Origin of the sequence: Sphingomonas sp. (assembly GCF_036402235.1) — a bacterium.
Taxonomy (GTDB): Bacteria; Pseudomonadota; Alphaproteobacteria; order Sphingomonadales; family Sphingomonadaceae; genus Sphingomonas.
Genome location: NZ_DASWTG010000019.1, coordinates 56335 through 109932, shown reverse-complemented (window position 1 = coordinate 109932; position 53598 = coordinate 56335). Strand labels below are relative to the sequence as shown.

The window sequence follows — 53598 nt, the reverse complement described above, 5'->3', positions numbered from 1 at the left end:
AAGCCGCGGCCCCTGCGGCGCGGCATCCCGCTGCGCACCATCGCCCCCAACGCGATCACCGCGCTGGCGCTGTGCTCGGGCCTTACCGGCGTGCGCTTCGCGATCGCGCAGGATTGGGAGCGCGCGGTGCTGATGATCATGCTCGCCGCCGCGCTCGACGGGATCGACGGCCAGATCGCGCGGATGGTGCGCGGCGAGAGCAAGTTCGGCGCGGAGCTGGACAGCCTGTCCGACGCGATCTCGTTCGGCGTGGCGCCCGCGCTGATCCTGTATCTGTGGGCGCTGATGCACGTGCCCAAGGTGGGGTGGATCGTGGCGCTGCTGTACGCGGTGTTCTGCGCGCTGCGCCTGGCGCGGTTCAACGCGCAGATCGATACCGAGCAGCCGCGCAAGCTGGCAGGCTATCTGACCGGCATCCCGGCGCCCGCGGGCGCGGCGCTGGCGATGCTGCCGCTCTATGTGTGGTTGTGGAGCGGGGAGGAGCTGGCACGATCGCCCTGGATCGTGACGCCGTGGGTGGCGTTCGTCGGCCTGCTGATGGTCTCCAGCCTTGCCACCTATTCGTGGAAATCGCTGCGGCTGCGGCGGAACGTGCGGTTCGAGGCGCTGGTGGTGGTCGCGATCCTGCTTGCCGCGCTGGTCACCGCGCCGTGGCAGACGCTGACCGTGGTTTGTGTGGGGTATCTGGCGACATTGCCGTTCAGTGTGCGGGCGTATCGGCGGAGCGAGCGGGCGACTGCGTAAGCGGTTCATTCCCCCTCCGGAGTGAGAGGGGATCCGTAAGCAGTGACGGAGACAGGTCGCCCCAACTGACCGGCTGGCATGGGGAGATTACCCCTCCACCATGCTTCGCATGGTCCCACTCCCCCTCCGGGGGAGGATTTCCGATTCAGGCCGCCGCGCGTAGCGGAGCGGTGCCCATGGTCGAGACCGCGGCGAGACGTAGCGTGCGGATGCGCGGGGCCGCTGCCGGAGCGAGGGCCGGGACCGTGTCGCCCGCCAGCAACGCGCGCATATAATCGAGCCGCGGGGCGATCGTCACCCACATCGACCAGACCGAAACCGCGATCGCGGTGGTGAAGAGCAGGGCGACGAGCAGTGCGGCCATGTGAACCTCCGGGTAGCTTCAAGCGGTTGCCTGAGCGCGGCGCATGTTCCATGTCCGCCGTGTGGGCACGTTATGTTCCACTCACGTTCCGGCTGTCAATCTCTTTTTGTTCTCATGCTCCGGCCGCTCGCGGACCGGCCGGAACATGCGCGTACCGTTCTATGCGCCCCGCTTCAGCAGCCGCGCGCCCAGCCAGCGGCGGACCGGCAGATCGTAGAGCTTGAGGCTGGCATAGGCGATGGCGATCGCGCCGATGGCGACGGCGATCCCGCCGAGGATGGCTTCGCCGGTGGTCGGCGTATCGGTGACGACCCAGGCCATGTAGATGTACACCAGCGGATAGTGAGTGATGTAGAGCGGATAGGAGAGGTCGCCGAAGAAGCGCGCGATGCGCAGCGGCGCGCCCGCCATCTGCTGCTGCCCCGCGCCGATCGCGACGACCAGCGGGAAGATCACGAGCACGCAGAACGCTTCGTAGAGACCGTTCATCCAGAGGTTCGCGGTTCCGCCGAAACGCGGCAGCGAGAGCGCGACGATCAGCAGCAGGCCGCTGACCCAGAACGCGCCCTTCATGCGGACCGTGATGCCGAGGCGCATCATCAGCACGCCGGCGAAGAAGGGGAAGAGCAGGCGGACGAAGCCGATGTACAGCCCTTCGCCGGTGAGCGTCCAGCCGCCCACGAGGTCGCCGCGCTCGCCGAACACCGCAAGGTGGAACAGCGCCGCGCCAAAGATGGCGACAAGCAGCCCGAGCCAGCGGTTCGACAGCCGGTAAAGACCGATCGCATAGAGGATGTTGGCGCAATATTCGAAGAACAGCGACCAGGCCGGGCCATTGAGAGGGAAGGTCTCGCCCCAGCCGCGCACGTCGAGCGAGGGCGGGACGGGGATCAGCGCGAAGCCGATCACCATCAGCAGCAGCACCTGCCAGAGCGAGGCGCCAGCGGCGAGGGGGTAGAAGGGATCGATCTGGAACACGAACAACGCGGCGCCGATGATCGAGCCGAGGATCACCATCGGCTGGAGCCGGACGAGGCGGCGCTTGCAGAATTCCCACCGGCTCATCCCGCCCCAGCGATCGTCATAGGCGTAAGCGACGACGAAGCCCGACAGCAGGAAGAAGAAGTCCACCGCGAGATAGCCGTGATTGATGATCATCTTGTGCAGGTCGCCGCCGGTATGGCCCTCGAACAGGTGCATCAGCAGGACCATCAGCGCGGCGACCCCGCGCAGCCCGTCCAGAATGACATAGTGGTTCCTGGCCGGCGCAGTTACGTTCGCCGGCGCCGCATCTGCACGCGCCAAGATTCCCCTCCCAATGCTGACTCGCCAGCGTGATCATGGCGCCAGATATGGGACATATACAATACCATTACATCGGTAATGCAATACCAATTGTGGCGCGGGCGTTTACGATCGATGCACTACATTGCAATCCGTCCCGGCCTCGGCTAAGGGCGCCGCCTCAACCCCACATGGGAAGCATCATATCCCGGTGTCCCGGATCAAGTCCGGGATCACTCGCTTCCCAGAGGATCAACCGGAAGGAGTTATCCCTATGGCGGCACCCGTCGTCTCCATGCAGCAGCTGCTCGAATCGGGCGCGCACTTCGGTCACCAGACCCACCGCTGGAACCCGAAGATGAAGCCCTACATCTTTGGCGAGCGCAACGGCGTCCACATCATCGACCTGTCGCAGACCGTGCCGCTGTTCGCGCGCGCGCTCGAGTTCGTCTCGTCGACCGTCGCCGCCGGCGGCAAGGTGCTGTTCGTCGGCACCAAGCGCCAGGCGCAGGAAGCGATCGCCGAGGCGGCGCGCAAGTCGAACCAGCACTTCGTCAACCACCGCTGGCTGGGCGGCATGCTCACCAACTGGAAGACGATCAGCCAGTCGATCAAGCGCCTCAAGACGCTCGAGGAGCAGCTTTCGGGCGACACGCACGGCCTGACCAAGAAGGAAGTGCTGAACCTGACCCGCGAGCGCGACAAGCTCGAGCTGTCGCTGGGCGGCATCCGCGACCTGGGCGGCATTCCGGACATCATGTTCGTGATCGATGCCAACAAGGAGGAGCTGGCGATCAAGGAAGCCAACACGCTGGGCATCCCGGTCGTCGCGATCCTCGATTCGAACGTGTCGCCCGACGGCATCGCGTTCCCGGTCCCGGCGAATGACGACGCCAGCCGCGCGATCCGCCTGTACTGCGAAGCCGTCGCTATCGCGGCGACCCGCGGCAACCAGCACGCCCAGGTCGTGAGCGGCGCGGACTTCGGCGCGGCGGAAGAGCCGCCGGTCGAGGCCGCCATTGCCGAGCCGGAAGCCCCGGCCGCCTCGACCGAGCCGGAGACGGCGGCCGAGGGCGAGCGTCAGATCGACGCCTGAGCCGTCATCCAGACGTAATGGGGGCGGGGCAGGGCGTTTCAGCTTTGCCCCGCCCGCACCATATTCAAGCACATAGCTTCAAACCTTGAGGAACTAGACATGGCCGAGATCACTGCAGCAGCCGTCAAGGAACTGCGCGAGAAGAGCGGCGCCGGCATGATGGACTGCAAGAAGGCGCTTGCGGAAACCAATGGCGACATCGAGGCCGCGGCCGACTGGCTGCGCGCCAAGGGCCTGGCGGCCGCCGCCAAGAAGTCGAGCCGCACCGCGGCTGAGGGCCTGGTCGGCGTGGCCGTCGCGGGCACCAAGGGCGTGGCCGTCGAGGTCAACTCGCAGACCGACTTCGTCGCCAAGAACGAGATCTTCCAGGGCTTCGTCCGTGACGTGACCGCGGTCGCGCTCGAGCAGGGCATCGACGACGTCGACGCGCTCAAGGCCGCGAAGATCGCGGGCGGCAGCGTCGAGGAAGTGCTGACCAACAACATCTCGACCATCGGCGAGAACCAGGTGCTGCGCCGCGCGAAGAAGGTCGAAGTGACCAACGGCGCGGTGATCCCCTACGTCCACAACGCCGCGGCCCCGGGCCTGGGTAAGATCGGCGTGCTCGTCGCGCTCGAGAGCGAGGCCGGCGTCGACGTGCTCGAGCCGCTGGGCAAGCAGATCGCGATGCACATCGCCGCGGCCTTCCCGCTGGCGCTGGACGAGAGCGGCCTCGACCCCGAGATCCTCGAGCGCGAGCGCGCCATCGCCAAGGAGAAGGCGGCCGAGAGCGGCAAGCCGGCCGACATCATCGAGAAGATGGTCGAAGGCGGCGTCAAGAAGTTCGCCAAGGAGAACGCGCTGCTGAGCCAGCTGTTCGTGATGGACGGCAAGACCCCGGTCGCCGACGTCATCGCCAAGGCAGGCAAGGACGCGGGCACGGCGATCGTGCTCAAGGACTATGTCCGCTTCCAGCTGGGCGAGGGCATCGAGAAGGAAGAGAGCGATTTCGCCGCGGAAGTCGCGGCGACGGCGGGCCTCAACCGCTAAGTCGCTCGCAAGTGAACGAGTGGGGCGTGGCCGCTGTGGCGGCCGCGCCCTTTTTGGTGGATCAATCGAGCTCGTCGATCGGCAGCTCGCCCAGCGGATCGGCCTCGATGAGGTCGGCGACCTGCTCATAGACTGCCGAGTTTTCGTTCATGTCGTCGGCGATCGCCGGGTTCTGCGCGCCGACGTTGCGAAAGAAGGTCGCGGCGTCGCGCAGGAGCTTGGCGGCGAGTTGGGCGTGGCTGGGCATGCGATTCGAGCCTCCGGTCAACGGCATCGTAACCGAAAACCCGCGCAGCCGCTTGTCCCTGTCGCGAGGCTCATCTAGGGTCCGCGCCGCTTCCCGATAACCCCCAAGAATCAAGGGTCCAATGACCGCGCCACGCTTCAAACGAATCCTGCTCAAGCTTTCCGGCGAAGTGCTGATGGGGCAGGGCCAGTTCGGCATCGATCCCGCGACCTGCGAGCGCGTCGCGCGCGAGGTGAAGGCGGCGACCGAGGCGGGGTTCGAGATCTGCATGGTCGTGGGCGGGGGCAACATCTTCCGCGGGCTCGCCGGTGCGGCGCAGGGCTTCGAGCGGGCGAGCGCCGACTATATGGGCATGCTCGCGACGGTGATGAACGCGCTGGCGATGCAGAACACGCTGGAGAGGCTGGGCGTCGACACGCGCGTCCAGTCGGCGATCCCGATGGCGAGCGTGTCCGAGCCCTATATCCGGCGCAAGGCGATGCGGCACATGGAGAAGGGCCGCGTGGTGATCTTCGCGGCGGGCACGGGGCTTCCTTTCTTCACCACCGACACCACCGCGGCGCTGCGCGCGGCCGAGATGAACTGCGACGCGCTGTTCAAGGGCACCAGCGTCGACGGCGTGTACAATGCCGATCCCAAGAAGGTGCCGACGGCGACGCGCTACGACGAACTGAGCTTCGACCGGGTGCTGGTCGATAATTTGAAGGTCATGGACGCGACCGCGGTGGCGCTGTGCCGCGACAACGACATTCCGATCGTGGTGTTCAACATCCGCGACGAGGGCAATCTGGAAGCCGTGCTGCGCGGCGAGGGCACCTCCACGATCGTCCGCAACAACCCCGAATCCGCATAAGAGGAAGCTGAACATGGCCGCTTACGACAAGGCCGACCTGGAGCGCCGCATGAACGGCGCGGTCGAGGCGCTGAAACATGATCTTGCCGGTCTGCGCACCGGCCGCGCGAGCACCACGCTGCTCGATCCGGTGACGGTCGAGGTCTATGGCGCGATGATGCCGCTGGTGCAGGTCGCCACCGTCTCCGCACCCGAGCCGCGCCTGCTCAGCGTGCAGGTGTGGGACAAGAGCAATGTCGGCCCGGTGGACAAGGCGATCCGCTCGGCCGGCCTCGGCCTCAACCCGATCGTCGACGGGCAGACGCTGCGGCTGCCGATCCCCGACCTGACCGAGGAGCGCCGCAAGGAGCTCGCCAAGCTCGCCAGCAAATATGCCGAGAACGCCCGCATCGCCGCGCGCAACGTGCGCCGCGACGGCATGGACAACCTCAAGGCCGACGAGAAGAAGGGCGAGTTCGGCGAGGACGAGCGCAAGCGCCACGAGGCCGAGGTCCAGAAGCTGACCGACGCGACCATCGCCGACATCGATGCGGCGGCGGCGGCGAAGGAAAAGGAAATCCTGGGCAAGTGAGGTTGATTTGGATCAACATTTCAACCGTTCGTGCTGAGCCTGTCGAAGCACTGTCCTTCTTCGGCCCGAAGAGAAAGACAGCCCTTCGACAAGCTCAGGGCGAACGGTAGGGCATAGCGATGGCCTCCAATCCGGCCCCAGAATCCGGCGGCACCCCCGTTCCCCGCCACGTCGCGATCATCATGGACGGCAACGGGCGCTGGGCGAAGGCCCGGCGGCTGCCGCGGCTTGCCGGGCACAAGCAGGGCGTGGACGCGGTCAAGCGCGTGTCCAGGGCGGCGCGCGAGCTGGGCATCGAGGTGCTGACGCTCTACGCCTTCTCGTCCGAGAACTGGCGGCGGCCGGAGGAAGAGGTGCGCGACCTGATGGGTCTGCTGCGCCATTTCCTCAAGAACGAGCTGCGCGACCTCGTCGCAGAGAATGTGCGGCTGCGCGTGATCGGCGACTATCATGCGCTGTCGGGCGACCTGGCGGCGATGATCGACGACGCGATCGCGCGCACCGCAGTCAACACCGGCGCGACGCTGGTGATCGCGCTCAACTATGGCGCGCAGGCCGAGATCGTCGCGGCGGCGCGGCGGCTGGCGGCAGCGGCCAGGGCAGGGAAGCTCGAGCCGGACCGGATCGACGAGGCGATGTTCGGCGATGCGCTGACCACCCACGGCCTGCCCCCGCTCGACCTGCTGATCCGCACATCGGGCGAGCAGCGCCTGTCCAACTTCCTGCTGTGGCAGGCGGCCTATGCCGAGCTGCTGTTCGTCGATACGCTGTGGCCCGATTTCGACGGCGCCGCGCTGGCCGACGCGATCGCGCAGTTCGGCAAGCGGCAGCGGCGGTTCGGAGGGTTGTGACGCACATTCCGCCACGGAAGAATGCCGACCTGCCGGTGCGCACGCTGGTGGGCGTGCTGCTGATCGCCGTGGCCGCGGCGGCGCTGTGGCTGGGCGGCTTCGCCTTCTGGCTGCTGACGGCGGTCGCCGCGATCATCATGATCCACGAATGGGGCGGGCTGCACGATGCGGCACCCGGGCAGAGGAAGATCGCGCAATACGCGCTGACGGTGCCGCTGGCGATCATGGCGCCGGTCGCGGCGGGACCCGGGTTCCTGGCGTTCGGCCTGGTATTGGGTGCGATGTTCTTCATCGCCGCGGTGACGCGCAACGGGATGCTGGGGGCGGGGGCGGTCTATGTCGGGCTGCCGGTGCTGGCGCTGCTGGTGCTGCGTGAGGCGGACGACGGCCTGCTGCTCGCCTTCTGGGCGATGGCGCTGGTCTGGGCGTGCGACATCGGGGCGTATTTTGCGGGGCGGACGTTCGGCGGGCCAAAGCTGATGCCCGCGATCAGCCCCAACAAGACCTGGGCAGGGCTGATCGGCGGCGTGGCCGGAGCGGGGCTGTTCGCGGCGATCATGATCATCCTGGGGCTTGACTGGCGGCTGGCGGCGGCGACGCCGGTGCTGGCGGTGCTGGCGCAGGCGGGCGATCTCTATGAGAGCTGGCTCAAGCGGCGCGCCGGGGTCAAGGATTCGGGCGATTTGCTGCCCGGCCATGGCGGCGTGCTCGACCGGCTCGACGGATTGGTGCCGGTGGCGCCGGTCGCCGCGCTGCTGGTGCTGGCGGTTCGATGAGACGCGTCACCATCCTGGGCGCGACCGGATCGGTCGGCACCTCGACGCTCGATCTGATCGGGCGGGCGCCGGACGAGTTCGAGGTTCTGGCGCTCACGGCCAATTGCGACGCCGAGGGGCTGGCGGCGGCAGCGCGGCGCGTGAAGGCGAAACTTGCGGTGGTGGCGGACGAGAGCTGCCTGCCCGCACTTGGCGAAGCGCTCGAGGGAAGCGGCATCGAAGCGGCGGGCGGCGCGGACGCGATATGCGACGCGGCGCGGATGGGCGCCGACTGGACGATGGCGGCGATCGTCGGCACCGCAGGCCTCAAGCCGGTGATGGCGGCGATCGAGGGCGGCAAGACCGTGGCGCTGGCCAACAAGGAATCGCTGGTTTCAGCCGGCGAAGTCGTGATGCGCGCCGTAGCCGAGCGGGGTGCGACCCTGCTGCCGGTCGATTCGGAGCATAATGCGATATTCCAGTGCCTTGAGGCGGATAACGCAGACAAGGTCTCAAAGATCATCCTGACCGCGAGCGGCGGACCCTTCCGCGAGCGCTCGCTGGACGAGATGCGCGGGATCACGCCGGAGCAGGCGGTGGCGCATCCCAACTGGTCGATGGGCGCCAAGATCAGCGTCGATTCGGCTACGCTGATGAACAAGGGGCTGGAGCTGATCGAGGCGTTCCACCTGTTCCCGGTGGCGCCCGACCAGCTCGACGTGATCGTGCACCGCCAGTCGGTGATCCATTCGCTGGTGGAATATGCCGACGGATCGATGCTGGCCCAGCTCGGCTCGCCCGATATGCGGGTGCCGATCGCCCATGCGCTGGCCTGGCCGCGGCGGATGGAGACGCCGTGCCAGCGGCTCGATCTCACGACGATCGGGCGGCTCGATTTCGAGGCGCCGGACTATGACCGATTCCCGTGTCTCCGCCTTGCGCGCGCGGCGCTGGCGGCGGGCGGGGCGCGGCCCGCGGTGCTGAATGCGGCCAATGAGGTGGCGGTGGCCGCATTCCTGGCACGGCGCATCGGCTTTCTTGAAATTGCCGCAATCGTCTCGGATACGCTGGAGCGCTATGATCCGGCCGCGCCGGAAACGCTCGATCAGCTGCTTGCGATCGATGCGGAGGCGCGGGCAATCGCGGGCGAGCGTGTGAAGGACTGCGTCATTTGACCGAAAATCCCGGTTTCTTCTTCTACATCATTGCCTTCCTGCTGGTGATCGGGCCGCTCGTCTTCGTGCATGAGCTGGGCCACTATGCCGCCGGACGGCTGTTCGGGATCAAGGCGGACGCCTTCTCGATCGGGTTCGGGCGCGAGATCGCAGGGTTTACCGACAAGCGCGGCACGCGGTGGAAGTTCGGCTGGCTGCCCTTGGGCGGCTATGTGAAGTTCGCCGGCGACATGAACCCGGCGGGGCAACCCAGCCCCGAATGGCTGGCGCTGCCTGCCGCCGAGCGCGCGCGCACCTTCCAGGCCAAGCCGGTGTGGCAGCGCGCGATCGTGGTCGCGGCGGGGCCGGTGACCAACTTCGTCGTGGCGATCCTGATCCTCGCGGCGTTCGCGGCGAGCTATGGCGAGAACCGCACGCCGGCGGTGGTGGCCGGCATCGCGCCGCAAAGTGCTGCGGCTGCGGCCGGGCTGCGCGAGGGCGACCGGATCGTCGCGATCGACGGCCGGGGGATGGAGTCGTTCAACGACTTGCGCCGCTACATCGTGATGCGCCCGGACGAGACGGTGGAACTTGCGGTGGAGCGTGACGGATCGCGCATCGCGCTTCCGGCGCGGATCGGCGTGCGGACCGAGCAGGACAGGTTCGGCAACGCATATCGCATGGGGCAGCTCGGCGTCGCACCGGGAGCGCCGGTTCACGTTCGCGTGGGCATCCTGGAGGCGATTCCCTCAGGGATCCGCATGACCGGCGAGGTGATCGAGAGCACGCTCGACGGCCTGGGGCAGATCATCACCGGCCGCCGCTCTGTGGAGGAGCTTGGCGGGCCGCTGCGAATCGCCCAGGTCTCGGGCGAGCGTTTCGCACTGGGACCGACCGAGTTCGTGTTCCTGATCGCGCTCATCTCGATTAATCTGGGATTCATTAACCTGTTGCCAGTCCCGGTGCTGGATGGCGGCCATCTTCTGTTCTATGCGATCGAGGCGGTGCGGCGGAAACCCGTCGGGCCGGAGGTGATGGAGTGGGCGTTCCGCGGCGGGATGGTGGCGATCCTGGCGCTGATGCTGCTGGTGACGTTCAACGATCTGGGCGCCTTTGGCGTGTGGAGAAATCTGGCCGGGTTGATCGGCTGACGCGGTTCGGGCAGGGCGGTTCGCCGTCGGCCCGCGTTTCGGCCAGAACAACTCTTCAAGTCCGACTGGGGTAGGATAGTGACTGCAATCAAGGTTACGAAAATCGGCGTGCGCGCCACCGCGCTGCTCCTGACGGGCACGGTCCTGTCAGGCGTGGCGTTCGCGCAGCAGGCGCCTCAGCAGCAGCCCGCCCCCGCCCAGCCCGCGTCGGCGCAACAGGCGCCGACGACGCCGGTGACGCCAGTCGCTATTCCCGAGCCGACACGGACGATCCGCTCGCTGCGCGTCGAGGGCACCCAGCGCCTCGAGCCGGAGACGGTGCTGTCGTACACGCGCATCCGCGTCGGCCAGCCCTATACCACCGAGATCCTCGACCAGGCGATCCGCGACCTGCTGGCGAGCGAGCTGCTGGCCGACGTTTCGATCGAGGGCGTCGAGAGCGGCGACATTGTCGTGCGAGTGCGCGAGAACCCGATCATCAACCGCGTGGTGCTGGAGGGCAACAAGCGGCTGAAGAACGACAAGATCGTCAAGGAGATCAAGCTGGCGCCGCGCCAGATGTTCACCCGCACCGCGGTGCGCGCGGACGTCGCCCGCATCGTCGAGCTCTATCGCCGCCAGGGCCGCTTTGCCGCGCGCGTGGAGCCCAAGATGGTCAGCCTCGACCAGAATCGCGTCGACGTGATCTTCGAGATCGAGGAGGGCGCCAAGTCCAAGGTCCGCCAGATCAACATCATCGGCAACGAGGTGTTTTCCGACGGCAAGCTGCGCGGCGAGATGGCGACCAAGCAGGCACGCCTGACCAGCATCTTCAGCTCGAACACCAGCTATGACCAGGACCGGCTGGCGTACGACCAGCAGAAGCTGCGCCAGTTCTACCTGACCAATGGCTATGCCGATTTCCGCGTCGTCTCCGCGGTGGCCGAGCTGACGCCGGACAAAAAAGACTTCATCATCACCTATGTCGTCGAGGAAGGCCCGCGCTACAAGTTCGGCCCGGTCACGGTCGACAGCAACATCCGCGACTTCGATGACAAGGTGCTGGCCGGCAACCTCGCGATCAAGGAAGGCGCCTGGTACAACGCCAAGATGGTCGAGGACACGGTCGACCAGCTTTCCGAGACCGCGGGCATGTTCGGCTATGCCTTCGCCAACGTCACGCCCGAGTTCCAGCGCGACCGCGAGAAGTTGACGATGACGCTCAACTTCAACATCGCCGAGGCGCGCCGCACTTATGTCGAGCGGATCGACATCACCGGCAACACCCAGACGCAGGACAAGGTGATCCGCCGCGAGCTGCGCCTGGCAGAAGGCGATGCGTTCAACACGTTCCTGGTCAAGCGCTCGCAGGACCGCATCAACTCGCTCGGCTATTTCGGCGAGAAGTTCGAGATCGAGCAGAAGGAGGGCTCCGCGCCCGACCGCGTCGTGCTGACCGCCAATGTCGAGGAGCGATCGACCGGTGAGCTGACGCTGTCGGCGGGCTTCTCCAGCCTCGAGCGCTTCATCTTCCAGGGCTCGATCCGCCAACGCAACTTCCGCGGCAAGGGCCAGGACCTGCGCCTGTCGGCCGACTATTCGAGCTATTCCAAATCGGTCGAGGTCGGGTTCACCGAGCCCTATCTGTTCGACCAGAACATCGCGCTGGGCGGCACGATCTTCCGCCGCGACTACAACTCGTTCAACTATCTGGGCAGCGACCGCCGGACCACCTACGAGCAGGTGTCGACCGGCGGGCAGCTGGTGCTGGGCGTGCCGCTGACCGAATATTGGACCGCATCGGCCCGCTATTCGCTCACTCATGATTCGGTCGGCCTGGACGAGAATACCTTCTTCACCGACGGCAAGTGCGACCCACTCAAGGCCGGACGCTATCTGTGCGAAGCGCTGGGCAAGCGCTGGACGTCGGCGGTCGGCCTCTCGCTGATCTACGACAGCCTCAACAGCCGCCTGCGCCCGACCGCGGGCCAGCGACTGGTGGTCGGCGGCGACTTTGCGGGCCTGGGCGGCGACGTGAAGTATCTGCGCGGCCGCTTCGACGCCGACAAATACTGGAATATCGGCGGCGGCTGGATCTTCTCGGCCGGGCTTGAGGGCGGCTACATCCACAGCCTGGAGACGGCGGCGGCGGGCGTCGATCCGGTGCGTATCACCGACCGCTTCTTCCTGGGCGAGCCGCAGTTCCGCGGGTTCGACATTCGCGGCGTCGGCCCGCGCATTCAGCGCATCAGCTATACCGGCACCGTCGCTGGTGGGAACCAGACGCTGATCACCGACAGGGATCAGATCTTCGACGACGCGATCGGCGGCCGCGCCTATTATCTGGGCAAGCTCGAGCTGGAGATCCCGCTCGGCGCCGGCGCGCGCGAGATGGGTATCCGTCCGTCGATCTTCGTGATGGCGGGCGCCAACTGGGGCGTGCGCCGGCCGAATCCGACCGCGACCTTCACCCAGGCGCGGTTCGTGACCAACGCGGATGGTTCGAAAACGACGTTATTCGACCCGAACGATCCGCGTTGGGCGACCGCCGAGTTGGCGACAAACGCCGATGGATCGCCGTCGTTGTTGCCGATTCAGACGCCGCAGACGACCATCGTCAACGGCCAGACCGTGCCGCTGTATCAGGTACCCTCCACCGATGCCGTCGCGCCGGGGCAACTCACCACTTGTAGCGTGGGTTATTCTGCGTCTGCAGGGGGTCCGTGCAGCGGCACGTCGATCAATAGCGTCTTCAACCAGATCACCGATCCGTTCGTCGAGCGCTTCCTGGGCAACACGCCCCGGCCGCGCGTGGCGGTGGGCATCGGTGCCAACTGGAACTCGCCGTTCGGGCCGCTGCGGCTCGACCTCGCCTATGCCCTCACCAAGGTCGAGGGTGATGACGACAAACTCTTCAGCTTCAACGTAGGGACGTCCTTCTAATGTCGAACACCAAGACCATTATCGCCGCGCTGGCGATCACGGGTGCCTCGCTGGGCGCTGGCACCGCCGCCGCGCAGGCCCTCGCCGACGCCAAGGTGGCCGTCGTCGATGTCGATCGCATCATGAGCCAGTGCACCGCCTGCGTCGCGGCCAACACGCAGCTCCAGACCCAGCGCACGCAGCTGCAGCAGTTCGCCGAGCAGCAGACCGCGCCGCTCCGCACCGAAGGACAGGCGATCGACGCGGCGGTCAAGGCCGCGGCCGGCAAGCCGCTCGATGCCGCCATGCAGCAGCGCTATCAGGCGTTCCAGACGCGTGCCCAGGCCGCGCAGCGCGCCGTCGCCGAGCGCGAGCAGACCTTCCAGCGCAACGTCCAGTTCGTGCAGCAGCAGATCGCGCAGCGCATGGTGCCGGTGATCCAGCAGATCTCGCAGCAGCGCGGTGCGACGATCACCGTCTCCAAGGAAAGCACGATCTTCTCGGCTCCGACCGCCGAGATCACCGACGCGGTCCTGACCGCGCTGAACCAGCAGCTGCCGAGCGTGAGCACCACCGCTCCGCCCCCGCAGCAGCAGCAGCCGGCGCAGCAGCCCGCCCAGCAGCCGACCCAGCCGCAGCCGCAGGGCCGATGAGCGATCCGGCAGTGACGGGAGGCTCCATCGGCCCGCTCGATATCGGGCGGGTCATGGCGGCGCTCCCGCACCGCTACCCGATGCTGCTGGTCGACCGGGTCGAGGAACTGATCCCCGACCAGCGCATCGTCGCGATCAAGGCGGTGACGATCAACGAGGAGTTCTTCCAGGGGCATTTCCCGGGAAGGCCGATCATGCCGGGCGTTCTCCAGGTGGAGGCGCTAGCGCAGGCGGCGGGCGTGCTCGCGGTCGAGAGCCTCGGCCTCGCCGGGACGGGCAAGCTCGTCTATTTCATGTCGATCGACGGCGTGAAGTTCCGCAAGCCGGTCGAGCCCGGCATATTGCTGCGGCTCGAGGTCGAGTTCGTGCAGAAGCGCTCGCGCGTCTGCAAATTCGCCGGCAAGGCCTATCTGGGCGACGAGCTGGCGACCGAATGCGAGTTCACCGCGATGATCGCGGATCCGCCTTCGGCCTGATTTCAGGCAGCCAAGCCTTCGCATTGCAACACGGGCGCGGTTCTGTTACGGGCCGCGCCTCTTGCTGCCGGTCGGAAACCGGTGGCCTATTCCAAGGAAAAGACCCGTGAAGAAAGACACGCACCCCGACTATCACATGATCAAGGTGCAGATGACCGACGGCACCGTGTTCGAGACCCGCTCCACCTGGGGCAAGGAAGGCGACACGATGCAGCTCGACATCGATCCGCTGGCGCACCCGGCCTGGACCGGCGGCCGCGGCCAGATGCTCGATTCGGGCGGTCAGGTGGCGCGCTTCAACAAGCGCTTCGGCGGGCTCTCGCTCTCCAAGAAGTGAGTTGCGGGCTGACGTCGTTAACGCGGCGTTAGCCATCGCAGCCTAGGCTTGGCCGATGATGTCATCGGACAAGCCCAGTTTCGCAGCAGAATTCGAACCTGCGGTGCTCGGCCGGCGGCGCGTCCCGCGTGCGCCGGTCTCGCTCGATGCGAAGGTCGGCCGCGGCGGGCTCGACCGCGCGCTGTGCCGCGTGGTCGACCTCTCGCTCCACGGCGCCAAGATCGAGACCTTCTCCGCGCTGCGCCGCGATTCGATGATCTGGCTGACCTTGCCGCATGTCGGCCACTGGGCCGCCCGGGTCGTCTGGGCGACCGATTTCGAGGCCGGCCTCGAGTTCCAGATCGCGCTGACCGAAGGCGAGTTCGAGAAGCTCGCGGCTTGAGGCGGCGTTCCAGTAACGATCGCATGAATCCGGATTTGGACTTGGGCGACGAATCCGCCTAAAGGCGGCAAAACGCCGTGATCCACGCACTCGCCAATCCCACGCGCTTCCTGAAGATCGCGCGACCGCTGACGCCCATCCTGTTCTGGAGCGGGCTGCTGCTGGTGCTTGTGGGCTGCTGGGGCGGGCTGACGCAGACGCCGCCCGACTATCTCCAGAAGGAGAGCGTGCGCATCCTCTATATCCATGTGCCGAGCGCATGGCTGGGGATGGGCGGCTGGACCTCGCTTGCCGTCGCCTGTTTCGCATTCCTCGTGTGGCGGCATCCGCTGGCGAGCCTCGCGGCGCGGGCCATCGCGCCGGTGGGCGCGGTGTTCGCCGCGCTGTGCCTGCTCACCGGATCGATCTGGGGACGGCCGACCTGGGGCACCTGGTGGGAATGGGACGGGCGGCTTACGTCGATGCTGCTGCTGTTCTTCATCTATATCGCCTGGATCGCGCTGGAGCGCGCCGATCGCGAGCGCGGCGGCGACGGGCGCATCCCCGCGCTGTTCGGGATCGCGGGCACGGTGCTGTTGCCGGTGATCCGCTATTCGGTGGTGTGGTGGCAGACGCTGCATCAGGGACAGAGCCTGACGCTGACTCAATCGAGCATCGATTCGACCATGCTGTGGCCGCTGCTGATGACCCTGCCGGGGTTCAGCCTGATGTTCGGCGGGATCGTGCTGATGCGGATGCGCGCGGCGCTGGCGAACCAGCGCGTCGAGGCGCGGCTGCGACGAATGGCGGCATGAACCACTGGCCGTTCATCCTCGCCGCCTATGCGGTGGTCGTCGCGGGCGTAGGCGGGCTTTCGCTGGCGAGCTGGCTGGCCATGCGCAATGCCGAGCGCTCGGTCGATGCACTGAAGGACCGCAGATGAAGCGCAAGCATCAGCGGTTGATGCTGGGCCTCGCCGCGCTTGCCGCGATCGGCGGGGCGAGCGGTCTCGCGCTGTCCGCGCTCAAGGATCAGGCGGCGTTCTTCTACACGCCGAGCGACGTTGCGGCGAAGAACCCGCCCGTGGACAAGGCCGTCCGCCTCGGCGGGATGGTCGAGGCCGGATCGCTCAAGCACCTGCCCGATGGGGTAACGATCAGCTTCATCGTCACAGACAAGGAGGCGAAGGTGCCGGTGCGCTTCACCGGCGTCGCGCCCGATCTGTTCAAGGAAGGCTCCGGCGTGGTCGCCGAGGGCAAGTTCACGGCCGATGGCGGCTTCGTCGCGGACAATCTGCTCGCCAAGCATGACGAGCGCTACATGCCGCCCGAGATCGCCAAGAAGATGCCTTCGCCCGAGACGCTCAGCCAATGATCGCCGAGGCGGGGCTGGCGGCGCTGTGGCTCGCCGCGGCGATGGCGCTGATGCAGCTGGCGATGGCCGCGCTGGGATTGCGATTGAGTTCTTCCGCCGTTCGCCCTGAGCTTGTCGAAGGGCTGCCTTCCTCCAATGAAGAGGAGAAGAGCAGGGCTTCGACAAGCTCAGCCCGTACCGAAGTGGGGACACAATTATTGGCGGCAGTGCGTCCAGCGGCGATCGTCCAGGGTGTGCTGGCGGCGCTGTCGTTCGGCCTGCTGATCGCGCTGTTCCTGCGCTCCGATATGTCGGTGCTGCTGGTGGTGCAGAACAGCCATTCGGCCAAGCCTTTGCTCTACAAGTTCGCGGGGGCATGGGGGAACCATGAAGGCTCGATGCTGCTGTGGGTCACGGTGCTGGCGCTGGCCGGCGCGGCGATCGCGCTGCTCGAGAAGAAGCTCGACCGCGCGACGCTGACCGCGACGCTGGGCGCGCAAGCGTTCATCGCGCTGGGCTTCTACGCCTTCCTCCTGATCGCATCGAGCCCGTTCACCCGGCTCGACCCGCCTGCGCTCGACGGGCTGGGGCTCAATCCGCTGCTGCAGGATCCCGGCTTGGCGTTCCACCCGCCGACGCTCTATTTCGGCTATGTCGGGCTTTCGATCGCTTTCTCCTTCGCGGTCGGCGCGATGGTAACGCGCGAGGTGGGGCCGGTGTTCGCACGGGCGATGCGGCCCTGGGTGCTGGCGGCATGGGTGTTCCTGACGATCGGGATCACCGCGGGCAGCTATTGGGCCTATTACGAGCTCGGCTGGGGCGGCTGGTGGTTCTGGGATCCGGTCGAGAATGCATCGCTGATGCCGTGGCTGGCGGCGACGGCGCTGCTGCATTCGGTCAATGTGCTGGCAGCGCGCGACGGGCTGCGCGCCTGGACGCTGATGCTGGCGGTGGTCGCCTTCTCGATGTCGATGGTCGGCACCTTCCTCGTCCGCTCGGGCATCCTGACCAGCGTCCACGCCTTTGCCGTGGATCCGACGCGGGGCAGCTTCATTCTCGTGCTGCTCGCCATCTATATCGGCGGGGCGCTGACGCTCTATGGCGCGCGCGTGGGACGAGTGAAGGCGGGGCAGGGGTTCGACCTGCTCAGCCGCGAGGGCGGGCTGGTGCTCAACAACCTGCTGCTGAGCGTGATCCTCGGCATCGTGCTGATCGGGACGCTCTATCCGATCGTGGCGCAGGCGATGGGCGAGCAGCTCTCGGTCGGGCCGCCCTTCTTCAACAAGGCGGCAGGGCCGATCGCGCTGCTGCTGGGTGCGGCGATGGCCGCAGGGCCGCTGCTCAACTGGCGGCGCGACCATATCAACGCGCTGCTGGGCAAACTCACCGTGCCGGTGACGCTGGCGGTACTGGTGATGGCGGGAACATTCGCGGCGGCGCCGTCCACCGGCTGGATGGAGATCGTAGGGCTGGGTCTGGCCGCCGGCCTTGCCGTGGCGAGCTTCGCGCCGCTGTGGAAGCGCAAGCTGCTGCGCACGCCGCTATTCACCTGGGGCATGGTGATCGCGCATTTCGGGGTTGCGGTGAGCCTGGCCGGGATGGCGGCGGACAGCGCCTTCACCAGCGAGCGGCTGGTCGCGGCGCGCTATGGTCAGCCTTACTATGTCGGGCCGTGGCGCGTGGTGCTGAACGGCGTCGCGCCGGTGGTGGGCGACAACTGGTCGGCGGTCGAGGGGCGCGTGACCGCGTCGCGCGGGCCGGTGGACGGGCCGATGCTCCTGCTGCGGCCGCAGCGGCGCTTCTATGCATCGCCGCCGACCGACACCGCCGAGGCTTCGATCGCGACGCGGCTCGACGGGCAGCTCTATGCCGTGCTCGGCGCGCAGGATGCGCAGGGGCGCTGGCAGCTGCGGCTGTGGTGGAAGCCGTTCGTGACGCTGATCTGGCTCGGCGGAGGGCTGATCGCGCTGGGCGGCGCGCTGTCGCTGGTCGGCCGGGTGAAGCGCGAACGGCGCAATGTGAAACGGCGGGAGGAGGCGGAGCTGTGAGGCGCTGGACGCTCTGGGTGCCGCTGGCGGTGTTTCTGGCGGTAGTCGCGCTGGCGGCGTGGCGGCTGACCGATACCGGCGAGACGGTGGTCAAGTCGGCGCTGGTCGGCAAGCCGATGCCCGAATTTAGCCTTCCCGCGATGGTCGAAGGGAAGCCGGGCCTCAGCCGCGCCGATCTCGCCACGGGGAAGCCGCGGCTGCTCAACGTGTTCGCCAGCTGGTGCGTGCCGTGCATCGCCGAGGCGCCGCAGCTGATGCAGCTCAAAGCAGCGGGGGTGCAGATCGATGCGGTGGCGATCAAGGATACGCCCGATGCGGTGAAGGCATTCCTGTCTCGCCATGGCGATCCCTATGCGCGGATCGGCGACGACCGCAACCGGATCGTGCAGATCGGCATCGGATCGTCAGGGGTTCCCGAGACCTTCGTGATCGATGGGCAGGGGCGGATCGCGGCGCAGCATATCGGCGACATCCGCGCGGACGACGTGCCCAAGCTGCTCAAGGCGCTGGAGGCGGCGGAATGAGCCTGCTCATCGGCCTTGCGCTGGCTGCGGGCGTGCCCGCGGACCTTGGCTATTCGCAGCTTCCCGACGCCCGCAAGGAAGCCCAGGCGGCCGCACTGATGGGGACGCTGCGCTGCCTGATCTGCCAGGGCCAGTCGATCGCCGACAGCGACGTCGACATGGCCGCCGACATGCGGCGCATCGTGCGCCAGAAGATCGCGGCGGGCGAGACGCCCGAGGCGGTGCGCGGCTGGCTGATCGAACGTTATGGCAGCTATGTCACCTATGATCCGCCGCTGAGCTGGACGACCGCGCCCTTGTGGCTGGCGCCGCTGTTGCTGCTGGGCGCCGGATTGTGGCTGGCGCGCGGCACGCTGCGGAGGCGGCGCAAATGATGGGATGGCTTGCACTCGCCGTGACTGGTGCAGGGGCATTCGCGCTGCTGTGGCTGCTCGGAGTGCCGCGGACCCTGTGGTCGTTTGCCGGCGCGGCGCTGATGCTGGGCGCGGCGGGCTATGCCCTGCAGGCGCGGCCCGGCCTGCCCGGCGCACCGGTTGCGGCGAAGAAGAAAGTGCGGGCCGACGAGCCGGAGCTGCACAAGCTGCGCGGCGAGATGTTCGGGCGCTTCACGGTCAACGACAGCTATTTCATCGCGGCCGATGCGCTGGTGCGCGGCGGCGACGCCGACAAGGCCGCGAAGATGATGCTGGGCGGCGTGCGGTCCGCGCCGCAGGATCCATCGATGTGGACCTGGCTGGGGATGACCCTGGTGGAAGCGGACGACGGCACCATGTCGCCCGCCGCGGCCCTTGCGTTCCGGCGCGGGATCGTGCTGGCGCCCGAGCACCCGGGGCCAGCGCTCTTCTACGGGCTCGCTCAAGCGCGGACGGGGAATCTCGGTGCGGCGCTGCCATGGCTGCGCAAGGCGCTGGAGCTGACGCCCGACAAGGCGCCGTATCGCGGCGATGTCGAGCGCACGCTTCGGTCGGTGACGCTGTTCGCCGCGATGAAGGCGCAGGCGCAGCGGGAGCGGCCTTCCCCGCGCTGAACGTTCAGCCGGCGGCCGCCTTCTTCGTGCGCTGGGCCTCGACCAGCTGGATCGCCTTCTGCACCGCCGCCTCGATCGAGAGGAAGCTGGTATCGAGCACCGCGGCGTCGGGCGCGGCGACCAGGGGAGCGTTAGCGCGCTTCGAATCGCGTTCGTCGCGTGCGCGGATATCCGCGAGCACCTTGTCGAGGCTGGCCATGATGCCGTTTCGGCGGAGCTCGGCATGGCGGCGCTGGGCGCGGATCGTGGGCGTCGCCTTGACGAACAGCTTGGCATCGGCGTCGGGCGCGATGACCGTGCCGATATCGCGCCCGTCAAGGACCGCGCCGCCGGGCTGCTGGGCGAAGCGTTTCTGGCGCTGGAGCAGCGCCGCGCGCACCAGCGGATGCGCGGAGACGACCGAGGCGGCCTTGCCGACCTCGTCGGTGCGGAGCCATTCGTCGGCGAGCAGCAGGTCGTCGAAGCCGGTGGCGGCTACGGCGTCGGCCTCCTTCTCGGGGTTCATCTCCTCGCGCAGCACGGTTGCGGCGACGGCGCGATAGAGCAGGCCGGTGTCAAGATGCGGGAGCTCATAGTGCCGCGCGAGAGCGCGGGCGATGGTGCCCTTTCCCGAGGCTGCGGGGCCATCGACGGCGATGATCATGACTCGTTCCTGCCGGTCAGCGAATCGAGCGTCGCGAAGAAGCCGGGATAGCTGGTGGCGACCGGCGACACATCGTCGATGCTCAATTCGGACTTCGCGCCGAGTCCAGCCACCGCCATGCTCATCGCGATGCGATGGTCGAGTTTCGAGGCGACCGGAGCGCCGCCTGCGATCAGCTCGCCACCGGTGCCGGTGATGGCGAGGCCGTCCTCATACTCCTCGAGCACGACGCCATTAGGTTGCAGCGCGGCGACCATCGCGGCGATGCGGTCCGATTCCTTGACGCGGAGCTCCTCCGCGCCGCGCGCGACGGTGCGGCCTTCCGCAAAGGCAGCGGCGACGAACAGGGCGGGGTATTCGTCGATCATGCTGGGCGCGAGATCGTGCGGCACCTCGATCGCCTTGAGCGGCGCGTGGCGGACGTGCAGGTCGGCGACCGGCTCGCCGCCCACGGTGCGCGGGCTCACCTCCGCGATATCGGCACCCATCATGCGCAACGCGGCGATCAGCCCGGTGCGCGTGGGGTTGAGGCCGACATTAGCGATGGTGACGTCCGAGCCCGGCACGATCGACGCGGCGACCATCCAGAAGGCGGCGGAGGAAGGATCGCCGGGCACGGTGATCTGCTGCGGCTTGAGCTCAGCCTCGCCGCGGATCGAGATGATGCGGCCCTGCGGGGCCTGCTCGACCGTCAGCTCGGCGCCGAAACCGGCGAGCATGCGCTCGCTATGGTCGCGCGTCAGCACCGGCTCGATCACGCGCGTGATGCCCGGCGTGTTGAGGCCGGCGAGCAGCACCGCCGACTTGACCTGCGCCGATGCGACGGGAAGCGTGTATTCGATCGGCACCGCCGGGCACAGACCGCGCATGGTGAGCGGCAGACGGCCGCCGGGGCTCGAGGTGAAATCGGCACCCATTCTGGATAGCGGATCGATGACGCGCCCCATCGGGCGCTTCGAGAGCGAAGCATCGCCGGTAAAGGTCGCGGTGATCGGATGGCTGGCGACGAGGCCCATCAGCAGGCGCGTCGAGGTGCCCGAATTGCCCATCTCGAGCGCGGTCTCGGGCTGGAGCAGCCCGCCGACGCCGACGCCCCAGACATGCCACACGCCATCGCCGTCGCGCTCGACCCGCGCGCCCATCGCCCGCATCGCGGCCGCTGTGGCGAGGACGTCCTCACCCTCAAGCAGCCCCTCGATCCGGCTTTCGCCCACGGCGAGCCCGGCAAACATCAGCGACCGGTGGCTGATCGACTTGTCGCCGGGAACGGTGAGCGTGCCGCGCAGCGGGCCACGAGCGGAAATCGCGAGGGGGAGGGGTGTTGCAGCGTTCATGGGCGGCGGCTTTGACAGCGGGCTTGCGCTATGGCAAGGCGCCCGCCACTTCAAACGGGGACCAAACTCCCCGTCACCCTGTAAAATCGAAGAAAAGGCAAGAGCGGCACATGGTGAAGCCGGAATGGGGCACGAAACGGACCTGCCCGAAATGCGCAACGCGCTTCTATGACCTGACCAAGGACGAGCCGGTCACCTGCATCAGCTGCGGCTTTGCCTGGGAACCGGAGCCCATCCTGAAGTCGAAGCAGCCGCTGCCCTTCGAATCGGTGAAGGGTGAAGCCGACAAGAAGAAGGACGACGCGGATCTCGGCGACGAGGATCTGGACGTCGATGAGGACGCCGAAGGTTCGCCCGACGACGACGTGGATCTGGGCGGCGACGACGATCTGGGCGTCGACACCGGCGACGACGACGAGGAAAGCTGATCGGAAAGCGGAAAATCGGGAAAGCGAAAAAACCCGGTTGCAAACCGCGCGATGGCTGCTAGAGGCCATCGCCTTCCCGGAACGGATGGGGCCGTAGCTCAGCTGGGAGAGCGTCGCAATGGCATTGCGAAGGTCAGGGGTTCGATCCCCCTCGGCTCCACCAACTCCTTGAGTTGGTTACACCTCGGGTTTCTGAATTAGGATCTTGGGGCTCCACCATCCCGTTCATAACCGGGCAGAAAACAGGGCGCGTGCATCACCCGATGCGGCGCCCTTTTTCGTTGCGGGCGCGGTTGGATGCATGGGGATGCACCAGCCCTAGCGCATGGGCGATACCCCTGAACCGAGTCCCGAATCCGGACGGCGATTAACTACGGTTGGCGCGGGACAAAATCGTAAACGGGACGTTAACTGTTGGCCATGGAACGCCAGCAGACCCTCGCCGATTCCTATCGCGGACATCATCCGTTCCGCACCGCGCTGCCGCTTGTCCGCAAGAGCGTGCGCAAACGCGAGGACGAAAGCGACCTCAAGCTGTTCCTGCTGAGCTACGCCGCGTTTTTCGTCTGCTTCTACACCTTCTTCATCTGAAGGCGGAACGCGCCTAATCGCAGGCGCGGTGCAGCTTCTGGGCGATCCAGGCCGAGATCAGGCACATGCCGGCCACGACGAGCAGCATGTTCTCCGATGTCACGCCTGCCGCCGAAAGGGCGAGCACGAACAGTGACCCGAACACCATCGCACCTGCGTTGACGATGTTGTTGGCCGCGACCGTGCGCGCGGTCTGGTCCTTGGTCACGGTGGTGGTCAGGAAAGCGTAGAGCGGGACGACGAACATGCCGCCGGTGATCGCGACCGCGGTGAGGGTGACGATGACGATCCATGCCTGGCGCTGCAGGATGAAGCTGGAGAAGTCATAGAGCGTGCCGGCGGCGGCGGGCTCCCAGAGGCGGACCTCGACCGAGAAGATCACGACGATCACCGCCATGGCGATGACCGAGATCGGCGAATACTTCGCCGAGACCTTGCCCTTGAGCATCGCGTTGATGACCACCGAGCCGATCGCGACCCCGACCGAGAATACCGCGACGAGCAGCGAGGAGACGCGCGCATCGGCGGTGAGCACATTCTTCACCAGGGGCGGGAAGATGATGATCAGCACGGACCCGATCGTCCAGAAGAAGCTGATCGCGCAGATCGACAGAAACAGGCGCGGGATGTGCATCGTCGCGCCGACCAGCCGCCAGGAGGAGGTGAAGGGGTTGAAGTTGATCTTGAGCCTGGGACCGACGCGCGGGGCGGCGGGCACCATGCGGCCGGTGATCCAGCCGATCAGAGCGACCACCAGCACCAGCGCCGCCGCGATGCGCATGTCGTGCGCGACCCAGCCCGCAGTGACGGTGCCGAGCAGGATCGAGAGATAGGTCGCGGCCTCGACCATGCCGGTGCCGCCCAGCACCTCCTCGTCCTTCAGATGCTGGGGCAGGATCGCGTATTTGATCGGGCCGAAGAAGGTCGAGTGCGCACCAAGGCCCAGCACGGCGCCCAGCATCATGCCGAGGCCGGTCATCGAATAGCCCGCCTGCGCCACCAGCATTCCGGCGCCGCCGAACAGCATCAGCGCGATCTCCGCCGTCTTCACCCAACGGATGATCGAAGCCTTGTCGTGCGTATCCGCGAGCTGGCCGGCGAGCGCGGAGAGCATGAAGAAGGGGATCAGGCTGATCCCGGTCGCGAGCGCGTTGAACTGGAACTCGACCGCCGGATCGCTGAAGATCTGGTAGGTCGCGAACAGCACCATCGCGGTCTTGAACAGATTGTCGTTATAAGCCCCCAGGAACTGCGTGATGAAAAGGGGGAGAAACCGGCGCTCCTTGAGCAATCCGAGCGCGTTATGCATGCGTTGGCGGGCCTTCGTCCGTCTAAACTGAACCCCGGCATAGCCGCGGGGGCGGCGTGGCGGCAACCGCTATCGGTGTCATATGGCAAACAGGTGGCATGCAGCGGGGAATGGCCGCGGGGGATGATTGCGCCGGCATGCGGTGCTAGAGCGGAACCATGCTGACGCTGCCCAATATCCTGACCTTGTCGCGAATCGTCACCGTGCCGCTGCTGGTGTTCTTTCTGTGGTGGCGCGATTGGCAGACCGGTTATGCGCTCGCCTTCGCAACCTACTGCCTCATGGGGATTACCGATTACTTCGACGGCTATCTCGCGCGCTCGCGCGGGACGGTCTCGAAGCTCGGCATCTTCCTCGATCCGATCGCCGACAAGATCATGGTCGCGGCGGTGATCCTGATCCTGTGCGCGAAGGGGATCATCGCCGATCTGCACATGATCGCTGCGCTGATCATCCTGCTGCGCGAGATCGCGGTATCCGGGCTGCGCGAGTTCCTGGGCGGGATCCAGGTATCGGTGCCGGTCTCCGCGCTGGCCAAGTGGAAGACCGCGCTTCAGCTCGCCTCGCTGGGCGGGCTGGTGCTGGCAGGCGCGGTGCCGGGATCGCCCTGGGTGCATGACGTGAGCCTGGCGATGCTGTGGGGCGCCGCCGTGCTGACGCTGATCACGGGGTGGGATTACCTCCGCGTCGGCCTCAAGCACATGGACAGCTGATGCGGCTGCTCTATTTCGCCTGGGTCCGCGAGCGCATCGGCACCGGTGAGGAGGTGGTCGAGCCGCCCGAGGCCGTGCGCACGCTCGCCGATCTCGCCGAATGGCTGCAGGGCCGCAGCGCCGGCCATGCCGAGGCCCTGGCCGATCTCACCCGGCTGCGCGCGGCGGTGGACCAGCGCTTCGTTCCGCTCGACAGCGAGCTGGGCGATGCGCTGGAAGTCGCCTTCTTCCCCCCGGTGACGGGCGGATGATCCGGGTTTCGGTCGATCCCGCGCCGATCGACATCGGCAGCGAGCTGGCCGGGATCGAGGAAACCCGGGCCGGCGCCGTGGCAAGCTTCACTGGCGTGGTCCGTGCCGACGATGGCGTGACCGGCATGGAGCTGGAGCATTATCCCGGCATGACCGAGGCGGTGCTGTGCGACCTTGCGGAGCAGGCGATGACGCGCTGGCAGCTGCTCTCGGCGGTGATCGTGCATCGCGTGGGGCCGATGGTGCCCGGCGACCGCGTGGTGCTGGTCGCGACCGCGGCGGCGCACCGGCGCGAGGCGTTGGATGCCTGTGCCTTCCTGATCGACCGGTTGAAGACCGAGGCGCCATTCTGGAAACGCGAGACGCGGGACGGGCAGGCGAGCTGGGTCGCGGCGCGGGCGAGCGACGATCAGGCCGCGGCGCGCTGGGCCGGCCCCGAGGGCAAGCCCGACTGAGCCAGCACCTCGGCAAGCAGGCGGAAGTCCCGCTCGCGCGGGCTTGCCTTGCGCCACACCAGCGCGATGCGGCGTGCCGGATTGTCGGCCTGGAGCGGGCGCGCGGCGACATGGGTATGGTCAAGGATGCCGGCATCGAGCGCCATTTCGGGCAGCATCGTCACGCCCAGGCCGTTGTCGACCATCTGCACCATCGTGTGGAGCGAGGTGCCGAGCATCGTCGCCTCGGCGCGCAGCTCGGGCCGGTTGCACGCGGCGAGGGCGTGATCCTTGAGGCAATGGCCGTCCTCGAGCAGGAGCAAGCGGGTCTCGTCGATCTCGTTCGGGGTGACCGCGGCGTGATCCGGCTCATACTCGCCCTCGGGGAAGGCGACGAACAGGCGGTCCTCGAACAGCGGCGCGGTCTCGACATCGCCACAGGCATAGGGGAGGGCGAGCAGCACACAATCGGTGCGGCCGGTGTGGAGGCTCTCGCATGCCGCGCCGCTCGGCTCCTCGCGCAGGAACAGCTTGAGGTCGGGATAATCGGCGCGCAGGCGCGGCAGGATGCGCGGAAGCAGGAAGGGGGCGATGGTGGGGATGACGCTCATCCGCATCTCGCCCGACAGCGGGCGGCCTGCTGCGCGCGCCAGATCGGCGAGCTCCTCGGCCTCACGCAGCACGCGGCGGGCCTTGTCGACGATGCGCTCGCCGAGCGGGGTGAAGCGGACGACACGGCGGGTGCGCTCGACCAGGACGACGCCGATCAGCGTCTCCAGCTCGCGCAGGCCCGCGGAAAGGGTGGATTGGGTGACGAAGCTCGCCTCGGCGGCGCGGCCGAAATGGCCGTGGTCCTTGAGCGCGACAAGATATTGGAGCTGCTTGAGCGTGGGGAGGTAGGTTTGCGCCATTGATCGATCCGAGCGATTGGTGGCGCGGATATAAGTGACCAGGGCGATGATTACCATCCTCCCCTGAGCTCGCTCAGGGAAGGGGGACCGCGCCCGTAGGACGTGGTGGAGGGGCCGCTGCACAGAGGGCGATATTCGGCTGAAGCATTTCCGCCGTCTGCGCGGCGCGCCCCTCCGTCATCGCTTCGCGATGCCACCTCCCCTGAAGGGCAGGAATAGGTTACGCCGCAGCGGCCTGCGTTTCCTCCGCGGGCAGGCGGATGAGATAATCGAAGGCGGAGAGGGCGGCGGTCGAGCCGGCGCCCATCGCGATCACGATCTGCTTGTAGGGCACGGTGGTCGCGTCGCCCGCGGCAAAGATACCGGGCTGGCTGGTCTCGCCGCGCGCGTCGATCTCGATCTCGCCGCGCGGGGTGAGGGCGATCGCGTCCTTGAGCCATTCGGTGTTGGGCACCAGGCCGATCTGGACGAAGATGCCCTCCAGCTCGATGTCATGCTCCTCGCCCGAGTTGCGGTCCTTGTAGGTGAGGCCCGTCACCTTCTCGGCGCCGTTGACGCGGGTGGTGAGCGCCGAGGTGATGACCTTGACGTTGGGCAGGCTGCCGAGCTTGCGCTGGAGCACGGCATCGGCGCGCAGCTGGCTGTCATATTCGATCAGCGTGACGTGCGCGACGATGCCGGCCAAGTCGATGGCGGCCTCCACGCCCGAGTTGCCGCCACCGATCACCGCGACTCGCTTGCCCTTGAACAACGGGCCGTCGCAGTGCGGGCAATAGGCCACGCCCTTGTTGCGATACTCGTCCTCGCCCGGGATGCCCATCTGCCGCCAGCGCGCGCCGGTGGAGAGAATGACCGTCTTGGCCTTGAGCTTCGCGCCATTGGCCAGCACCACTTCATGCAGCCCACCTTGGACGCGCGACGGGATCAGCTTTTCGGCGCGCTGGAGGTTCATGATGTCGACGTCGTTTTCCTTGACGTGGCTCTCGAGCTGCGCGGCGAGCTTGGGGCCTTCGGTGTAGGGGACCGAGATGAAGTTCTCGATGCCCATCGTGTCGAGCACCTGGCCGCCGAAACGCTCGGCAGCTACGCCGACGCGCAGCCCCTTGCGCGCGGTGTAGATCGCCGCGGCCGCACCGGCAGGCCCGCCCCCGACGACGAGCACGTCATAAGGCTCCTTGGCTTCCAGCTTGGCCGCGGCCTTGGCGTCGGCGCCGCTATCAAGCTTGGCGACGATCTGCTCAAGCTCCATCCGGCCCGAACCGAACGGCTCGCCGTTGAGGAACACGGTCGGAACAGCAAGCACCTGCCGCGCATCGACCTCGTCCTTGAACAGCGCGCCGTCGATCGCGACGTGGCTGATCCTGGGGTTGAGCACGGCCATCAGGTTGAGCGCCTGCACCACGTCGGGGCAATTCTGGCAGGAGAGCGAGAAATAGGTCTCGAAATGCAGCTCTCCCTCGAGGCCTTTCACTTGCTCGATCACGTCCTGCGCCGCCTTGGACGGGTGGCCGCCGACTTGGAGCAAGGCGAGCACTAGCGACGTGAATTCATGCCCCATCGGGATGCCGGCGAAGCGGACGCCGATATCGGTGCCGGCACGGCGGATCATGAAGCTGGGCTTGCGCTTGTCTTCATGGCGGACGAGCGTGATCTTGCCGGAAAGCTCGGCGATCTCGGTGAGCAGGGTTTCGAGCTCGCGCGACTTGGCGTCGTCGCCCAGGCTGGCGACCAGCTCAACGGACTCGCGGATATGCACAAGATAGCCTTCGAGCTGCTGCTTCAAATGTGCGTCGAGCATCGGAAACTCCTGAAACTGGAAACAATACGGCCCGGGGCTACGGGAAGTCAGCCCCGGGCCGCTTTGGCGCCCGCTACAGGGGGAGAGGGGAGCGGGCGCTTAGATCTTCGGCTTAGATCTTGCCGACAAGGTCGAGCGACGGGGCGAGGGTCTCTTCACCCTCTTCCCACTTCGCCGGGCAGACTTCGCCCGGGTGCGCTGCAACATACTGTGCCGCCTTGATCTTGCGCAGCAGTTCCTGCGCGTTGCGGCCGACGCCCTCGCTGGTGATCTCGACGATCTGGATCACGCCCTCGGGATCGATCACGAAAGTACCGCGGTCGGCGAGGCCCTGGCCCTCACGCAGCACGTCGAAATTGGTCGACAGCGTGTGGTTCTGGTCGCCCAGCATGTAATAGTTGATCTTGCCGATCGCGGGCGAGGTGTCGTGCCAGGCCTTGTGGCTGAAATGGGTGTCGGTCGAGACCGAATACACCTCGACGCCCATCTTCTGCAGCGTGGGATAGACGTCGGCGAGGTCCTCGAGCTCGGTCGGGCAGACGAAGGTGAAGTCGGCCGGATAGAAGAAGAAGACTGCCCACTTGCCGCGCACGTCGGCGTCGGTGACATCGACGAACTTGCCTTCCTTGAAGGCAGTCGCGGTGAACGGCTTGAGCGAGCTTCCGATGAGGGCCATGTTCTGATTTCTCCGTTTGATGCAATGCAGCTTGTGCGACGCCGCATATAGGTTGCACTGCACCGGAGATGAAACAGGAAGTCTCGCTTGGATTGATCGAGACAATCACTCAAACGGGAAAAACTTATCGAACGATCAAGTCAGCGCGTTATAGACGCTGTAGCTGCTGGTGATGGTCAGCACGATGCCGACGAGGATCAGCAGGGTCTTGGTCGGCACGCGCTTGGCGAGCAGGGCGCCGAAGGGTGCCGCAAGTACGCCGCCGACGAGCAGGCCGACCACCGCCTCGGTAAAGGCCGACAGGCCGAGATGAAGGATGAAGGTGATCGACACCGACAGGGTCAGGAAGAATTCGACGCTGTTGACCGTACCGATCGTGTAGCGCGGCTGCGTGCCCTGGATCAGCAGGTTGCTGGTGACGACAGGCCCCCAGCCGCCGCCGCCCGCCGCATCGAGGAAGCCGCCGGCAAGGCCGAGCGGCTCGACGATCTTGGGCTCCTTGTGGTGGCGGGTCGGGAAGCTGATGCCGCGCCACAGCAGATAGATGCCGATCGCGGCGAGATAGGTCATCACGAACGGCCGCGTGACGGAGGCATCGAGCGAGGTGAGCAGATAGGCGCCGGTGACGCCGCCGATCACGCCGGGGACCAGCAGGCGGAAGAACAGCCTCCAGTTCACATTCTTGTGGATCGCGTGACTGATGCCCGACACGCCGGTGGTGAAGCATTCGGCCAGATGCACGCCCGCCGACGCTGTTGCCGGGGGGACGCCGAGCACGCTCACCAGCAGCGTGCTGGAAATGACGCCGAACGCCATGCCCAGCGCGCCATCGACGATCTGCGCGGCGAAACCGACTGCGATAAAGGGAAGAAGTGCCTGGAAGTCGATCGCTTCGAACATCAAATCCCTTTCGGTGCAGTCACAACGCAGTCACAGGCGCCCCGGTTTGGCGGCCTCTCCCAATCCCTACAAGATACATCGTGTTTAGTAAGGCCAAGCCGGAAACGCGCCAAACTGGAAAACGCGCCGGTTGATGCCTAAATCGGGTTACTGATAAAAGGGGCCTGTTCATGTTCCGTGGTCTGGGAGCCTATCTGGATTCGATTCGCGCGCGGGACCCCGCGCCGCGGAGCCGCGCCGAAATTCTGCTCTATCCGGGGGTGTGGGCGGTGTTCTGGCACCGCGTCGCGCACCGGCTGTACGGGGCGGAACTGTTTTTCCTGGCGCGGTTCGTCAATCACACGTCGCGCTGGCTGACGGGGATCGACATCCACCCGGGCGCGAAGATCGGCCGCAACTTCTTCATTGATCACGGCTTCGTCGTGATCGGCGAGACCGCGGAGATCGGCGACGACGTGACCATCTATCAATGCGTGACGCTGGGGGGAACCAGCCCCGACAACGGCGTCGCGGGCAAGCGGCACCCGACATTGATGGACGGCGTGATCATCGGCTCGGGCGCGCAGGTGCTGGGTCCGATCACGGTGAGCCCGCGCGCGCGCATCGGCGCCAACGCCGTCGTCACCAAGGACGTGCCCGAAGGCGCGGTGATGGTCGGCATCCCGGCCAAGGCGACGCTGGTCGAGGCGGACAAGTGGCAGAAGGACTTCATCCCCTACGGCACGCCGTGCAGCGAGATGTTCGATCCGGCGACGCAGAAGCTGGAGATCATGCGCTGCGAGCTGGAAGGGATGCGCAAGCGGCTCGATGAACTGCTGGCGGAGCGCGACACTGCCAGCCGCACCCGGAAGCAGCGCGACCGGGCGTGACGGGGATCGTCACTCCGTTTCCGCTCAGAGCGCCGCTGCAGATCGGGTTCGAGCGCGCCGAGTTGACCCGTATTCTCGATCTTTATGGCCGGATGGTCGCTGCGGGCCATTGGCGCGACTATGCGATCCAGCTCGGCCGCGACGCCGCGATCTTCGCCGCCTTCCGTCGCTCGGCCGAACGTCCCGAGATCCGCGTCGAGAAGCGGCCCGCGCTGCGCAACCGGCAGGGCATGTGGGCGCTGGTCAACGAAGCGGGCGCAGTCCTGAAGCGCGGGCATGAGCTCGGCCCGGTGCTCGCGCCGGTCGAGCGCCGGCTGCTGAAGCTGGTGGAGGATTAGCCGTCAGGCGGTGAACCGCTTGGTGAACCCCTTTACGTTGCCCGCCTCTGCCGGCATGGCATCGACCCGCAGGACATTGGCCATCACCGGCCCTTCCCGGCAGCGGTCGACAAAGGTGTCGAGCGCCATGTCCTCGCCATCCGCCAGAATCTCGACCCGGCCGTCCTGCAGGTTGCGGACCCATCCGATCACGCCCAGCTGGCGCGCGGTGCGCACTGCCCAATCGCGATAGCCCACGCGCTGCACGCGCCCCTCGATCACCAAACGCTGCGCCGCCATATTCACTTGATCCCGCATACCCGTGCGCGAACGCCGCGCACCCGGCTGTCATAATTCAGGGACGGGGCGGCTGCGAAGGCCGCTCAGGCGCAAATGCAGGGCATTTCGGCGCGCTTTCGAGGGTGTTAGGCTGCATCCCATGAAAATCGACCTCAGCGACTATGAGCGCGGCGACAAGTTCGCCGGGGATTATGATGCGGCGCTGGCCGCGGTGCAGCGGCGGCTGGAGCATATCCAGGTCGCGCATATCGTGCACAAGAGGCCCGCGATCCTGGTGCTCGAAGGATGGGACGCAGCCGGAAAGGGCGGGATCATCAAGCGGCTGAAGGCGCAATGGGATCCGCGCTTCTTCGCCGTGATGCCGATCGGCGCACCGAGCGAGGACGAGCTGGCACATCATTTCCTGTGGCGCTTCTGGAAGCAGCTGCCCGCCAAGGGGCACATCGCGATCTTCGACCGCAGCTGGTACGGCCGCGTGCTCGTCGAGCGCGTGGAAGGCTATGCCAGCAAGGCCGAATGGAAGCGCGGCTATGACGAGATCAACGATTTCGAGGCGCAGCAGATCGAGGCCGGCGCGACCATCGTGAAGCTGTTCGTCCACATCACCAAGGAAAAGCAGGACAAGGAGCTGCTCGAGCGGCTCGACGATCCGTGGAAGCGCTGGAAGACCGGGCCGGACGATTATCGCAACCGGGCGAAACGCGCTGAGTATCTCGAAGCGATCGAGGGGATGTTCGACCGGACGAGCACCAAGGCGGCGCCGTGGACGGTGATCGATGGCAACAGCCGCAAGGCAGCGCGCATCGCTGCGCTGACGGCGATCGCCGATCAGCTTGAAGCGAAGGTGCCGATGGAGCCGCCGGCGCTCGATCCGGAATTCGAGAAGATGGCGCGCGCCGCGCTCGCAGAGAATGCCTAGCCGGAATTGTGCTCGGCGGCGCGCGCCGGCTTCACCGCGGTGTTGTTGTCGATATCCTTCTGCTTGCTCGCATCGCCTCGCGCTTCGGGGTCGCGCACGCGCTTCCGCTCGGTCTCGGTAGCAACATCGCGGGCGAGATTGCCGCCGGCGCTGCCCTGCGCTTCGGGGAAGGTGTCCTCTTCCTCGATCAGATCGGCATCGCTGGTGGCGCTATCGGTGCGGTTGATGTCCATGTTCTGTCTCCTCGGTCCTTCAATGGACCTGGAGCAGCCATGTTCCCTCAGGCCGGGGTGAACTGCCCGCTTTCGTCCATGACGTGCAGTACCCCGTCCGCGATCGCGAAATAGGCGCCGTGGATGGTGAGAAGCCCCTTCGCCTCGCGCTCGGGGATGCAGGGGAAGGTGCGCAAATTGGCGATCGAGACGCGGACGGTTTCCAGCTCCAGCGCGTGGATCGCCTCGGGCCCGTGGCCGTGCTCCTTCACGATGCGATCGCGTGCCGCGTCGAGCAGGTCGACCCAGTGCGCGATGAAGCCGCCTTCGCCCGGGCGCGCGCCTGCGAACCGGTGCGAGAAGGCGGCATGGACGCCGCCGCACGCGCCATGGCCCATCACCACGATCTCCTCGACCTCGAGCTGGGTCACCGCGAACTCCAGCGCAGCGCTGACGCCGTGGCGGCCGCCGCCCAGCTCGAACGGGGGCACGAGGTTGGCGATGTTGCGCACCACGAACACCTCGCCCGGATGCGTGCCGAAGATCGTGGCGGGGTCGACTCGGCTGTCGGAGCAGGCGATCACCATCACCTTCGGGCTCTGACCGCGACTCAGTTCCGCCCAGCGCGCATGCTCGCGCGGCCAATCCTCCGCGCGGAACCGATGATAGCCGGCGACGAGATCGGAGAAATGCCTGTGAGTCATGGCGCCCCCAATGGCGCAGGCCGTGGGGGCTGGCAAGCCGGTCAAGGGATCGCTATCTGCGCGCCATGAGCGAAATGGCCCCGATCCCCGAAGCCCGTCCTGAACGCCAGCGCAAGCCCGACTGGATCCGCGTCAAGGCGCCGACCTCGGCCGGCTTTGCGGCGACGCGCGCGCTGATGCGCGCCAAGAGTCTGACCACCGTGTGCGAGGAAGCGGCCTGCCCGAACATCGGCGAGTGCTGGAGCAAGAAGCACGCGACGGTGATGATCCTGGGCGACACGTGCACACGCGCCTGCGCCTTCTGCAACGTCAAGACCGGCATGCCGCGGATGGTCGATCCGATGGAGCCGCAGAATGTCGCGGACGCCGCGGTGCAGATGGGGCTGGAGCATATCGTCATCACCTCGGTCGACCGCGACGACTTGCCCGACGGCGGGGCGAAGCAGTTCGTCAAGGTGATCGAGGCGATCCGCAAGGCGAGCCCGACGACCACGATCGAGATCCTGACGCCGGACTTCCGCAACAAGCACGAGGCGGCGATCGAGATGATCGTCACGGCGCGGCCCGACGTGTACAACCACAATCTCGAGACGGTGCCGAGGCTGTACCCGACGATCCGCCCGGGCGCGCGCTACTATGCCTCGATCCGGCTGCTGGAGACGGTCAAGAAGCTCGATCCGTCGATCTTCACTAAGTCAGGGGTAATGCTGGGGCTGGGCGAGGAGCGGCTCGAGGTCCATCAGGTGATGGACGACATGCGCAGCGCCGACATCGATTTCCTGACGATGGGCCAGTATCTCCAGCCGACGCCGCGCCATGCCAAGGTGCAGGATTTCGTGACGCCGCAGGCGTTCGACGCCTATGCCGCGATCGCCCGGGCCAAGGGCTTCCTGCTCGTCGCCTCGTCGCCGCTGACGCGGTCGAGCTACCATGCCGGCGACGACTTCGCGAAGATGAAGGCGGCGCGCGACGCCAAGCTCGCAAAGGCGGCGGTCCCGGCCTGATGCCGCGGCACAACGAGACCCGGCGGCTGCCCTATTCGCCGGAGCAGATGTTCGACCTGGTCGCTGATGTCGGGCGCTATGGCGAATTCCTGCCCTGGGTCAGCGCAGTGCGGGTGCGGTCGAACAGCGAGACCGAGATGATCGCGGACCTGATCGTCGGCTTCAAGGGCCTGCGCGAGACGTTCAGCAGCCGGGTCGAGAAGCAGCGGCCTGGGCATATCCGGGTCGACTATCTCGAAGGGCCATTGAAGCACCTGCACAACGACTGGAAGTTCCGGCCGGACGGCGAGGGCGGGTGCCTGGTCGATTTCGAGGTGGACTTCACCTTCAAGAGCCGCGTGTTCGAGATGCTGGCGGGGCAGGTGTTCGACCGCGCGCTGCGGATGATGATCAACGCGTTCGAGGAACGCGCCGCCAAGCTCTACGGCGATTCCTCGGCGGGCGCGGCCGGCTCGCCCGGCAGCAGCAACTCGAGCGCGCACAGCGCGGCCTGAAGCCGCACGCCGCCGCGGCCGAGGTCGCCGAACTCGCGGGTATCGGCCACCACCACATCGGGATCGGCATCCTTCTCGGCGCGGGCGAAGACGACATGGCCGACCGGCTTCTTGTCGCTCCCGCCGCCGGGGCCGGCGATGCCGGTGATCGCCACCGCGACATCCGCACCGCTCTCTTCGAGCGCGCCCTGCGCCATGCTCCACGCCGTCGCGATCGACACCGCGCCGAAGGTCTCCAGCACGTCGCGACTGACCTTGAGCTCGGCCATCTTGGCCTCGTTCGAATAGGTCACGAAGCCGCCGGTCAGCACTTCGGAGGACCCCGGAATCTCAGTGATCGCGGCGCAGACCAGGCCGCCGGTGCAGCTTTCGGCCACTGCCACCGTACGGCCCGCCGCACGGTTCGCATCGACCACTTTGCGAGCGGCCTCGACAAGCTGGTTGGGAAGAATCGTATCCATCATCGCGGGCGGCCCATAGGGCATATCGGCAGCCTTGGCGCGCGCTTTTCGTCGTTCTGACTGAGTTGGAGCAATGCCGCGAAAACCGCAGCGAGGTTCCGCGGGGGCAGCGGGGCGAGATTGGCGACGATCTTGTCGAGGCCGGGGCAGTCGGCGGGCTTCACCTCCTGCGCGATCGCCGGGGCGACGATCGCGCGCACCGCAGGGATCGCAAACTGCGAATCGGCGATGAATTGTCCCTCGGGCCCGAGCAACTTGCGGATGCCGGCCTGCGCCGCGGGCATCGCTGGCGCGACCCCGGCGTTGATCCGCGCCGTGAAGGCGGCGCTGGGCTGGCGCAGAAAGCTCTGTGGCGGAAGCGTGGAGCAGACCCGGCCCATCTCGCGGATCATGTCGGGCAGCATCACCTGGAACAGCGCTTCGGCCTCATTGCCCGTCAGGCAGGGCCGGGCGGACTGGGCCGAGGCGGCCGAGGACGCGGCGAGGCCAGCCCAGAGCAAGGCCGTGGCGACGAGACGGGGGATACACATAGGGTTACTCCGGCAAACGGACCGTGGCGATGGCCTGTGCGGCCATGCCCTCGCCCCGGCCGGTGAAGCCGAGGCGTTCGGTGGTGGTCGCCTTGAGGCTGACCCCCGAGAGGGGCAGGCTCAAGAGCGCGGCGATGCTGGCACGGATCGCCTCACGATGCGGGCCGATCTTGGGCGCCTCGCAGATCAGGGTGAGGTCTATGAAGTCAATGATCCCGCCCTGCTCGCGCACTAGCTTGGCGGCGTGCTCGAGAAACTGCGCGGAGGCGGCGCCGCGCCATTTGGGGTCGCTCGGCGGGAAGTGCATGCCGATATCGCCCGCGCCGATCGTGCCGAGCAACGCATCGGTGATCGCATGGAGCGCGACATCGGCGTCGCTGTGGCCCGACAGGCCCTTGTCGTGGGGAATGCGGATGCCGCCGAGCCAGAGTTCCTGGCCTGTCTCGAAGCGATGGACGTCGAAGCCGGTGGCGCTGCGCGAGATCAGCGTGGCGGCATGGCGCGCCTCGGCGGCTGCGAAGTCCTGCGGGTGGGTGATCTTCTCGAGCATGGGGTCTCCGGGGACCAGCAGGACATCCTGGCCCATGCGGCGGAGCATCTGGGCGTCGTCGGTGGCTTCCTCGTCCGCGGGCCAGGCGCGATGGGCGGCGAGGATGGCGTCGAAGTGGAAAGCCTGGGGCGTCTGGATGCGGTTGAGGTTGGCGCGGGCGACGTTATCGCCAAGGAATTCCGTGCCCTTCGCCAGCGTGTCGGCGACCGGGAGGGCTGGGATTGCGCCGGGGGCCTGGTCCAACGCTTCCAGCAACGCGTCGATCACCGCCGCGGGGACAAAGGGGCGGGCGGCGTCATGGATCAGGACGCGGGTGACGCCCTTTCCTTCGAGCGCCTCGAGTCCGGCGCGGACGGAGTCGCGGCGTTCAGCACCCCCGGTCACCAGATTCACGAAGTTGACGGAATCGCCGAGTTTCTCGCGAGCCTGGTCCTGCTGGCCTTCGCCGATGACGAGAGTGATTTCGGTAACGGCAGGGTGAGAGGACAGCGCGCTAAAGCTATGCGAGAGCATAGGTTTTCCGCAAAGCTGGGCGAACTGCTTGGCGACCGTTCCGCCTGCGCGGACGCCATTTCCGGCGGCGACAATGAGAGCGGCGGTTGTCATCGGGCGACGACCACGCGACGGCGACGCGACACCGAGGCGACACATTCGAACGGATGGGCGACCGTTGCGCGACAGTGACGCGCCAGTGACGCACCGGTTTCGCGTGACGAGGCGGCAACCGCGCGCCGGCAGCGCACCGCACGCGCGACGGGGCGCGAAAGATAGGGAGGGAGAAGCCGGGATTGCATCCGGTCTGCCTAGCGCTGTGGGTGCGTGTAGGAAAGTTGTTAGAGCCTTGCGCAGCTTGCGCACCGGGTTAGCTTGGACTGCAACGCACGCGGCATGTTGAAGGCGGATATGGCGCAAATCAATGAACCCGGATCAGGCGATCGCAACGGACCGGCGCCACGATGACGGTCGCCGATTCCGCCACCAGCCGCGTCCGCGACAAGGTGCTGGATGGCGTCGACCTGGCGGCGACGTTCGTGCTGGCGACGGAATGCGCGCTGACGGGGGTTCAGGCGGACTTCGACCTGTTCGGCATCCTCGTGCTGGCGTTCGTCGGATCGGTCGGCGGGGCGGTCATCCGCGATCTCCTGCTCGGCGAGCATCCGCCCGCTCCCTTCCGTGACTGGCGCTATGCGGCATTGGCGGTGGCGGCGACGCTGGGCGTTATCGCCGCCTCGTTGATCCTGGGGCCGGTGGGCAGCTTCACGCCGCCGCTCGCGGTCGATGTCTTCGAGGCGGTCGGCCTGGCCCTTGCCGCGACTGCGGGCGCGCGCAAGTCGCTCGACTACAAGCTCAATGGCGCCGCCGTGGTGGTCATCGCCACCGTCAATGGATGCGGCGGCGGCATGCTCCGCGACGTGCTCACGGCTCGCGTCCCTTCGGTCCTGCACGAGAATTTCTATGCCACCGCCGCGGTGGCCGGGGCGATAATGCTCGTCCTGATGGTCAAGCGGTTCGGGATTCGCCAGGACATCGCCGAGCCGATCGCCGGCATCACGATCTTCGCGCTGCGCACCGCTGCGCTGATCGGCGAGTGGCGGCTGCCGCATCTGCGCTAGGGCATTCCGGCCGCTTGCATCTCCCTTGTTGCACCTGTAGAGGCCGCTGCCTATTTTTCAGGCACTGATGACGATGTTGAAGCCCATCCAGATCGGCCCGGTGACGGTCGAGACGCCGGTGCTGCTCGCGCCGATGACGGGGGTCACCGACCTGCCGTTCCGCCGGCTCGTGCGCCGTTACGGCTCGGGGCTCAACGTCACCGAGATGATCGCGAGCCAGGCGGCGATCCGCGAGACGCGCCAATCGATCCAGAAGGCGGCATGGGACCCGATCGAGGAGCCGGTGTCGATGCAACTCGTGGGCTGCACGCCCTATGAGATGGGCGAGGCGGCCAAGCTCAACGAGGATCGCGGGGCGGCGATCATCGACATCAACATGGGCTGCCCGGTGCGCAAGGTGACCAATGGCGACGCCGGATCGGCGCTGATGCGCGTGCCCGAGCTGGCCGCGCAGCTGATCGAGGCGTGCGTCAAGGCGGTCAAGGTGCCGGTGACGGTCAAGATGCGCATGGGCTGGTGCCATGACAGCCTGAATGCGCCCGAGCTGGCGCGTATCGCCGAGGATATCGGGGCGAAGATGATCACGGTCCATGGCCGCACGCGCAACCAGATGTACAAGGGCAGCGCCGACTGGGCGTTCGTCCGCAAGGTCAAGGACGCGGTGTCGATCCCGGTGATCGTCAATGGCGACATCTGCTCGCCCGACGATGCGCGCATGGCACTGGAGCAATCCGGCGCGGACGGGGTGATGATCGGGCGCGGCGCCTATGGCAAGCCGTGGCTGCTGCGGCAGGTGATGGATGCGCTGAGCGGAAAGGGCGAGCGGCCCGACCCGGGCATCGACGAGCAATATGCCCTGATTGCAGAGCATTACGCGATGATGCTCGACCATTATGGCGAGATGACCGGCGTCAACCTGATGCGCAAGCATATCGGCTGGTACACCAAGGGGCTGCCCGGATCGGCCGAGTTCCGCAACAAGGTGAATCAGGAGCCGAAGGCGGCGACGGTGCTGGCGATGCTCGACGACTTCTACGCGCCGTTTCGCGAACAATGGCCATCGCGCGAAGCGGCCTGAGGCCGCCGCCGCAGCCCGGCGAGCCCGACCTGACCGAGATCTTCGGCGGCCTTCCGGTGGCGGCGCTGGTGCTCGACCCGCAGGACCGGGTGGTGCGCGCCAACATGGCGTGCGAGCATCTGCTCAACCATAGCGAGAAGGCGATGCTGGGGCAGCGGCTCGACCGGATCGTGACGCCGCCTGAGGGCTATGCCGGCCGGCGCGACGGGCATGGCTTCGCCGCGTTCGATGTGGAGATCGAGCCAACGCGCAGCCCGCGCACGCGCGTCGACTTCATCGAGCAGCCGATCACCGAGCATCCCGGCTGGCGGATCGTGACGCTGCATCAGGCGCCGACATCACGCCGGTTGTCGGTCGGGGCAGACCGCAGCGCGGGCGCGCGGGCGGCGATCGGTGCGGCGGCGATGCTGGCGCACGAGATCAAGAACCCGCTGTCGGGCATCCGCGGGGCGGCGCAGTTGCTCGCGGACGATGACGGGGTCAATGATGGGGAGAGCCGGGCCGAGCTCACCCAGTTGATCACCACCGAGGTCGACCGCATTGCGGCGCTGATCGACCGGATGCAGGACTTCACCGACACCCGTCCACCCAAGCTGGCGCCGCACAACATCTATCCGCTGCTCGACCATGCGCGGCGCGTGGCGCTGGCGGGGTTCGCGCGCGGGATCACGATCGAGGAGCGGTTCGACCCCTCGCTGCCGCCGGTGATGATGGACAAGGACGCGTTCCAGCAGGTGGCGATGAACCTGCTCAAGAACGCTGCCGAGGCGCTAAAGGACACGCCCGATCCGAAGATCGTGCTGGTGACGCAGTATCGCCATGGCGTCGCGATGCGGCCGGGGCCGGATCAGCCGCGGCGGTGGTTGCCGATCGAATTCTCGGTGAGCGACAACGGGCCGGGTGCGCCGGCGGACATCGCGAGCCATCTGTTCGAGCCGTTCGTGTCGGGCAAGCCCGAGGGCAAGGGGCTGGGGCTGCCGCTGGTCGAGAAGCTGGTCCGCGACATGGGCGGGGTGGTCGAATATGCGCGGGCGGGGGATCCGGAGATGACGGTGTTCCGCGTCAATTTGCCGAGGGCCGACGGGTGATGGTCGGGGACCGACGGGCCATTCTATCCTCCCCCGCCAGGGGGAGGATCGGGAGATTCCAATGACCGTCACCGGATCGATCCTGATCTGCGACGATGACGCCGCGATCCGCACCGTGGTGACGCAGGCGCTGCGCCGCGCGGGGCATCGCGTGACCGCGGCGGCGTCGCTCGGCGAGCTCAAGCGCGAGATGCGCAGCGCGATTCCCGACGTGGTGGTGACCGACGTGGTGCTGCCCGACGGCAACGGGCTCGATTTCGTCGCGACGCTGACCGGGGAATATCCCGACCTGCCGGTCATCGTTCTCTCGGCGCAGAACACGCTGGCGACCGCGGTGCGCGCGACCGAGGCGGGGGCGTTCGACTATCTGCCCAAGCCCTTCGATCTCGATGCGCTGACGACGACGGTGGCGAGCGCGCTGGCGCGTGGGCGGCGGCTGGTCGACGATGTCGCGGCGAGCGAGGACCATAGCGTCGCGCTGATCGGCCGATCGCCGGCGATGCAGGAAGTGTATCGCGTGATCGCGCGGGTCGTCTCGAACGAGCTCACCGTGCTGATCACCGGCGAGAGCGGGACGGGCAAGGAGCTGGTCGCGCAGGCGATCCACGACCTGGGTCCGCGGCGGCGGGCGCCGTTCGTCGCACTCAACATGGCGGCGATCCCGCGCGAGCTGATCGAGGCCGAGCTGTTCGGGCACGAGAAGGGCGCCTTCACCGGCGCGGCGGCGCGAGTGGCGGGCAAGTTCGAGCAGGCGTCGGGCGGCACGCTGTTCCTCGATGAGATCGGCGACATGCCGATGGAGGCCCAGACGCGGCTGCTGCGCGTGCTGCAATCGGGCGAGTTCACCACGGTGGGCGGCGCGCGCGCGATCCGCGCGGACGTGCGCATCGTCGCGGCGACCAACAAAGATCTGATGGGCCAGGTGGTGGCGGGGCAATTCCGCGAGGACCTGTTCTACCGGCTCAACGTGGTGCCGGTGGCGCTGCCCGCCCTTCGCGAGCGACGGCAGGACATCAAGCTGCTGGCACGGCATTTCCTCGACCGCGCGGTGGAGGACGGGCTGCCGCGCAAGGCGATCGGCGACGACGCGATCGCGACGCTCGAGGCGCATGACTGGCCGGGCAATGTGCGCGAGCTGGAGAACCTCATGCGGCGCATGGCCGCGCTGCACCGCGACGAGTGGATCGACGCGGCGGCGGTGCGGACGATGCTGGGGGAGGGGGCGAGCCTGCTCCCGGCAGCGCGTGACGAGGGGATCGAGGCGGCGGTGCTCGCCCGGCTCCAGCGGATTGCGGTCGAGGAACCCAAGGTGCTGGAGGACGGCACGCTCTATGATCGAATCATCGGCGAGGTCGAGCGCCCGCTGATCGAGGCGATGCTGGCACGCCACGGCCAGAACCAGCTGCGCGCGGCGCGGGCGCTGGGGATCAACCGCAACACGCTGCGCAAGCGGCTCGACACGCTGGGGATCGATGTCGGCGGCGCGCGGCAGGATGATCCGAGACCTTGAAACCCTCTGACGGACAGAGCATGCTGCGTATCTCATCAGTGGAGCAGACAATGTCCCGTAAATTATTGCTAGGCGCCTTTGTGCTGCTTATCGCCAACGTCGCTCATGCTCAAAATGCCGATCTTCCGCCGCCTTTCAGCGCTAATGGCGCTCGAGCTGTAAGCATCACTGGCAACAGCGACGGGAGTGCGACAGTGAGATATGCGGACGGCTCCCAATTCACCGCTATTCGAATGACGGCGGTCGATATCGCTGCGTTCCGAAACATCATCAAGACGATGGCGCAAAAGCCACAATGATCGCTATTCCTGCGGTCGGTGAGCACGGCGCAAGAGGGCCTTGCGGCGGGTGAGCGGGGCGGTGCGCCATAAACATTCACTGAATTCGTGTGTTCCAATCGCAACGGCGCTGTTGTAGCCATGCAACGATGACCGCCGTCGCCGAGCCGATTGCAGAGACTTTACCGACCGCGCGGCGCTTTTCGGTCACGCCCATCCTCGAGCTGATCGTGTTCGGGATCGCCGTCGGCATGATGCTGACCACCTATCTGGTGATCAGCGGCAATACCGGCTCGCAACGCCTGCTGACCCCGCCGCTGGTCGCGCTGTTGCTGGTGGCGAACCTTGTTCCGCTGGTCGCGCTGATCGTGCTGATCGGCCGCCGTATCGCGATGCGGCGCGCGGCGCGATCGCCGCTGGGCGGGCGTGCGCGGCTGCATGTGCGGCTGGTGGCGATCTTTTCGATCCTGGCGAGCGTGCCGACGATCTTCGTTTCGATCGTGGCTTCGCTGCTGTTCCAATATGGCGTCGAGTTCTGGTATTCGGACCGCGCGCGGTCGATGCTGGAAAATGCTTCGGCGGTTGCGCAAGGCAGTATCGACGACCTTAAATATCGCGTTCAAAGCAATACTGAAAAGATGGCAATGGATCTCGCCAATGCACTTGCAGAAGTGCCGGTAGATGACCCACGGTTTGTACGGTATTTCGCTGACCAGACTCAGCTGCGTGAGCTGTCCGAATCGGCGATCGTGCGGCAAATGCCGTCAGGCGAATTCCAGACTCTGATCATCCTTAACCCGTATGAAGCGCTCATCGAGCAGCAGATCAGCGGTGATGCGCTGCGCAAGATCAAGGCTGGAGAGAAGGGAGCCGTAGTCGAGGCCGCGGGCGATCGAGTGCGCGCATTGATCGGTTTTCCACAAGCGCCCGACACCTATCTCTATGTCGCGCGTGTGGATCGGGTACTGCTCGGCCGCAAGAACCGGGCAGAGGCGGTGGTGCGAGACTTCACCTCGCTAACGGAGCGGTCGCGATCGCTACAGCTTCAGTTCAATATTGCCCTGCTGGTGTTGTCGCTGTTGATCGTGGGCCTCGCGGTGTGGGTTGCCCTCCAGATCGCCGATCGGCTTGTACGGCCGGTGGGCGACCTCGTGAAGGCGGCGCGGGACGTCGCCGAGGGCGATCTTACCACTCGCGTTCCGACATCTAAGGCACAAGACGAAATCGGCATCCTCGGCACCGCATTCAACCGGATGACCGATCGGCTGCAGGAACAGACCAATGCGCTGGTCGCTGCCAATGCCGAGTCCGAAAGCCGCCGCGCGCTGATCGAGGCCGTGATGTCAGGGGTCACGGCGGGCGTGGTATCGATCGACGCGGGCCGGCGCATTCGCCTGATCAACAGTTCGGCGATGGCGCTGCTCAATCCGGGTGAGGCGCCGGTTGGGCGGCTGCTGGCCGAGATCGCACCCGAGCTCGACCGCCTGCTGGAGGGCGAAGCGCGCGAGGACATCGTCCAGCTCGCCACTGGCGGCGAGGCGCGGACGCTGGCGGTCAAGATCACCCGCGACGAGGGCGGGCAGGTGCTGACCTTTGACGACATCACTCAGCAGCTGCTCGACCAGCGCCGCGCTGCCTGGTCCGACGTGGCGCGCCGCATCGCGCATGAGATCAAGAACCCGCTCACCCCGATCCAGCTGGCGGCCGAGCGGCTCCAGCGGCGCTATGGCAAGCAGGTCGATGCCGAGGACGGGACCTTTGCCAAGCTGACCGACACGATCGTGCGGCAGGTGGGCGACCTGCGCCGGATGGTCGATGAATTCTCGTCCTTCGCGCGGATGCCCAAGCCGATCTTCCGCGAGGAATCGCTGCTCGACATCGCACGGCAGACGATGTTCCTGCACGAGGTGGCGAAGCCCGAGATCCGCTTCACCATGACTCACCCCGATCCGGTGCCGCCGCTGGTGTGTGATCGCCGCCAGCTGGGGCAGGCGCTGACCAACCTGGTCAAGAACGCAACCGAGGCGGTCGAGGCCCGCGAGGACGGCGTGCCCGGCGAGGTGGCGATGGCGATCCGGACCGGCGAGCCGGGTCAACTGCTGATCGATGTGGACGACAACGGCATCGGCCTGCCTGCGGAGCGCGAGCGCATTGTCGAGCCCTATATGACGACGCGCAGCCGCGGCACCGGCCTTGGCCTCGCGATCGTCAAGAAGATCGTCGAGGAGCATTTCGGGACGATGAGCTTTGCCGACCGCCCGGGCGGCGGCACACGCGTCACGCTGTGCTTCGACACCGCAACGCTGGAGCGCATGGCCGGCACCGGCGGGGAGAATGGCGGCGACGAACCCGGCGGCGCGGTGCCCGCCGGTCTCACAAGAAGCAAGAACGGGTAAGGCGTATGAGCTTGGACATTCTGGTCGTCGATGACGAGCGCGACATTCGCGAGCTGGTCGCGGGCGTGCTTGAGGACGAGGGCTATGAGACGCGCGGCGCCGCCGACAGTGATTCGGCGCTCGAGGCGATCGCAGAGCGGCGGCCGAGCCTGGTGCTGCTCGACGTGTGGCTGCAGGGCTCGCGGCTCGACGGGCTGGAGCTGCTCGACGAGATCAAGCGGCGCGATTCCTCGATCCCCGTGCTGGTGATCTCGGGCCATGGCAATCTCGACACCGCGGTGGCGGCGATCCGGCGCGGGGCGAGCGATTTCATTGAGAAGCCGTTCGAGGCCGAGCGGCTGCTGCTACTGGTCGAGCGCGCGACCGAAACCGAACGGCTGCGGCGCGAGGTGGCGTCGCTGCGCGCGAGCGTGGGGCGCGAGACCGACCTGACCGGCACCTCCGGATCGATCAACGGCGTGCGCGCGACGCTGAAGCGCGTGGCCGCGACCGGCAGCCGGGTGATGATCACCGGTGGCCCGGGCACGGGCAAGGAGGTGGCCGCGCGCCTGCTGCACGAGTGGAGCAATCGCGCCGCCGGCCCGTTCGTGATCGTGAGCGCCGCGCGGATGACGCCCGAGCGCGTTGAGGAGGAGCTTTTCGGCGTCGAGGACGGCGACCTGGTCCATCCCGGGCTGCTCGAGCAGGCCCATGGCGGCACGCTGTTCCTGGACGAGATCGCCGATATGCCGATGGCGACGCAGGGTCGCATCCTGCGCGTGCTGACCGAGCAGAAATTCAACCGCGTCGGCGGACAGCGGCAGGTGAAGGTGGACGTCCGCGTCGTCTCCGCCACCGCGCGCGACCTGATGGCCGAGATCGCCGAGGGACGCTTCCGCGAGGACCTGTTCTACCGGCTCAACGTCGTGCCCGTGGCGATCCCGCCGCTGACCGAGCGACGCGAGGACATTCCGTCGCTGGTCGACCATTTCGTGGCGCATTATGCGGCCGAGCGCCGCGTGCCGACGCCGGAAGTGGCGGCGGACGCGATGGTCGCGCTGCAGAGCTATGAATGGCCGGGCAATGTCCGCCAGTTGCGCAATGTGGTCGAGGCGACGGTGATCCTCGCGCCGGGCGACCGGATCGGGCGGATCGACATCGACCTGCTGCCCACCGAAGTACTTGGCCGCCGCAACGGGGAAAGCGACGGCGCCGGCGCCACCGCGATGATGGGCGCACCGCTCAAGGAGGCACGCGAAACGTTCGAGCGCGAATATCTGCGCATCCAGATCCGGCGCTTCTCGGGCAACATCTCGCGCACCGCGCACTTCATCGGGATGGAGCGATCGGCGCTGCACCGGAAGCTGAAGCTGCTGGGCATCCACGAAGAGCGCGAGGAATAGGCGTGCGCCGGGTCCCCCGAAAAGTAGCATGAATGCACGGGGAGGGCCTATGGACCTTCCCCCGGCGACCGCCTACATTGCCGCCACGCGCCGCGGGTGGCGCGTCTCCGACGCCGGGAAACGGCGCTCTCGCGGGAAAAATCCTGCCAAGAACAGTGGAAGCCGCAAATATGGCCGACAAGCAGACCTCGCTCCAGGACCTGTTCCTGAACGCACTCCGCAAATCCAAGACCCCCGTCACGATGTTCCTGGTCAAGGGCGTGAAGCTCCAGGGGATCGTCACCTGGTTCGACAATTTCTCCGTGCTGCTGCGCCGCGACGGCCAGTCGCAGCTCATCTACAAGCATGCGATCTCGACGATCATGCCCTCAGGCGCGGTCGATGTCGCGTCGATCGTCGACGCGGTGCCTGAGAACGCCTCCAAGAACCCGGTCCTGCAGGAGATTTTCCTGAACGCGGTCAAGCGCCAGCAGGAAAGCGTCACGATGTTCCTGGTCAATGGCGTGATGCTGCAGGGCGGGATCGCGGCGTTCGACCTGTTCTGCATGCTGCTCCAGCGCGACGGGGTCTATCAGCTGGTCTACAAGCACGCGGTATCGACCATTCAGCCCGCGCATCCGCTGAACCTGGCCGATGACGGCGAGGAAGGCTGAGAGGCGAAACGCCTGAATCGATGAGTACCGGTTTCGATCGCGATTCGGACGAGTTCGCGCGGGGCGCGCGCGCCGTGGTCGTCTATCCCGACCTTGGCGGCAGCACGCGCGACGCCGAGGCGCGGCTGGAGGAAACCGCCGGCCTCGCGCTCGCGATCGGGATCGAGGTGGTCGAGCGTGTCGCGCTGCGCATCCGCGCGCCCAAGCCAGGCACGCTGATCGGATCGGGCCAGGTCGATGCGCTGGCCGAGACGGTGCGCGATGCCGAGTTGGGGCTGGCGGTGTTCGATGCGGCGCTGACCCCGGTGCAGCAGCGCAACCTCGAGACTGCCCTCGGTTGCAAGGTGATCGACCGCACCGGCCTGATCCTCGAGATCTTCGGCGAGCGCGCGCGGACGGCCGAGGGCCGGCTGCAGGTCGAGCTCGCCCATCTCGACTATCAGGCGGGCCGGCTTGTGCGCAGCTGGACTCATCTCGAGCGCCAGCGTGGCGGCTTCGGCTTCCTGGGCGGCCCCGGCGAGACGCAGATCGAGGCCGACCGCCGGCTGATCCGCGACCGCATGGCGCGGCTGCGGCGCGAGCTCGATTCGGTGAGCCGGACGCGCGGGCTGCACCGCGGGCGCCGCCAGCGCGCGCCCTGGCCGGTGATCGCGCTGGTCGGCTACACCAACGCCGGCAAATCCACGCTGTTCAACCGCCTGACCGGCGCGGACGTCATGGCGGAGAATCTGCTGTTCGCGACGCTCGATCCGACGCTGCGGCAGATCTCGCTCCCGGGGATCGACAAGGCGATCCTGTCGGATACGGTGGGCTTCGTGTCGGAGCTGCCGACCCAGCTCGTCGCGGCGTTCAAGGCGACGCTGGAGGAAGTGGTGTCGGCCGATCTGCTGATCCATATCCGGGACATCGCGCATCCAGACACGCAAGCGCAGAAGGATGATGTCGAGACGGTGCTGAAGGAGATCGGCGTCGATCCCGCGACCCCGCGGTTCGAGGCCTGGAACAAGCTCGACCTGCTCGATGCCGAGCAGCGCGATGCGGTGCTCGCCGAGGCCGACAAGCGCGACGATGTGATCGCGGTGTCGGCGCTGAGCGGGGAAGGGGTCGACGCATTGATCGGCAAGGTTGCCGGGCTGCTGACCCAGGGACACCGGCGCTATACCGTCCGGCTGGATCCCAGTGACGGGGCGGGCGCGGCATGGTTGCACCAGCATGGCGATGTCGTCGAGCACTGGATGGACGGCGAGCACGCCGTCTATGAGGTCCGGATGGCGCCCAAGGATTATGAGAGGTTCGAGGTTCGCGGCGTATAATGCTGGATCGTCGTGCTTTTCTTTCATGCGCAGCGTTTTTCCTTGTGTCCGCCGCGCCGCCGCCGGAACCCGCGACCGTTCGGGTCCGGCTGGTCACGTCTGCGGGGAACATCACACTGGCGCTCAATGCCCGGCGCGCACCCAAGACGGTCGCGAACTTCATGCTGTACGTCGATGACGGACGGCTGGAGGGTACTCAATTCTATCGCACCGCGCGCCGCGCGAGCAATCCGAAGCTAGGCTTCGTCCAGGGTGGGATCGGCACCGATGCAAGGCGGATCCTTCCCGCGCTGCCGCTCGAGCCGACCAGCCGCACGGGGATCAAGCACCTCGACGGCACCATCTCGATGGCGCACGGGGCCGATCCCGATTCAGCGAACGGCAATTTCTCGATCATGGTGGGCGACAATCCGTCGCTCGATGCGCGGCCCAACACGCCCGGCTTCGCCGCATTCGGCAAGGTGATCGGCGGGATGGACGTGGTGCGGCGGATGCTGGCGATGCCCAGCGGCGGGGGCAGGGGCGTGATGCGCGGGCAGATGATTCTCAAGCCGGTCAGGATCATCCGCGCGGAGCGGCTCAACGGCACGGCCAAGCCGAGCGGACGGCCCAAGAGCTGGCTGATCGCGCTCCCCTGGCACAAGAAATAGGCCCGCGGACGGTTTTTCCGACCGTCCGGACGATTCCCCACTTGCTGCAACGCAACATCGTCGCCAGATTGTTTCCATGGATAACGCTAACGGAGCCGACTCGCCGGCCAACCCGACGCCGATTGTGCTGGAGGGGATCGTCAGGCAGTTGTGCCTGAACGCCGTCTACAATCGCACGCGCATGGTGTTGGCGCCGCACATTCTCTATGCCCGTGGCGATGCGCTCTATATCGATGCGCAGGTCATCTCGCGCGATTTCGTGATCCCGCGCGAGGAGAAGATCGGCACCTTCAAGATCGACGGCCTCAAGAATCTGGCGCTGACCGAGCGCAGCTTCACGATCAGCAAGCTGTTCGATCCCAAGGCCGAAAAATATGCCGGCGCGCTGATGGCGGTGGAGCCGGGCGCGGCGGTTCCGGCCTAGCTTTCGCTACGGCACGCCGCGGCAACCTTGTTGCCCGCGGGATCCCGGACATAGCGTATCAGTTCGGCCCATCCATAGGATGAGGTGAAAAGCCTAACCCTGCTTGGCCTGCTGCCAGAGCGCCTCCTGGGCGTCGAGATCAAGCGACGCGAACCCATCGCCCGCCGCGGCCTCCATCGCACGGAAGCGGGTCTCGAACTTGGCGTTGGCGGCGCGCAATGCGGCTTCGGGATCGACGCCGAGCTTGCGCGACCAGTTGACCATCGCGAAGAGCAGGTCTCCGATCTCCTCGGCACGCGCGGCGTCGTTGGCCGCGGCCTCGACCTCCGCCAGTTCCTCGTCGATCTTGGCGCGGGCGCCCGACGGATCGGGCCAGTCGAAGCCGGTGCGCGCGGCGCGCTTCTGGAGCTTTTCCGCGCGGAGCAGGGCGGGGAGGCCGATCGCGACCCCGTCGAGTGCGCCCTCCGCCCCCTTGCTCCCCCGTTCCGCGGCCTTGATTTGTTCCCAGAGGTGATGGCCGCCCTCCGCCGCGCCGAGGAAGATGTGCGGATGCCGGCGCTCCATCTTGTCGCAGATATTGGCGATGACGCCGGACAGGTCGAAATGACCGGCTTCCTGCGCCATGCGGCTGTGGAAGATCACCTGGAGCAGCAGGTCGCCAAGCTCATCCCTGAGATCGGCCATGTCGTTGCGCGCGATCGCGTCGGCGACCTCATAGGCTTCCTCGATCGTGTACGGCGCGATCGTCTCAAAGGTCTGGACGGTATCCCATTCGCAGCCGGTCACGGGATCGCGCAACCGCGCCATGATCGCCATCAGCCGCTCGATGCCGGGGGGCTCGATCGCAGCGATGTCCATAGCGGGGGGAGCTTCCCGATCGCTCATTGCGAAAGTCCGATAATATACATTATGTTAAATTGACTATCTAGGTCGTTGTGGTGCGAGGCTGCGGTTCGAGGATCAGGACATTCCCTTCCACGCGCCAGGATTTGAGCCGCGACAGGAAATTCATGCCGAGCACGTCGAGATCACCGAAGCTGGACGCGACGAACACGGTGAGATCGTCGGTGCCCAGTGGGCCGACCTCGACCCGCTGCGCACGGGCGCGGCGCGCCTCGACCGTACCGTTGGCGGTCGACACGCTCACCGGCATGCCGCGCGCGTAATCGATGCCGGCGGCCTGCGCGGTGCCTTCGCTGATCGCGCTGACGGTCGCGCCGCTGTCGATCAGCATGCGCCGCTCGACGCCGTTGATGCTGGCACGCGCCCAGAAATGACCGTCGGGCGATAGCTGGATGCGGATCGTCTCTCCTTCAGCGACCTGCGGCTCTTCCGAAATGCCGATGCGCGCGCCAATCGTGTTGAGTTGATCCATGATCATATGGCGGTTGACCACGACAAGATAGATCAGGCCCGCAATCACCGCCCAGCCGATCACGGTCTTGAGAATGAACCCGACCCGAAGGTTGCGGATGCTGAGCGAGCCGAGCACCAGCACGAGGAAGCCGAGCAGTCCGACGAGCTGCAGGATCTGGGTCTCGCTCAAACCACGATCTCCATGCCGTCATGGCCCGGCTCCACGCCGTTGGGCAGCTCAGCGATCAGCGTTCGATAGTCCATCGTCTTGTCCATATGCACGAGGACGGTGCGCTGCGCACGGCATTTGCGCGCCCATGCGAGCGTTTGTGCAAGATGTGGGTGCGTCGGATGCGGCTCGCGCCGCAATGCATCGGCGATCCACAGATCGAGGCCCGCGTAGAGACGCTCCATATCCGGTGTAAAATCACTGAAATCAGTTGCATAGCCAACCGACTTCTTATCCTGCTCGAAGCGCAGGCCAGCCGATGTGATGCCGCCATGCGGCTGATCCACCGTGCGCACCCGGATATCGCCGATCGTCATCCCGTCCGCCAGCGGCGCGATCGTCGCGGTCGCACGGTACGGCCCCCCGCCCTCGAACACATAGCGGAAGCGCGCCGTGAGGCCGGCGATCGTGGCGGGCGGCGCATAGCCCCGCACCGGTTCGCCGCGGGCATGCATCAGCTGACGCAGATCGTCGATGCCGTGCGTGTGGTCGGCATGATCATGCGTCCAGATCACCGCATCGACATCCGCGACATCCGCGGCGAGCAGCTGCTCGCGCATGTCGGGGCTGGTATCGACCAGGATGCGCGTGGTCGCACTCTCGACCAGAATCGACGCGCGGGTGCGGCGGTTGCGCGGTTCCGCCGGGTCGCAGCTGCCCCAGTCATTGCCGATCCGCGGAACGCCCGACGAAGTGCCGGATCCCAGGATGCGGATCTTCACGCCCCGCCCCTACGCCAGCGTTTTCGCGAACAATTTGTGGAAGTTGGCGCGGGTCGCTTCGGCCAGTTCCTCGGCGTCCTCGCCCCTCAGCTGCGCGAGGAAGCGGCAGGTGTCGGCGACGAAGGCCGGCTCGCCGGTCTTGCCCCGATGCGGCACGGGCGCAAGAAAGGGCGCGTCGGTCTCGATCAGCAGGCGGCCGAGCGGAAGGCGCGCGGCGGTTTCCTGCAGATCGCGGGCGTTCTTGAAGGTGACGATGCCCGAGATCGAGATGTAGAACCCCAGCTCCATCACCTTGTCAGCGAACGCACCGCTGGCGGTGAAGCAGTGGATCACGCCGGGATAGGCACCCTTACCCATCTCGTCTGCGAGGATATTCGCAGTGTCCTCTTCGGCATCGCGGGTATGGACGATCAGCGGGAGGCCGGTTTCGCGGCTTGCGGCAATGTGCGCGCGAAAGCTCGCCTGCTGCTGCACGCGGTCGCTATGGTCGTAATAGTAGTCGAGCCCGGTCTCGCCGATACCGACCACGCGCGGATGCTTCGCGCGGGCGACGAGCTTGGCGGTGTCGATATGCGGATGCTCGTCCGCCTCGTGCGGATGGATGCCGACGGTGGCCCAGACGTCCGCCTCACGCTCGGCGGTGGCCAGCACCTCGTCCCACTCGCGCTCGCGCGTCGCGATGTTGAGCATCGCCACCACGCCGCTTTCGCGGGCGCGCGCCAGCACTTCGAGCTGCTGCTCGCCCAGCCCCTTGTAGTTCAGGTGGCAATGGCTGTCGGCGAGCCTCATGCCGTAGGTTCCGCCGCCAGTTCGAGCCGCGGGAACACGCCGGTCGGCGGCGCGAGGCGGAATCCCGACGCCGTCAGCGCGTCATACCAGCCCTTGTCATCGAGCGCGGCGTGGTCGCGCGCCCGCTGCCCCAACTGATCGAGGATCTTGCCGGCGGATTCCGGGATCACCGGGAGGACGAGGATGGCGAGGTCGCGGATCGCGCGGACCAGCGTGCCGAGCACGGCGTGCATGCGCTCGGGATCGGTCTTGCGCAGCGCCCAGGGGGCCTGCGCGTCGATATACTGGTTGCAGGCGAACACTGCCCGCATCCACTCCTCGAGCGCCTGCCCCAGCGCAAGTTGCTCGAACGCGTCGCGGAACTCGCGCCCGGCGTCGGTTACGGCGATCAGCAGTTCGGCATCCGCAGCCTCGCTACGACCATTGCCGGGCAGCTCGCCCCCCAGATTCTTGGCGATGAAGGCGAGCGTGCGCTGGGCGAGATTACCGAAGCTATTGGCGAGATCGGCATTGGCGCGGGTGACGATCGCTTCGTCGCTGAAGCTGCCGTCATTGCCGAACACGACCTCACGCAGCAGGAAATAGCGCAGCGATTCGACGCCGTAGAGGCGTGCCAGCTCCATCGGATCGACCACATTGCCGGTCGATTTCGACATCTTCTCACCCCGGTTGAGGATGAAGCCGTGCGCGAATACCTGTTTGGGCAACGCGATCCCGGCGGACATCAGGAAGGCCGGCCAGTAGACGGCGTGGAAGCGCGTGATGTCCTTGCCGATCAAATGCAGGTTCGCAGGCCAGTAATGCGCGAGCGCGCTGCCGGCGTCGGGATAGCCGATGCCGGTGAGGTAGTTGGTCAGCGCATCGACCCAGACATACATGACGTGGCCGGGCGAATCCGGCACCGGCACGCCCCAGTCGAAGCTGGTGCGCGAGATCGACAGGTCGACCAGCCCACCCTCGACGAACTTGACGATCTCGTTGCGTGAACGCTCAGGCCGGATGAAGTCCGGTTGCGCGGCGTAGAGATCGAGCAATTTCTGTTGATATCCGGAGAGGCGGAAGAACCAGGTCTCCTCGGCGGTCCATTCCACGGGCGTGCCCTGGGGCGAGAGCTTGACGCCCCCTTCCCCCTCGGTCAGTTCCTTCTCTTCGTAGAAGGCCTCGTCGCGGACCGAATACCAGCCCTCATAGCGGTCGAGATAGAGGTCGCCATTGGCCTCCATCGCCTTCCAGATCGCCTGGCTGGCGGCATAGTGATCGGCATCGCTGGTACGAATGAAGCGATCATAAGAGATATTCAGATCGCGCGCCATATCACTGAAATACGCTGACATTTCGTCAGCGAGCTGACGCGCGGTCAAGTCGCGGGCCCGCGCGGTCTGCGCCATTTTCAGGCCATGCTCGTCGGTGCCCGTCATGAAGCGCACATCGCGCCCCGCCTGACGCTGGAACCGGGCGATCGCGTCGGCGGCGATCATCTCATAGGCATGGCCGATATGCGGCTTGCCGTTGGGGTAATGGATCGCGGTGGTGATGTAGTAAGGTTCGGCCATGCCGGCGCTCTAGAGCAAGCGCGCGCTCGTTTGAAGGGCGACAGATTGCCAAAACATCGTTCGTGCTGAGCTTGTCGACGCACTGCCCTTTCTCCGCCGGGACCAAGAACAGCCCTTCGACAAGGCCAGGGCGAACGGATGTGGGTAGCGATGCGCGAACGGGATCAGCGCACCGCCAGCCGCGCGAGGATGCCGCCCATCTCGAACACGGTCGCCTGCGCGTCGAGCGACTGGGCGAGCGCGAGCGGGCCGAGCAGGGAGGCCTGCTCATAGGCGGCGAGCGCGTCGGTAAGCGCCCTTCCCTGCTTGCTCCGGGCCTCGGCAGCAATGAAGGCGGGGACACGGGCCAGGAACGCCTCGTAGCGCGGCTGCGCGGCCTTCGGGCCCAGCGTCTTCGCCAGGCGCGAGCGGATCGCGTTGTCGGGATCCCCCCGAGT

General features: G+C 66.7%; 64 protein-coding genes and 1 tRNA gene (2 of these 65 cut by a window edge). 43 read left to right on the top strand and 22 right to left on the bottom strand.

Going from position 1 to position 53598, the window contains the following annotated elements; translation table 11 throughout:
• On the top strand, positions 1–744 hold the 3' portion of the coding sequence (locus VGD28_RS03670; protein ID WP_331026969.1) for a phosphatidylcholine/phosphatidylserine synthase. It extends 9 nt beyond the left edge of the window; only the last 744 of its 753 coding nucleotides appear in the window; its start codon lies beyond the left edge, outside the window; the stop codon is at positions 742–744.
• A gap of 145 nt (positions 745–889) precedes the next feature.
• Here VGD28_RS03670 and VGD28_RS03665 read toward each other — a convergent pair whose 3' ends face one another.
• A complete protein-coding gene (locus VGD28_RS03665) occupies positions 890–1108 on the bottom strand; it encodes a hypothetical protein (RefSeq protein WP_331026968.1) in 219 nt (72 codons plus the stop codon).
• A 159-nt stretch (positions 1109–1267) separates the two neighbouring features.
• The gene (locus VGD28_RS03660; protein WP_331026967.1) at positions 1268–2413 is read right to left on the bottom strand and encodes an acyltransferase; all 1146 of its coding nucleotides are present in this window, start codon (positions 2411–2413) and stop codon (positions 1268–1270) included.
• Positions 2414–2666: 253 nt separating this feature from the next.
• Between VGD28_RS03660 and rpsB the strand changes: the two genes are divergently transcribed.
• Positions 2667–3488 carry a 30S ribosomal protein S2 gene (rpsB, locus tag VGD28_RS03655; protein ID WP_331026966.1) on the top strand — a complete coding sequence of 274 codons (822 nt, stop codon included), beginning with the start codon at positions 2667–2669 and terminating at the stop codon, positions 3486–3488.
• A 99-nt stretch (positions 3489–3587) separates the two neighbouring features.
• The gene (gene tsf / locus VGD28_RS03650) at positions 3588–4517 is read left to right on the top strand and encodes a translation elongation factor Ts (protein ID WP_331026965.1); all 930 of its coding nucleotides are present in this window, start codon (positions 3588–3590) and stop codon (positions 4515–4517) included.
• 61 nt (positions 4518–4578) lie between these two features.
• On the opposite strand, the gene VGD28_RS03645 is transcribed toward tsf, so the two are convergent.
• Positions 4579–4764, bottom strand: a complete 186-nt coding sequence (locus tag VGD28_RS03645) for a hypothetical protein (RefSeq protein WP_331026964.1) — start codon at positions 4762–4764, stop codon at positions 4579–4581.
• A 121-nt stretch (positions 4765–4885) separates the two neighbouring features.
• Here VGD28_RS03645 and pyrH point away from each other — a divergent pair, with 121 nt between their 5' ends.
• The 18 genes from pyrH (at position 4886) to VGD28_RS03555 (ending at position 19779) form a co-directional block, all read left to right on the top strand.
• Positions 4886–5617: a UMP kinase gene (gene pyrH / locus VGD28_RS03640; protein ID WP_331026963.1), complete on the top strand. Its 732-nt coding sequence runs from the start codon at positions 4886–4888 to the stop codon at positions 5615–5617.
• Positions 5618–5630: 13 nt separating this feature from the next.
• The gene (gene frr / locus VGD28_RS03635; protein WP_331026962.1) at positions 5631–6188 is read left to right on the top strand and encodes a ribosome recycling factor; all 558 of its coding nucleotides are present in this window, start codon (positions 5631–5633) and stop codon (positions 6186–6188) included.
• Between the two features lie 119 nt (positions 6189–6307).
• Positions 6308–7039 carry an isoprenyl transferase gene (locus VGD28_RS03630; protein WP_331026961.1) on the top strand — a complete coding sequence of 244 codons (732 nt, stop codon included), beginning with the start codon at positions 6308–6310 and terminating at the stop codon, positions 7037–7039.
• A complete protein-coding gene (locus VGD28_RS03625; protein ID WP_331026960.1) occupies positions 7036–7815 on the top strand; it encodes a phosphatidate cytidylyltransferase in 780 nt (259 codons plus the stop codon). The genes VGD28_RS03630 and VGD28_RS03625 overlap by 4 nt, the downstream gene beginning before the upstream one ends.
• On the top strand, positions 7812–8969 hold the full coding sequence (locus VGD28_RS03620; protein ID WP_331026959.1) for a 1-deoxy-D-xylulose-5-phosphate reductoisomerase: 1158 nt from the start codon (positions 7812–7814) through the stop codon (positions 8967–8969). Before VGD28_RS03625 ends, VGD28_RS03620 begins: the two co-directional genes overlap by 4 nt.
• On the top strand, positions 8966–10099 hold the full coding sequence (gene rseP, locus VGD28_RS03615; protein WP_331026958.1) for an RIP metalloprotease RseP: 1134 nt from the start codon (positions 8966–8968) through the stop codon (positions 10097–10099). The genes VGD28_RS03620 and rseP overlap by 4 nt, the downstream gene beginning before the upstream one ends.
• 78 nt (positions 10100–10177) lie before the next feature.
• On the top strand, positions 10178–13021 hold the full coding sequence (gene bamA, locus VGD28_RS03610; RefSeq protein ID WP_414714458.1) for an outer membrane protein assembly factor BamA: 2844 nt from the start codon (positions 10178–10180) through the stop codon (positions 13019–13021).
• Positions 13021–13653, top strand: a complete 633-nt coding sequence (locus VGD28_RS03605; protein WP_331026957.1) for an OmpH family outer membrane protein — start codon at positions 13021–13023, stop codon at positions 13651–13653. The genes bamA and VGD28_RS03605 overlap by 1 nt, the downstream gene beginning before the upstream one ends.
• The gene (gene fabZ, locus VGD28_RS03600; RefSeq protein ID WP_331026956.1) at positions 13650–14129 is read left to right on the top strand and encodes a 3-hydroxyacyl-ACP dehydratase FabZ; all 480 of its coding nucleotides are present in this window, start codon (positions 13650–13652) and stop codon (positions 14127–14129) included. The genes VGD28_RS03605 and fabZ overlap by 4 nt, the downstream gene beginning before the upstream one ends.
• 106 nt (positions 14130–14235) lie before the next feature.
• The gene (gene rpmE, locus VGD28_RS03595) at positions 14236–14466 is read left to right on the top strand and encodes a 50S ribosomal protein L31 (protein ID WP_066575173.1); all 231 of its coding nucleotides are present in this window, start codon (positions 14236–14238) and stop codon (positions 14464–14466) included.
• A gap of 55 nt (positions 14467–14521) precedes the next feature.
• Complete coding sequence (locus tag VGD28_RS03590; protein WP_331026955.1) at positions 14522–14848, top strand: PilZ domain-containing protein; 327 nt, start codon at positions 14522–14524, stop codon at positions 14846–14848.
• Positions 14849–14925: 77 nt separating this feature from the next.
• Positions 14926–15642 (top strand): heme ABC transporter permease CcmC, encoded by a 717-nt coding sequence (gene ccmC, locus VGD28_RS03585; RefSeq protein ID WP_331026954.1) that lies wholly within the window; start codon positions 14926–14928, stop codon positions 15640–15642.
• Positions 15639–15770 carry a heme exporter protein CcmD gene (ccmD, locus tag VGD28_RS03580; RefSeq protein ID WP_331026953.1) on the top strand — a complete coding sequence of 44 codons (132 nt, stop codon included), beginning with the start codon at positions 15639–15641 and terminating at the stop codon, positions 15768–15770. The genes ccmC and ccmD overlap by 4 nt, the downstream gene beginning before the upstream one ends.
• Positions 15767–16201: a cytochrome c maturation protein CcmE gene (gene ccmE / locus VGD28_RS03575; RefSeq protein WP_331026952.1), complete on the top strand. Its 435-nt coding sequence runs from the start codon at positions 15767–15769 to the stop codon at positions 16199–16201. The genes ccmD and ccmE overlap by 4 nt, the downstream gene beginning before the upstream one ends.
• Positions 16198–18228, top strand: coding sequence for a heme lyase CcmF/NrfE family subunit (locus VGD28_RS03570; RefSeq protein WP_331026951.1), 2031 nt, complete (start codon positions 16198–16200; stop codon positions 18226–18228). The genes ccmE and VGD28_RS03570 overlap by 4 nt, the downstream gene beginning before the upstream one ends.
• Positions 18225–18752: a DsbE family thiol:disulfide interchange protein gene (locus tag VGD28_RS03565; RefSeq protein ID WP_331026950.1), complete on the top strand. Its 528-nt coding sequence runs from the start codon at positions 18225–18227 to the stop codon at positions 18750–18752. The genes VGD28_RS03570 and VGD28_RS03565 overlap by 4 nt, the downstream gene beginning before the upstream one ends.
• Positions 18749–19126: a cytochrome c-type biogenesis protein gene (locus tag VGD28_RS03560; RefSeq protein WP_331026949.1), complete on the top strand. Its 378-nt coding sequence runs from the start codon at positions 18749–18751 to the stop codon at positions 19124–19126. Before VGD28_RS03565 ends, VGD28_RS03560 begins: the two co-directional genes overlap by 4 nt.
• On the top strand, positions 19123–19779 hold the full coding sequence (locus VGD28_RS03555; RefSeq protein WP_331026948.1) for a tetratricopeptide repeat protein: 657 nt from the start codon (positions 19123–19125) through the stop codon (positions 19777–19779). Before VGD28_RS03560 ends, VGD28_RS03555 begins: the two co-directional genes overlap by 4 nt.
• Positions 19780–19783: 4 nt before the next feature.
• Here VGD28_RS03555 and cmk read toward each other — a convergent pair whose 3' ends face one another.
• Positions 19784–20422 (bottom strand): (d)CMP kinase, encoded by a 639-nt coding sequence (cmk, locus tag VGD28_RS03550; protein ID WP_331026947.1) that lies wholly within the window; start codon positions 20420–20422, stop codon positions 19784–19786.
• A complete protein-coding gene (gene aroA / locus VGD28_RS03545; RefSeq protein ID WP_331026946.1) occupies positions 20419–21756 on the bottom strand; it encodes a 3-phosphoshikimate 1-carboxyvinyltransferase in 1338 nt (445 codons plus the stop codon). The genes cmk and aroA overlap by 4 nt, the downstream gene beginning before the upstream one ends.
• Before the next feature lie 110 nt (positions 21757–21866).
• Between aroA and VGD28_RS03540 the strand changes: the two genes are divergently transcribed.
• The 3 genes from VGD28_RS03540 (at position 21867) to VGD28_RS03530 (ending at position 22775) form a co-directional block, all read left to right on the top strand.
• Entirely contained in the window at positions 21867–22184 is a 318-nt protein-coding gene (locus tag VGD28_RS03540) for a TIGR02300 family protein (protein WP_331026945.1), read from the top strand.
• Between the two features lie 87 nt (positions 22185–22271).
• Positions 22272–22347 (top strand) — tRNA-Ala (locus tag VGD28_RS03535).
• Between the two features lie 251 nt (positions 22348–22598).
• Complete coding sequence (locus VGD28_RS03530; protein WP_331027066.1) at positions 22599–22775, top strand: hypothetical protein; 177 nt, start codon at positions 22599–22601, stop codon at positions 22773–22775.
• A gap of 13 nt (positions 22776–22788) precedes the next feature.
• On the opposite strand, the gene VGD28_RS03525 is transcribed toward VGD28_RS03530, so the two are convergent.
• Positions 22789–24084, bottom strand: a complete 1296-nt coding sequence (locus tag VGD28_RS03525) for an MFS transporter (RefSeq protein WP_331026944.1) — start codon at positions 24082–24084, stop codon at positions 22789–22791.
• 158 nt (positions 24085–24242) lie between these two features.
• Between VGD28_RS03525 and pgsA the strand changes: the two genes are divergently transcribed.
• Genes pgsA through VGD28_RS03510 form a run of 3 tightly spaced genes read left to right on the top strand, consistent with a single transcriptional unit; the run spans position 24243 to position 25503 of the window.
• Positions 24243–24797 carry a CDP-diacylglycerol--glycerol-3-phosphate 3-phosphatidyltransferase gene (gene pgsA / locus VGD28_RS03520; protein WP_331026943.1) on the top strand — a complete coding sequence of 185 codons (555 nt, stop codon included), beginning with the start codon at positions 24243–24245 and terminating at the stop codon, positions 24795–24797.
• Positions 24797–25048: a molybdopterin converting factor subunit 1 gene (gene moaD, locus VGD28_RS03515; protein ID WP_331026942.1), complete on the top strand. Its 252-nt coding sequence runs from the start codon at positions 24797–24799 to the stop codon at positions 25046–25048. Before pgsA ends, moaD begins: the two co-directional genes overlap by 1 nt.
• Positions 25045–25503 carry a molybdenum cofactor biosynthesis protein MoaE gene (locus VGD28_RS03510; protein WP_331026941.1) on the top strand — a complete coding sequence of 153 codons (459 nt, stop codon included), beginning with the start codon at positions 25045–25047 and terminating at the stop codon, positions 25501–25503. The genes moaD and VGD28_RS03510 overlap by 4 nt, the downstream gene beginning before the upstream one ends.
• Here VGD28_RS03510 and VGD28_RS03505 read toward each other — a convergent pair.
• The 4 genes from VGD28_RS03505 to VGD28_RS03490 form a co-directional block, all read right to left on the bottom strand.
• Positions 25458–26393, bottom strand: a complete 936-nt coding sequence (locus VGD28_RS03505) for a hydrogen peroxide-inducible genes activator (RefSeq protein WP_331026940.1) — start codon at positions 26391–26393, stop codon at positions 25458–25460. The genes VGD28_RS03510 and VGD28_RS03505 overlap by 46 nt on opposite strands.
• 220 nt (positions 26394–26613) lie before the next feature.
• The gene (ahpF, locus tag VGD28_RS03500; protein ID WP_331026939.1) at positions 26614–28191 is read right to left on the bottom strand and encodes an alkyl hydroperoxide reductase subunit F; all 1578 of its coding nucleotides are present in this window, start codon (positions 28189–28191) and stop codon (positions 26614–26616) included.
• A gap of 112 nt (positions 28192–28303) precedes the next feature.
• Positions 28304–28867, bottom strand: a complete 564-nt coding sequence (gene ahpC / locus VGD28_RS03495; RefSeq protein ID WP_265116188.1) for an alkyl hydroperoxide reductase subunit C — start codon at positions 28865–28867, stop codon at positions 28304–28306.
• Between the two features lie 135 nt (positions 28868–29002).
• On the bottom strand, positions 29003–29767 hold the full coding sequence (locus VGD28_RS03490) for a sulfite exporter TauE/SafE family protein (protein WP_331026938.1): 765 nt from the start codon (positions 29765–29767) through the stop codon (positions 29003–29005).
• 170 nt (positions 29768–29937) lie between these two features.
• Between VGD28_RS03490 and epsC the strand changes: the two genes are divergently transcribed.
• Complete coding sequence (gene epsC / locus VGD28_RS03485) at positions 29938–30636, top strand: serine O-acetyltransferase EpsC (RefSeq protein WP_331026937.1); 699 nt, start codon at positions 29938–29940, stop codon at positions 30634–30636.
• Positions 30633–30974: a DUF2794 domain-containing protein gene (locus VGD28_RS03480; protein WP_331026936.1), complete on the top strand. Its 342-nt coding sequence runs from the start codon at positions 30633–30635 to the stop codon at positions 30972–30974. Before epsC ends, VGD28_RS03480 begins: the two co-directional genes overlap by 4 nt.
• A 3-nt stretch (positions 30975–30977) precedes the next feature.
• Here the strand turns inward: VGD28_RS03480 and VGD28_RS03475 are convergent, their stop codons facing one another.
• Complete coding sequence (locus tag VGD28_RS03475; RefSeq protein WP_331026935.1) at positions 30978–31253, bottom strand: acylphosphatase; 276 nt, start codon at positions 31251–31253, stop codon at positions 30978–30980.
• Positions 31254–31392: 139 nt separating this feature from the next.
• Between VGD28_RS03475 and VGD28_RS03470 the strand changes: the two genes are divergently transcribed.
• On the top strand, positions 31393–32172 hold the full coding sequence (locus tag VGD28_RS03470; RefSeq protein ID WP_331026934.1) for a polyphosphate kinase: 780 nt from the start codon (positions 31393–31395) through the stop codon (positions 32170–32172).
• On the opposite strand, the gene VGD28_RS03465 is transcribed toward VGD28_RS03470, so the two are convergent.
• Positions 32169–32405: a hypothetical protein gene (locus VGD28_RS03465; protein ID WP_331026933.1), complete on the bottom strand. Its 237-nt coding sequence runs from the start codon at positions 32403–32405 to the stop codon at positions 32169–32171. The genes VGD28_RS03470 and VGD28_RS03465 overlap by 4 nt on opposite strands.
• 47 nt (positions 32406–32452) lie before the next feature.
• Positions 32453–33088, bottom strand: coding sequence for a carbonic anhydrase (locus VGD28_RS03460; RefSeq protein WP_331026932.1), 636 nt, complete (start codon positions 33086–33088; stop codon positions 32453–32455).
• 65 nt (positions 33089–33153) lie between these two features.
• Here VGD28_RS03460 and lipA point away from each other — a divergent pair, with 65 nt between their 5' ends.
• Positions 33154–34092, top strand: coding sequence for a lipoyl synthase (gene lipA, locus VGD28_RS03455; RefSeq protein WP_331026931.1), 939 nt, complete (start codon positions 33154–33156; stop codon positions 34090–34092).
• The gene (locus VGD28_RS03450) at positions 34092–34586 is read left to right on the top strand and encodes a type II toxin-antitoxin system RatA family toxin (RefSeq protein ID WP_331026930.1); all 495 of its coding nucleotides are present in this window, start codon (positions 34092–34094) and stop codon (positions 34584–34586) included. The genes lipA and VGD28_RS03450 overlap by 1 nt, the downstream gene beginning before the upstream one ends.
• Here the strand turns inward: VGD28_RS03450 and VGD28_RS03445 are convergent.
• The 3 genes from VGD28_RS03445 to VGD28_RS03435 are packed head-to-tail and all read right to left on the bottom strand — an operon-like array spanning position 34514 to position 36733.
• The gene (locus VGD28_RS03445) at positions 34514–35050 is read right to left on the bottom strand and encodes a CinA family protein (protein ID WP_331026929.1); all 537 of its coding nucleotides are present in this window, start codon (positions 35048–35050) and stop codon (positions 34514–34516) included. The two genes, VGD28_RS03450 and VGD28_RS03445, sit on opposite strands and share 73 nt — an antisense overlap.
• Positions 35047–35577 carry a hypothetical protein gene (locus VGD28_RS03440; protein ID WP_331026928.1) on the bottom strand — a complete coding sequence of 177 codons (531 nt, stop codon included), beginning with the start codon at positions 35575–35577 and terminating at the stop codon, positions 35047–35049. Before VGD28_RS03440 ends, VGD28_RS03445 begins: the two co-directional genes overlap by 4 nt.
• Before the next feature lie 4 nt (positions 35578–35581).
• Positions 35582–36733 carry a bifunctional 2-C-methyl-D-erythritol 4-phosphate cytidylyltransferase/2-C-methyl-D-erythritol 2,4-cyclodiphosphate synthase gene (locus VGD28_RS03435; protein WP_331026927.1) on the bottom strand — a complete coding sequence of 384 codons (1152 nt, stop codon included), beginning with the start codon at positions 36731–36733 and terminating at the stop codon, positions 35582–35584.
• A 350-nt stretch (positions 36734–37083) separates the two neighbouring features.
• On the opposite strand from VGD28_RS03435, the gene VGD28_RS03430 reads away from it, so the two are divergent.
• The 11 genes from VGD28_RS03430 (at position 37084) to VGD28_RS03380 (ending at position 48512) form a co-directional block, all read left to right on the top strand.
• Positions 37084–37740 carry a trimeric intracellular cation channel family protein gene (locus VGD28_RS03430; protein ID WP_331026926.1) on the top strand — a complete coding sequence of 219 codons (657 nt, stop codon included), beginning with the start codon at positions 37084–37086 and terminating at the stop codon, positions 37738–37740.
• A gap of 67 nt (positions 37741–37807) precedes the next feature.
• Positions 37808–38818: a tRNA dihydrouridine synthase DusB gene (gene dusB, locus VGD28_RS03425; RefSeq protein WP_331026925.1), complete on the top strand. Its 1011-nt coding sequence runs from the start codon at positions 37808–37810 to the stop codon at positions 38816–38818.
• Complete coding sequence (locus VGD28_RS03420; protein ID WP_331026924.1) at positions 38794–39906, top strand: two-component system sensor histidine kinase NtrB; 1113 nt, start codon at positions 38794–38796, stop codon at positions 39904–39906. The genes dusB and VGD28_RS03420 overlap by 25 nt, the downstream gene beginning before the upstream one ends.
• Positions 39907–39967: 61 nt before the next feature.
• Positions 39968–41416: a nitrogen regulation protein NR(I) gene (ntrC, locus tag VGD28_RS03415; RefSeq protein WP_331026923.1), complete on the top strand. Its 1449-nt coding sequence runs from the start codon at positions 39968–39970 to the stop codon at positions 41414–41416.
• A 20-nt stretch (positions 41417–41436) separates the two neighbouring features.
• The gene (locus tag VGD28_RS03410; RefSeq protein ID WP_331026922.1) at positions 41437–41715 is read left to right on the top strand and encodes a hypothetical protein; all 279 of its coding nucleotides are present in this window, start codon (positions 41437–41439) and stop codon (positions 41713–41715) included.
• A 128-nt stretch (positions 41716–41843) separates the two neighbouring features.
• On the top strand, positions 41844–44090 hold the full coding sequence (locus VGD28_RS03405; RefSeq protein ID WP_331026921.1) for a sensor histidine kinase: 2247 nt from the start codon (positions 41844–41846) through the stop codon (positions 44088–44090).
• 5 nt (positions 44091–44095) lie between these two features.
• On the top strand, positions 44096–45472 hold the full coding sequence (locus VGD28_RS03400; RefSeq protein ID WP_331026920.1) for a sigma-54 dependent transcriptional regulator: 1377 nt from the start codon (positions 44096–44098) through the stop codon (positions 45470–45472).
• Between the two features lie 143 nt (positions 45473–45615).
• Positions 45616–46125, top strand: coding sequence for an RNA chaperone Hfq (gene hfq, locus VGD28_RS03395; RefSeq protein ID WP_414714461.1), 510 nt, complete (start codon positions 45616–45618; stop codon positions 46123–46125).
• A gap of 20 nt (positions 46126–46145) precedes the next feature.
• Positions 46146–47438 (top strand): GTPase HflX, encoded by a 1293-nt coding sequence (gene hflX / locus VGD28_RS03390; RefSeq protein WP_331026918.1) that lies wholly within the window; start codon positions 46146–46148, stop codon positions 47436–47438.
• Positions 47438–48088, top strand: a complete 651-nt coding sequence (locus VGD28_RS03385) for a peptidylprolyl isomerase (protein ID WP_331026917.1) — start codon at positions 47438–47440, stop codon at positions 48086–48088. The genes hflX and VGD28_RS03385 overlap by 1 nt, the downstream gene beginning before the upstream one ends.
• A 76-nt stretch (positions 48089–48164) precedes the next feature.
• Positions 48165–48512, top strand: a complete 348-nt coding sequence (locus VGD28_RS03380; protein WP_331026916.1) for a hypothetical protein — start codon at positions 48165–48167, stop codon at positions 48510–48512.
• 93 nt (positions 48513–48605) lie between these two features.
• Here the strand turns inward: VGD28_RS03380 and mazG are convergent, their stop codons facing one another.
• The 6 genes from mazG to VGD28_RS03350 all read right to left on the bottom strand — a co-directional run.
• Entirely contained in the window at positions 48606–49370 is a 765-nt protein-coding gene (gene mazG / locus VGD28_RS03375; protein ID WP_331026915.1) for a nucleoside triphosphate pyrophosphohydrolase, read from the bottom strand.
• A 67-nt stretch (positions 49371–49437) separates the two neighbouring features.
• A complete protein-coding gene (locus VGD28_RS03370; RefSeq protein ID WP_331026914.1) occupies positions 49438–50058 on the bottom strand; it encodes a retropepsin-like aspartic protease family protein in 621 nt (206 codons plus the stop codon).
• On the bottom strand, positions 50055–50819 hold the full coding sequence (locus tag VGD28_RS03365; protein ID WP_331026913.1) for an MBL fold metallo-hydrolase: 765 nt from the start codon (positions 50817–50819) through the stop codon (positions 50055–50057). Before VGD28_RS03365 ends, VGD28_RS03370 begins: the two co-directional genes overlap by 4 nt.
• 9 nt (positions 50820–50828) lie before the next feature.
• Positions 50829–51608, bottom strand: a complete 780-nt coding sequence (locus VGD28_RS03360) for a TatD family hydrolase (protein ID WP_331026912.1) — start codon at positions 51606–51608, stop codon at positions 50829–50831.
• A complete protein-coding gene (gene metG / locus VGD28_RS03355) occupies positions 51605–53161 on the bottom strand; it encodes a methionine--tRNA ligase (RefSeq protein ID WP_331026911.1) in 1557 nt (518 codons plus the stop codon). The genes VGD28_RS03360 and metG overlap by 4 nt, the downstream gene beginning before the upstream one ends.
• Positions 53162–53325: 164 nt before the next feature.
• Positions 53326–53598 carry the 3' end of an AAA family ATPase gene (locus VGD28_RS03350; RefSeq protein ID WP_331026910.1) on the bottom strand. 711 nt of this gene lie beyond the right edge of the window, so only the last 273 of its 984 coding nucleotides appear in the window; its start codon lies beyond the right edge, outside the window; its stop codon occupies positions 53326–53328.

What these genes read in the sequence shown, in the direction of transcription:
- VGD28_RS03665 (WP_331026968.1), bottom strand. Translation starts at nt 1,108, where the DNA reads ATGGCCGCACTGCTCGTCGCCCTGCTCTTCACCACCGCGATCGCGGTT.
- rpsB (WP_331026966.1), top strand. Translation starts at nt 2,667, where the DNA reads ATGGCGGCACCCGTCGTCTCCATGCAGCAGCTGCTCGAATCGGGCGCG.
- tsf (WP_331026965.1), top strand. Translation starts at nt 3,588, where the DNA reads ATGGCCGAGATCACTGCAGCAGCCGTCAAGGAACTGCGCGAGAAGAGC.
- VGD28_RS03645 (WP_331026964.1), bottom strand. Translation starts at nt 4,764, where the DNA reads ATGCCCAGCCACGCCCAACTCGCCGCCAAGCTCCTGCGCGACGCCGCG.
- pyrH (WP_331026963.1), top strand. Translation starts at nt 4,886, where the DNA reads ATGACCGCGCCACGCTTCAAACGAATCCTGCTCAAGCTTTCCGGCGAA.
- frr (WP_331026962.1), top strand. Translation starts at nt 5,631, where the DNA reads ATGGCCGCTTACGACAAGGCCGACCTGGAGCGCCGCATGAACGGCGCG.
- VGD28_RS03630 (WP_331026961.1), top strand. Translation starts at nt 6,308, where the DNA reads ATGGCCTCCAATCCGGCCCCAGAATCCGGCGGCACCCCCGTTCCCCGC.
- VGD28_RS03620 (WP_331026959.1), top strand. Translation starts at nt 7,812, where the DNA reads ATGAGACGCGTCACCATCCTGGGCGCGACCGGATCGGTCGGCACCTCG.
- VGD28_RS03605 (WP_331026957.1), top strand. Translation starts at nt 13,021, where the DNA reads ATGTCGAACACCAAGACCATTATCGCCGCGCTGGCGATCACGGGTGCC.
- fabZ (WP_331026956.1), top strand. Translation starts at nt 13,650, where the DNA reads ATGAGCGATCCGGCAGTGACGGGAGGCTCCATCGGCCCGCTCGATATC.
- VGD28_RS03590 (WP_331026955.1), top strand. Translation starts at nt 14,522, where the DNA reads ATGATGTCATCGGACAAGCCCAGTTTCGCAGCAGAATTCGAACCTGCG.
- ccmD (WP_331026953.1), top strand. Translation starts at nt 15,639, where the DNA reads ATGAACCACTGGCCGTTCATCCTCGCCGCCTATGCGGTGGTCGTCGCG.
- ccmE (WP_331026952.1), top strand. Translation starts at nt 15,767, where the DNA reads ATGAAGCGCAAGCATCAGCGGTTGATGCTGGGCCTCGCCGCGCTTGCC.
- VGD28_RS03570 (WP_331026951.1), top strand. Translation starts at nt 16,198, where the DNA reads ATGATCGCCGAGGCGGGGCTGGCGGCGCTGTGGCTCGCCGCGGCGATG.
- VGD28_RS03560 (WP_331026949.1), top strand. Translation starts at nt 18,749, where the DNA reads ATGAGCCTGCTCATCGGCCTTGCGCTGGCTGCGGGCGTGCCCGCGGAC.
- VGD28_RS03555 (WP_331026948.1), top strand. Translation starts at nt 19,123, where the DNA reads ATGATGGGATGGCTTGCACTCGCCGTGACTGGTGCAGGGGCATTCGCG.
- cmk (WP_331026947.1), bottom strand. Translation starts at nt 20,422, where the DNA reads ATGATCATCGCCGTCGATGGCCCCGCAGCCTCGGGAAAGGGCACCATC.
- aroA (WP_331026946.1), bottom strand. Translation starts at nt 21,756, where the DNA reads ATGAACGCTGCAACACCCCTCCCCCTCGCGATTTCCGCTCGTGGCCCG.
- VGD28_RS03540 (WP_331026945.1), top strand. Translation starts at nt 21,867, where the DNA reads ATGGTGAAGCCGGAATGGGGCACGAAACGGACCTGCCCGAAATGCGCA.
- VGD28_RS03525 (WP_331026944.1), bottom strand. Translation starts at nt 24,084, where the DNA reads ATGCATAACGCGCTCGGATTGCTCAAGGAGCGCCGGTTTCTCCCCCTT.
- pgsA (WP_331026943.1), top strand. Translation starts at nt 24,243, where the DNA reads ATGCTGACGCTGCCCAATATCCTGACCTTGTCGCGAATCGTCACCGTG.
- moaD (WP_331026942.1), top strand. Translation starts at nt 24,797, where the DNA reads ATGCGGCTGCTCTATTTCGCCTGGGTCCGCGAGCGCATCGGCACCGGT.
- VGD28_RS03510 (WP_331026941.1), top strand. Translation starts at nt 25,045, where the DNA reads ATGATCCGGGTTTCGGTCGATCCCGCGCCGATCGACATCGGCAGCGAG.
- VGD28_RS03505 (WP_331026940.1), bottom strand. Translation starts at nt 26,393, where the DNA reads ATGGCGCAAACCTACCTCCCCACGCTCAAGCAGCTCCAATATCTTGTC.
- ahpF (WP_331026939.1), bottom strand. Translation starts at nt 28,191, where the DNA reads ATGCTCGACGCACATTTGAAGCAGCAGCTCGAAGGCTATCTTGTGCAT.
- ahpC (WP_265116188.1), bottom strand. Translation starts at nt 28,867, where the DNA reads ATGGCCCTCATCGGAAGCTCGCTCAAGCCGTTCACCGCGACTGCCTTC.
- VGD28_RS03490 (WP_331026938.1), bottom strand. Translation starts at nt 29,767, where the DNA reads ATGTTCGAAGCGATCGACTTCCAGGCACTTCTTCCCTTTATCGCAGTC.
- epsC (WP_331026937.1), top strand. Translation starts at nt 29,938, where the DNA reads ATGTTCCGTGGTCTGGGAGCCTATCTGGATTCGATTCGCGCGCGGGAC.
- VGD28_RS03475 (WP_331026935.1), bottom strand. Translation starts at nt 31,253, where the DNA reads ATGGCGGCGCAGCGTTTGGTGATCGAGGGGCGCGTGCAGCGCGTGGGC.
- VGD28_RS03470 (WP_331026934.1), top strand. Translation starts at nt 31,393, where the DNA reads ATGAAAATCGACCTCAGCGACTATGAGCGCGGCGACAAGTTCGCCGGG.
- VGD28_RS03465 (WP_331026933.1), bottom strand. Translation starts at nt 32,405, where the DNA reads ATGGACATCAACCGCACCGATAGCGCCACCAGCGATGCCGATCTGATC.
- VGD28_RS03460 (WP_331026932.1), bottom strand. Translation starts at nt 33,088, where the DNA reads ATGACTCACAGGCATTTCTCCGATCTCGTCGCCGGCTATCATCGGTTC.
- lipA (WP_331026931.1), top strand. Translation starts at nt 33,154, where the DNA reads ATGAGCGAAATGGCCCCGATCCCCGAAGCCCGTCCTGAACGCCAGCGC.
- VGD28_RS03450 (WP_331026930.1), top strand. Translation starts at nt 34,092, where the DNA reads ATGCCGCGGCACAACGAGACCCGGCGGCTGCCCTATTCGCCGGAGCAG.
- VGD28_RS03445 (WP_331026929.1), bottom strand. Translation starts at nt 35,050, where the DNA reads ATGATGGATACGATTCTTCCCAACCAGCTTGTCGAGGCCGCTCGCAAA.
- VGD28_RS03440 (WP_331026928.1), bottom strand. Translation starts at nt 35,577, where the DNA reads ATGTGTATCCCCCGTCTCGTCGCCACGGCCTTGCTCTGGGCTGGCCTC.
- VGD28_RS03435 (WP_331026927.1), bottom strand. Translation starts at nt 36,733, where the DNA reads ATGACAACCGCCGCTCTCATTGTCGCCGCCGGAAATGGCGTCCGCGCA.
- VGD28_RS03430 (WP_331026926.1), top strand. Translation starts at nt 37,084, where the DNA reads ATGACGGTCGCCGATTCCGCCACCAGCCGCGTCCGCGACAAGGTGCTG.
- dusB (WP_331026925.1), top strand. Translation starts at nt 37,808, where the DNA reads ATGACGATGTTGAAGCCCATCCAGATCGGCCCGGTGACGGTCGAGACG.
- VGD28_RS03420 (WP_331026924.1), top strand. Translation starts at nt 38,794, where the DNA reads ATGGCCATCGCGCGAAGCGGCCTGAGGCCGCCGCCGCAGCCCGGCGAG.
- ntrC (WP_331026923.1), top strand. Translation starts at nt 39,968, where the DNA reads ATGACCGTCACCGGATCGATCCTGATCTGCGACGATGACGCCGCGATC.
- VGD28_RS03410 (WP_331026922.1), top strand. Translation starts at nt 41,437, where the DNA reads ATGCTGCGTATCTCATCAGTGGAGCAGACAATGTCCCGTAAATTATTG.
- VGD28_RS03405 (WP_331026921.1), top strand. Translation starts at nt 41,844, where the DNA reads ATGACCGCCGTCGCCGAGCCGATTGCAGAGACTTTACCGACCGCGCGG.
- VGD28_RS03400 (WP_331026920.1), top strand. Translation starts at nt 44,096, where the DNA reads ATGAGCTTGGACATTCTGGTCGTCGATGACGAGCGCGACATTCGCGAG.
- hflX (WP_331026918.1), top strand. Translation starts at nt 46,146, where the DNA reads ATGAGTACCGGTTTCGATCGCGATTCGGACGAGTTCGCGCGGGGCGCG.
- VGD28_RS03385 (WP_331026917.1), top strand. Translation starts at nt 47,438, where the DNA reads ATGCTGGATCGTCGTGCTTTTCTTTCATGCGCAGCGTTTTTCCTTGTG.
- VGD28_RS03380 (WP_331026916.1), top strand. Translation starts at nt 48,165, where the DNA reads ATGGATAACGCTAACGGAGCCGACTCGCCGGCCAACCCGACGCCGATT.
- mazG (WP_331026915.1), bottom strand. Translation starts at nt 49,370, where the DNA reads ATGGACATCGCTGCGATCGAGCCCCCCGGCATCGAGCGGCTGATGGCG.
- VGD28_RS03360 (WP_331026912.1), bottom strand. Translation starts at nt 51,608, where the DNA reads ATGAGGCTCGCCGACAGCCATTGCCACCTGAACTACAAGGGGCTGGGC.
- metG (WP_331026911.1), bottom strand. Translation starts at nt 53,161, where the DNA reads ATGGCCGAACCTTACTACATCACCACCGCGATCCATTACCCCAACGGC.